The organism is Natrinema zhouii, assembly GCF_013456555.2.
GTDB classification, from domain to species: domain Archaea; phylum Halobacteriota; class Halobacteria; order Halobacteriales; family Natrialbaceae; genus Natrinema; species Natrinema zhouii.
Genome location: NZ_CP084885.1, coordinates 115,056 through 171,005, shown reverse-complemented (window position 1 = coordinate 171,005; position 55,950 = coordinate 115,056). Strand labels below are relative to the sequence as shown.

Sequence of the window (55,950 nt, the reverse complement as noted above, 5' to 3'; positions counted from 1 at the left end):
CTAGGTGTCGACACTGCTCAACGAAGTCGAGGAGATCGACTTCCATAGGTCAGAATCGATTTCCTCGGCTTCGCCCTTCTAACCCGCGATATCAGCCGATTAGATCGCTATTCAACACGGCACCTTGAGCAGGAACTCAATCTCGAAACCCTTGCTGACGATCTCGAAGACGTCTCATACGACCCAGAGCAATTTCCGGGGTTGGTTTATCGAACGACCGATCCGAAGGCAGCGTCGCTGCTCTTTCGATCGGGCAAACTCGTCTGTACTGGTGCCTCATCAATTGATAATCTCGAAGAGGCAGTCCGGATCACGGTCGAAAAGTTTCGGTCGTTAGGCATTGCGGTGCCAGCTGACCCAGAGGTGACGGTCCAAAATATCGTAACGAGTGGTGATTTCGGCACTCGCCTCAATCTTAATGCGATCGCGATCGGCCTTGGGTTAGAAGCAGTCGAGTACGAACCAGAACAATTCCCGGGGTTGGTCTATCGATTGGACGAGCCGGATGTCGTCGCCTTACTGTTCGGCAGCGGCAAACTCGTGATTACAGGTGGTGAACACCCGACAGACGCAGAAGCAGCGATTGAGACGGTTCAGACACGGTTACTCGAGCTCGAGCTCCTGGAGACGTGACCTGCGTGGGGGAAGATCAACAATCGAGAATGATTATCACTCTAAAACACCAACACGAGTCATGGACGACGTGAACGTCTCTGATGAAGAGTATCCGCAAGAACTCTTAGACGCACACTATATCGAGGATAGCAGGCTTCACCATCCTGCCGATAATGTGATTCACGGTCTTGAGGCCCTCCTAATCGAAGAAGGGGTGTTTCAGGAAATGAGCCCTGGAGAGTTCCCAGCCTGTGATCGGTGGGGAAAAATGTCAGAATACATCAAGCCCCGCTCACAAGAAGAGCTATATCAGGAAATGCGGCAGCACGATGAACCCGTGGTCAGTTCTGTTGCAAAGTATATTAATCCAGAGTGGAAGCCACAAACCAAATATACGTTCGAGATCATCCAAATGGCTACCTCTCCCGGATATAGTGAATTCCATGAGACTGAATAATTTCAGAAAAGAATCAACCGTTGGATCGACTGATACCACACCAACGTAAGCAGTTGGTGGTGTTGTTTCTCTCCTCAAGGGGTGAGAGGATCCCACAATGTTAGATACCGACCAGACTGACGAGCCACTGACGCCCCAGCAGCGCCTCGAGTCGTCGAATCCCCGGATCATTGATGCGGGAGTCGCGACGATCACCGACATGGAGACACTGCAGGCGTGTGTCGCCTACGAAAACAAGCACCAACAACGCCTTCCGATCCTCAAACTGCTAGCCCAGCGAGCTGAAAAACTTCGTGAGGAGTCGTGACTGGTCCACCGATTGCGACGCCTGCGAAGATTTGAGAGTGTTGTTTGCACCCTCGAGAGGGGAGGAGGGTTTTACAGATGACAGATCGACCCGAGATCACGATCCAACAGCAGACAGCGTTCACCGCTGACGGCGGACTCGAACCGACCGAAGAAAGCGTTGCGACCTCTCTCGAGGATTTCGGTGCTGACGTCAGCCATCGCGAGGTCGAAACACGACTCGATCGCCCCGTGGCCAGCGAGTTCGGTGTCGACGATCGCGTCGAAGTTCGATACTCGGAGGGCGACAATACCGACCAGACATCGCTGTTCGCGGAGACGGCCGACGACCAGCTGACGCTGACGGGCGAGGACGCCAGCGCACAGTTCCTCTTCGGTTCACCCGGTGAGAGTAATGACTGACCCTTCCGAGAGCACCCACAACGGCGGACGACAGGTCACATATCCAGACCCAAGAACACGCATACTCGCGCTAGCCGCAGCGACTCCCGATCCGCCAGTCAAAGGCGAATACACCCATGGTGATCCGTGTCCCCGCTGCGAGGCAGCGGTGTTGGCTGGTCGATTCACTGAAGAGGGTGAGCAGTTTCTCGAGTGCGAGCGGTGCCTGTACCGTTCCACAAGCGGGTGATACGCCGATGGCCTTGAATTACCTGCCGTGTTGAATAGGTGCTGAGTCATGGTTAGAGCGGCTCACAGAGCGGTTCTATGTTGGTGATTGCGAACATGAGGACGATTTCACGGCACCTGTATTTAAGAAGTTCTCTGAGGTACTATGGCGGGCTCGCCTGCGTGCTTCCCCAACCTTGTTTGGCTAACCGCTTACACTCCTGAACAAAGTCGAGGAGATCAACTTCCATAATCAAGAACTGATTTCCTCGTCTTCACCCTTCTAACCCGTAATCTCGACTGATTCGATCGCTATTCAACACGGCATATTTTCGGGCGGTTTGAATGTGAGGCACCACAATGATGTTGGAAGAGGAACGGTTAAAACCGTCCACTATCCCTTGCTATACAAGATCCATGCCTGGTAACGATGATGACGAAATTAGCCCCTCAGATTCGCTTCGCGACCATTTAGAGAAGCGTCGCAACCAAAACATCAACCAAATTTCTTATAGAGAATGTGTACAGGTACGAGAAGTTGGCCAAATTTATCGTGATAGCAACGTTGAGACACCCGCAGATGCAACTACCATTGTTTGTGGCAAATTAGGCATTGAGGCAGCAGAAACGCAGCGTCTCCTGTCACTGTATACCTGTATCTGCACTAAACCGGAAGAAAGTGTGGGTAACTTGGCCGCCACAGTCGGAAGGAAGTTTTACGGGGGAGAAGGTGTCGAAGAGCTGAGTGAAGAAGAAGACCGATCAGTAGACGAGGTCAGGGACGATATTCGTGCATTTGTTGGCTCATATATCCGTACAGGAATGCTGGACGAGGTAGACTTAGACCAATCGGTTCCCGATAATTCGTTCTACCCTTACGCCAAGATGTTTGATAGCGAGGATTTTATGCCGTTTACCAGTATCACTGAGGAGTTTGCTACTACCATCGCTACAATGCCGTCCATGACCAATACAATTGATGATTTCACGGCAATTGCCTCAAAACAAATGTCAGAAGAGTTCACTCAATCTCTTCTGGGTAGTCTCAAACCCATGGCGGAGTTCGAGGAATCACTTGCGGATACGCTTGCACTCTTCAAAGAGGAACATGCTGGAATCACTGATGAAATGGCTGCTGACCTTACAGCAGCTGCCAAGATGCCGACAGCGATACAAGGGGACCAAAAACTCGGATCCCAATTTCACGATCTCGAGTTTCACGAACCGAGAGCGCAGGAACTGAAAGACCGAGAAAGATTCGAGGATGAAGGAGCAAAAGCGATTGAGCAGGTCAGTAACGCTGATCCTGATACTGCTCGCGACGTGTACAGGAGTTGGTGGAACATCGCTAACTCAATTGCTCACGAAACCAGTGCACGGATCTCACCCGGCCACTTAGCCATGATTGCTGTTTTTGGAGTGATTATCGCATTCTTTTTCGGACACTGGGGGACGGGAGCTGTGTTCCTCTACCAAGTCATTAACAACTACTCCCGGATAAGTGACGAATAATCTGACTTTATATAGCCACTATCGGTGGTGCCATCAACGGGGCGGAATTACCCTGGAAGGAGAGAAATATCCGAAGAGTTCCGGCCCGAAGACGCACCGTTCGTCGTCTGGCAAGGCAAACCGAGTACGGACGGTGCAAGATCCGGCTCTGACCACCCTCTCCTGGAGGTACACTTCGATAACGGGGAGTGGAAGATGCTCAAGATTTCCGCCGCCATCCGATGGGGAACGAGACAGCCAGTATCGAGCTTCCAACGGAAGTTCTCGGTGGAGAGTCGTTCGAGACCGGAGCCGCCGCGTTCGAGCGAGCCTGTGAGCTTCTCCCCGACGATCCCCACTACTCTAGCGCACCAGCTAACCTAGAGGGCAGAGACGAACGAATCTGCCAGAAGTGGGGTCCCGCCGGAGCGATCAACTGCTCGGGTACGGCGGCCGCCAAGCGCTATCGCGAACAGCACGGGATGAAAGGCAAACACGGCGATGTCTGGCTCTTCTTCGGCTGGGCGTCCCATTGATCGACACCTCGCAAGCGGTTCTGTTGTTACACCTCCCCTCAGAAGTGAGGAGACTCGCGTTTCAGGCGTCATCACTCAAGTCGTAGTTACCCCACGTCCGCGCGGTCTCTCCTGATTTGTGGGGTAACGGACAGAGCGCCCAACGCGGGTTCCAGCACTCCATTTCATGTTACACTCAGCACACCCGACAGCGATCAGTGCCGACAGTGCCACCGAGATTCGAGCCGCTCGCCAGGCTGACTACGTCGCCTTTCTCCATCGAGTCCCGTTCGCGATCGACGCACTCTCCCTCGGCTACGTGACTGGGTTTCGTGAGGATTGCTCCTACCAGCATACACAGTACGGGACGCTCGAGTTGCCAGTCGGGATGCTCGACAACGACTTTCGCAATCCCGACCTCGAGCGATATCTCGAGCGCTTCAGAGAGTACGAGCCTCGCGTTGGCGTCCTCGGTGATGCTTACTCCATGGATGAGGCACACGAGTACGTTCGCGCTGCACGCGACCTTCAGGCAAGCTATCCCGAGTCCGAACTCGTGATCGTGCCGAAGTGCCGCGAGGCAATCGACGCAATTCCGGAGGATATCGTGCTCGGCTACCCGCGTGGGTACTCCGACCAACTCGCACACGAGTTTTCAGATCCGGCAGACTGGCGTGGCCGACGAGTCCACATCCTCGGTGGCAGTCCGCGAAAGCAGGTAAACGCGATCGAGGCACTCACTCGGCCAACGCTCTCCGGCGATCCACCGGCAGACATCGTGGGGCTCGATTGGAACGGCTTGCATCGTGGAGCCCAATTCGGCGAGTTCTGGTCAGCCGACGGCTGGGACGACAGCGGACGTGACGCCGATCACGTCACTGTCCGAAAGCTAGTTCGGCACAGCCTAGGTCGGATCAAATCCTTTTGGGAGACCCAGGGAATTTGGCCGGAGACACGACTCCACGACGAGAACATCACCCTCGAGTACGAGGGACCAACACCGAGCGACCTCTCAAGCGCGGCGTGTGCAGCCTGTGGAGCAAATGTCTGGACAACCGATCGTGGCCCGTTCGTAGCCGAGTACGATACTGGTGAGATCTGCGGGTACTGCTCGTACGACTGTTACTTCGATCATCGGTCGCAGAATCGACTCGAGGAGATCGTCGATGAACAGAGCGTTTTCATCCCGCCGTGAGCCAGTTTTCACTCGAAATCAGGTGTGCGATGAGAGTGGTGTTGTTGTGCCCCTGAGAGGGGTGAGGCGCTTTCGAGCAGGCGAGAGCGTCAACACAAGTGATTCCAATGGCAGTGACCACAGAGCGAGCAGCTTCGTTCACCGACACCGAGACGCGCAGCGACGAGATGAACAGTACGATCAAAACGTGGGTTGACGACCTTACCGACCTCGTCGACGATGCTGCGGCCAGTGAGGAGTTCAAAGCCTGGCTCGACGTACAGAGCCACTTCCACGACTACTCCTACCGAAATACGCTCCTCATCAAACAGCAGTGTCCCCACGCAACCCGCGTTGCAGGGTACAACACGTGGGCAAACGAGTTCGAGCGCTACGTCCAGGAAGGCGAGAGCGCAATCTGGATCTGGGCACCGATCATCACGAAACAGTGCCCCGAATGCGGAAACTCCCCGTCGTACCACGAAAATAGTGAGTGTGAATACGACGAGACGCAGCCCGAAGAGTGGTCGAAAGGGCTTGTCGGGTTCAAACCGACCGCTGTCTTCGATGTCTCGCAGACCGACGGAGAGCCGCTTCCTGATCTCGAAACCGAAGCATATGGTGATGCCAGTAATCTGGTGCCGGCCCTCCTCGAGAGTGCAGAGCAGTTGGACGTCGACGCACAGATTGTCTCCTCTGACGAGTGGAACTACGGGGAAGCGAAAGGAGTCTGCAAACAACGCTGTCCAATGACCATGCGCCCGCGAGTCGAAGTAAAAGATCGAGACAACCAAGCGGATCTCGCTGGGACACTCATCCACGAGTTCACCCACGCCTTGTTGCACTTTGATATTGAGGATCGTCATGAGCGGTCAAAACGCGAACTGGAAGCCGAAGCCGTTGCGTACGTCGTGGGGCGCTACTTCGAGCTGGATATGAGTGGATCAGCATTCTACCTCGCCGCGTGGCAGGGGGACGATCCCGAGGCGATCTCTGACCGGCTGGGGCGGATTAGCAACACGGCCCAAAAGCTAATCGATACGCTCGAACGAGAACTCGATCGTGTAGCGAAGACGAGGGAGGCAGAACAGGGTGAGTCAGAATGAGCGAGTCAGTGATCGAACGGTGAGTATCGCCCTGGAGATGGGGAGATCGTCATTACAAATATCAGTACCTCACAAAGCATCGCCAGTTAGCCTGACCTGAGTCACCTGTTCTGTCGTGATGAGTCGTCGATAGCGGTTGAACAACGCTAATCGAAGACGGAGCTGTCGCTGTCGGCGGCGGTCAGCCGCCGACGCGACAGCGTAGCCACTCACAAGGCGGCGTCCCCGGTCAGTGACTACCGGTGGAACCGGTCGTCAGGTGGCCGGTTTGCGGGGACGACCCGACGCACCGCGAGGGCCGTCCACGCAGCCCGGCGAACCATGTTGACGAACTCCTTGTATGGCCACCACCAGAGGCGACGCCCGCCTCGGCGGGGCGTCGCCACGTATTCGTAGTGCAGATACCGCCAAACGTTCTGTAGCAGCAGACTCACTACGACGTACAGCAGTCTGACCGTCGCGTCTCGCGTCGTTGTCGTCGCTATCGCTTGCTCGGACAAGCGATAGCTCGACTCAATACCGAAGCGTTTGCTGTGGTGGTATCGAGCGTCGCGTGGTGTCTCGATGAACGGCGCGTCAGCGGCGTAGCCGTGACGCGCCACGCCGTACTCGTCATATCGTCCGTTCAGGTACATACAGTCGATGTAGACGGGAAACTCGACGGTCCAGCTGTGACCGTCGAGTTTCCCTGTCAAGTCGTGTTGAATGATGCGACTCCACCCTTCCGAGAGTTCCTGCTGAATCGCCTCACCCCACCGGATGATCGGGACAACGTAGGCGTAGTTATGCGCCTGGAGCAGCGTGAGACACTTGCTGTCGTAGAATCCGCGATCAAGGTAGACGGCCTTGACTTCGGTGTCAAGGCCGTCGAGAACACCGAGGAACTCAGCGAGGACGCTGCTGGCGGTGTCGCCGTCTTCGAGACGGCGCACCGCCAGCGTGTAGCGTTTGTTCTTCACACGCGCGTAGAGTGTAGCGTAGGCGTGGAACGAAGTGGTTCCACGCTTCGCTTCCGAGTGGTAGAGAGCGTCTGTGTTGTCTTCGTCACCGTAGTAGGGACGCAGGTGGAGGTCTGCGCAGACCTCCACCTGCTCGGGGAGCAGTTCGACGACATCCTGCCGAAGGAGTGTGTTAGCGACTCGTTCGAGCTGTTCCGGCTCGAACTTCGTCCGCAGGTGGTAGAGGATCGTGTTCGCCGATGGCGAGTCTTCACTGGAGTTGCATAGCGTCGAGATCGAGGTCCCGTCGGCGGTTGCGCCGACGAGGACCTCGTAGATGTCCTCTGCATCGATTTCAGCGTTGTTGGCGAGGTTCAGAGAAACTTCCTCGTCAAGTCGGTTGACGAGGAAGTTAAGGAGCTGGTCTTCGTGGATTTCACTGTCTGCTTGCTGCTGGTGCTTGGACACATCTTCAGCAAGCAGACATTCTAACTAACCGGCTTTGTGAGGTACTGAATATAGGTATAGATAAGATCCCAGAAGAGAGAAAATCACACATGATAATACAAAAACGGAGACAGCACTGGGCACGCCGACGTGGCGTCCTCGACTGGCAGACGGATCCATACATATCCACAGAGCGTGAAACACAATGACGCTGAAAGCGCTGGTGCAACCACGAGAGAACGTCGAAGACGCAAACTGGCTCCATTTAACAGAGGAAGAAGAAGTGCAGTGGTCGGGGCGGCCGTCGCGATTCACGATCTTGTTCTCGATCATCGGTGGCCTGCTCTTCGCACTCGGTGGGATCGTTGGCACAGTGATCCTACTGTCAGTGCTTGCCGGGCAAGCGCTGCCGGCGTGGGTTGGATACCTCCCGCTCGTACTCACTGTGGTCGGCGCGGTGATCGTCGGGAAGACGTATTTAGAGTGGCTGCGGCTGCTGTACGTGATCACCGACGAAGAGATCTACGTCAAACACGGGCTCATCTCCCGAGACGTTACCCAGATCCGTCTCGATCGCGTCCAGAACACTGCCTACGAGCAAACGATCCTCGAGCGGGTACTCTCATTCGGCGATGTGCGCGTATACACCGCCGGGACGAGTACCGAAGACCTCACATTCCGAAATGTGCCGGGTCCCGTACGGATCAAATCGACGCTGACACGCCTTCTCAGCGAACAGAGACGGAGTGAGCACGAACTCACCTCACCGTCGACGCAACATAACCGGGAGTAATGACGCGCCATGGCCTACTCGGGCCGAAATCTACGGCGCGACAAACCTAGTGGCCATTCAGTAAGTTCCTACCCGGTTACGTAGCGAGTCTCACGGCAGACACGAGGAGGGGAGCACTCCGCTGCCAAGAATCGTCCTTATTTATCAGTTCCCTAACTGGGTACAGATTTACTGGATCGTCCACTAGGAGTAGTACTACTTGAACGCTATCCGCACAGAATCTAATTGTATTTAATGAGCCTACCATATCGGCAGAGAGGTTTTCACGGGGAGTACCCTGTATGTACTAAAATGGAGAGTTGCCGGAGTATATCTGGATGTCACAAGCTCTTACACACTTCGCTATCGGTGCAACTGGAATGACCGTTCTGGTTGCCCTTTTCCCTGGCCGCGTACAGATCTCCCGTACACTCATTTTACTGGGAGGTGTGTTTGCGTTAGTTCCAGACGCCTACAAGATTGCACCAACCTACGTTGGTGGGACAGAGGTGATCCATAACTCGACAATGGGGAATCTTTTCTGGCTCCATCAGCTGGTCGATGTATTTGACCCGGCTGACTCTTATCTTGTTACGACGATCGCGGTCGCCATGTGGATTGGAGTGACGATTACTGTAGAACTAATATATCTACTCCAAGCAGCATTTTTGAATAGCACCGCTGAACGCAGTAGTTGTGATCAGCTTAGCTAATAAACACGTGCCATTGGATAGAAGGGAGCGGGGCTATGTAGTCTCCCTGATTGCGCACTATTGACTCAATACAATTACTACACAGTACCTAGAACTGTTGGAAGCAATCTCCAAACACCAGCCCGAGAGCATCCGCGAAGTCGCTGACCTGGTGGAGCGAGACTACAAGCAAGTCCATTGGAACCCTTCCGAGCTTGAAAACATCGGTGTCATTGAGTTTAAAAACGGCGGACTTGGTCAGGCAAAGAGACCGAAACTGGCCTACGACGGTCTTGAAATTGATATCGCGTTTGCAGAATCGAACGGGAGTGTCGGTTCAGCGGCACACTGAAAGATCCTGTTCTTGGATATTCGAAAACCGAAGCCCTCGCTCTCTGTTCTCGCTACACGTGGTCGACGAATTACTCTGGTGCACCGATGTACTTTGCCCAGAAGTATCTGTGAGACGAATACACGCGCGTTTGAAACAATTGAAGCGGTAGCGCAGAGTCCTCTTCCTCAAGGAACGAGCGAAAGCCGTCGCCGACGTTGCTCACGCGACTTCTGACACGATTCGAAACCGATATCAAGAATGGGTCAATTCTATGGGACTTCAGAATTGATGTCTCTTCTCTGAAGATCCAAAATTAGAGTAGCTGTCGATGATTTCGGAGAATTTCCATGATTACTCCGTTTCTATCTCAGCTGAAGCAATCGGTCTTAGACAAGACGTACAACTGCCGAACACAGGTAGAACAAATGACACCGGCAGGGACTGCGGCCTCGAGACGCTCCGCGCCCGAGGCCGCGTCCACGCATGAGCGCAGGTCTACCTTGCTCTATCCTGGGGTCCGTCGTTGTTCTCACCAATTACGAACGGGGAGACAATCAGGAAAGTATGGTCATCACGGTATGAGACTGATTCTATGACATCCTCTAGTATGGCAATGCTCTGTCTCTCCAACTTCGATCTCTTTGGGGGCGTGCGAATAGTGCGCTGATACCCTCACTGGTGGTTCTCTTTTCGCCAAAGAAACGCGACGCCAGGCAAGCCATCAATTATCCAGAGCAAGAATACCAGTAGGTACGGTACCATGTAAATAGCGAGAAAGACAAAATGTTCGATAGTCAGCATCTCGTTGAAGAATGTCCTGAAGATTCTCCCAATTTGTCCAAACAATGTTGGTTCGCCTCGGTACGGCGGAAGCGTAACGATTGGCCAGAGAAGCCGATCGCCCGGTGAAACACCACGTTTTGGAACGGCGAGCATCGCATCACCAAGAAGATGCGACCAGTATCCCAGGACAAATGCGATACCGATATCCCGGCTTCTGAAAGCTGTTACACCGAGAATAAGCAGCCCAACGGGGACAGCAACGAGTATGGAGTGGGCGATCGAATAGCCTTGTGGAAAGAGATGGAGTCCCCATGAGAGCGTTTTATCTATGACATCCGGCAACTGAGTGCCGATCACTATTGCGAGAACGACTCCAAATCCGGCTGGCGGCTTACGTGTCACAAAACGATGGCCAAGTGAATACAGAACATAGCCGAAGGCGAGATGCCCCCATGGCATCATAATCGCATCACCAATCGAAGAGCACGGTAACGCAGAAATCGAGTAGCGGTAGAAATGACTGCAAAACCACTATCGTCTGATGGTCTCATTGTTAACAGGTAGTAACTCGAGCCTTAAAAGCACGTAATATCGATATACACATCTACGACGGGAAGCCGTTCCGCGACGAACTCCGTGTCGATGGCATCCGCCCGTCGATCAAGCATCTACTCCTCGCTCGATAAAGCGCACAACGTCCGGCTGAATAGTCGCTGGTATAACCGTCGGTGGATGTTGAAACCGGCTTCTCACGCATCAAGCGCACGCTCGGCTCCGCCGTGCGTGCGCGAAGCTGACACCTCGAATTCCGGGAGCTGGTGCTGAAATGTGCCGTTACAATCTTCGTCGAACGGTTAGATATCCGTAGAAACGACCGTCGGCTCTCGGTTTCTGACTGGCGGCTAGGTCAGTGAACACACCGAAATCGAGCTTCGTCTAGCGATTCTACGAAGCAGATCGCTGATGTCGCAGGAACCTCGCCGAATACACTTCGCAGCCGTCGAGACGAACTACTCGGGATCAAAATCTGAGTTTCTAGGAGAGAACCAGTGAGGGGAGCGCAACGAGACCTACTCAAACACTGACTTGAGTTTATTTTTTCTCCCCCTGAGCGGCGAGGGGCGTTCTCTGAATTGAGCGTCCGTCGTCGAGAACAATGACTACGAGCGACTGTTCGCAGGTGTCCTTCGACGACTCGGACACCAGACGTGACGAGATGCACAGCACGATGGAAACCTGGGTCGAGGGCCTCGTCGAGGAAGTTAACGATGCAGTCTCGAGTGAGCAGTTCCAGGAGTGGCTCGATGTGCAGAGTCACTTCCACGACTACTCCTACCGAAATACGCTGCTGATCACACGCCAATGTCCGCACGCAACTCGCGTCGCCGGCTACCGAACGTGGCAAAACGAATTCAACCGGCATGTGAAAGAAGGCGAGAGTGCGATCTGGATCTGGGCACCAATCATCGCAAAGCAGTGCCCTGAATGCGAAAATTCACCGTCGTACCACAATCAAAGTAATTGTGAATACGACGAAACATCACCCGAAGACTGGTCGAAAGGACTTGTTGGCTTTCGACCAGCGCCAGTGTTCGACATTTCTCAGACAGAGGGAGAGCCACTCCCCGAACTCGAGACCGAAGCGACGGGGGACGCTGACGAACTCCTGCCAGCACTTCTCGAGGCGGCTTCATCGCTCGAAGTGCATGTGGAAGTCGTTTCCAAACTGGAGTGGCCTCACGGCGACGCCAAAGGCGTCTGTCAGTATCGCACTCCTGTGGAACAACCACTAATCGAGGTCCGGGATCGTGAGAACACCGCCGACCTCGCTGTGACGGTCGTCCACGAATACGCCCACGCACGCTTGCACGGTGACATCAATAACGAGACTGAACGCTCGAAACGTGAACTCGAGGCTGAAGCAGTCGGTTACATCGTCGGGCGATACTTCGGACTGGATACAAGCGGTTCGGCGTTCTATCTGGCTGCCTGGCAAGGCGATGAGCCAGAAACAATCTTCGAACGGCTCGAGCGGATCAGTTCGACGGCTGCGGAGATTGTCGATGTCGTCGACGAGGTGATCACAGATGAGTGATCGACACCTCCTCTTCGAAATCGTCGACGCGCTCGAAACGGAGGGACTCGGTCGTGACGAGTACCAACTGCAACGGATGATCGACGTCAAAGCACTCGAGCAACTCGTGGACTCGGCAAACGATGACCTCGAGATTAGATTCTCGGTCGGAGAGTTTCGTGTCCTCGTCACGCAGTCCGATGTACGGATCCTCACGAATCCGTAGATTGGCTCTGTTGGAATCCTTAACCTCTGATAGTTTCTACACCACCAATCGCTCAGTGTAGAGGAAAAACTTACCCAACGACCTTTATCGCCGACCCAGAATTGCCGAGTGCGCTATGACTCACACGTCAGAAGACGAAAATAATGCGATAGGAGATGTCCAATTCCGTTCCCTCATCGATAGAGCCCACGACGGTCTGTTCCTCATTGATCCAGAGACGGGTCAGATCGAAGGCGTCAACCAGACAGTCTGTGACTGGCTGGGGTACAGCAAAGATGAGGTGTTGGACATGACCATCTTCGACTGCCAGACGACCTTCTCAGAGCCTGACGGATGGCAGACGTTCGTTCGGAGAGTGCGTGACGAAAACGGAGTCCAATTGGAAAACGAAATTACGACACGTACTGGTTCGATGCTCCCTGTCGAAGGAAGTATCTCTGTCGTCTCGGTCGACGGGTCTGATTATGTTGTCGCTATTCCCCGGCAGATCTCCAACCGCAAGTGATGAATTAACTCCTCGAAGAGAATCAAGTAACTAAGTTGAAACCTGCAGTGACGAATCGGCTTGAGAACTGAAGCAGATAGTCTCCTGAGTGAACGGTTGCATGTAGTACGATCCGGAAGAGAAAGCTCAGGGAATCGCGCTTTTACTCCGTTCGTGGATGCCTAGAGCAGATACCTGAAGCAGTCACCGATACATATGCATCTGTAGTTACCGAATTGGACATATCAGTTTCACGCTCGATTCTACGGGACCTCAAGGGCCGCCCCGTTACCGGTGGGGCGTCTGAGTGGTTCCAAGACCTCAAGCAGGCCCGCGACGAACTACTCAAGGATGACTGACTCAGACGGCCATTCCAGCATTCGGATCTACGAGCGTTCATCGCCCGACGGCTGCGACTTTACGGCCGGGGGCGCAGCTGCGCTCCTCGAGCACGTCAACACCGTACACTCCGGAGAGTATCATCGGAAGGACTGGCCGGCTACCGACATCGCCTAAGAAGAATGGCACTTGGATGAGGACGACAGCGACGGACCAGCTGACAAGTAAACAGGGCTTCTCTAACGTTCATCCGCCAGTAACATCGATTTTATCGACCTATACAGCCAATAGAGTTACTCGAGAACGGGCACAAGGTGATGATGGCGAGGGAAGAGGACCAAGTCGGTTACCCACAGCTAGTCCATTCCAAGACATCAGTACCTCGCCTTCCGGGATCGGATCGTGTTCCGATGTCAAGTCAATAGCCAACTTGTCAAGCACACCGGTCTCGGACCCACCCTCAGAGGCACATCACAAAGGGGATGGGGGCTCTAACGCTGGCCACTGGCCGGCGTTTCTGTGAGGCGTGAATTTATATACGCAGCCGCGGCCAACGCCAGCGATGTCCCTTACCGATAGACACGAAGATTTCTTGATCGCCGTCGCACTGACCGAGTTTAGCGTCCACTACGAGCAAGCTGATCCCGAGCTCGCGAAACACGCATGGCAGCTCACAGCGAGCCACCTCGTCGATTACGACATCAAGCCCGCCGAGGCCGTCGACGCACTCGAGATAGGATAGCTATCGCTCGGCGTTTGATCACCTTGAGAAGACCTCAAAATGCCGCCCGGATAGGCACAGGGGGATGGCCGCCTGGCGGCACGGAAACTGGATCAGTGGGGTTGGGTGCTGATTGGATCGTGTCGCGCGGTGGGAACGCGACAGTGAATATGTTCGTCCTGTCCTATATCAACCCTGCTCCGATTCCAAGTATGTTGGAACCGTCCTACTGACCCATCCAAATCCCGCTGAGATCGGGGAACTGCTCTTCTGCGTGTTCGACACGCCAGTGATCGTCCTGGTAGCCGGCGAACGACAGCCGCCAGTTCTGGATGAGATACATCCCCCGATTCGAGGCCGGCCGCTTCCGGCGCGTCGATCGGCACTATCTGGGTGCCCCAACTCGAGTCCTCGACGAAGGACTTGCCGTCTGGACCTGATCACTTGAGGAGCGAATCTGAAGGAACGGAGGCTACTCATTCCAGTCAGAAATTGCTTTCCTCCACCGACAACCCGCTCTCGAAGCCGTTTTTTCGCGCCTGATGGGTGAGGCGCAACGATGAGTGCCTCGAGAGTACCCATGAGTACAGATCGACCGATCCATCGCGAACAACACCAAGACCACCAACATGACTGCAACGACACCAGTGACCGAGAGCGACGTTATTCCGGCGACGTTACTCGACTGAACAGGCACGAACTCGTCGCCATCGACGAGTGGCTGCCAGGCACGGAGCCAACACCGTACAAGATCGACCTCACTGATGGTTTTGAGTACCACACGCGGTACTGGCGCTGCCGGAACTGCGGTCAAGAACGAAATCGTCGTAGCGAGTTCATCGACCACTGTGAGATACCAGATCCACCGACTCCGCTCGAGGCCGGTGGCTACTCGATCGAGGATCCACGAACCCGGCGTGCATTGAGCGAAGATATGGACGTCCGGTTCGCCAGGGTGGGTTCCATCTACAAGGTTGTCAGCGAGAGCGGGAACACCTATATGGTCGATGCCGAGGCAGAGACGTGTACCTGCCCGGATTGTGAACAACGCCAGCCCACTGGTGGGTGCAAGCATCTCAGACGTGTTGATCTCGAGGTCCGAACTGGGATCACCCCCGCTCCGGATGGAACGTTCAATCGATAACAATAGTTGGGCATACGATTTCTTTATTCAGAGTTGGTCAGGAAAATCGCGTTCAGTACAGGGTGTTCAGTGAATGGTTGCCTATTCCAGCCCCCGTTTTACATCGTAGTTGCTGGAACAGTGAGTGATGGCGTTAACTCAAATCGACCACGTCGGCGAGAACGACCAGATGGCAGAGTGCATCGACAACTGTTTCGAAGCCGCTCAAGCGTGTGAGTGGTGCGCCGACGAGTGCGCCGGAGAGGGCGAAGAGATGGCCAAGTGTCTTCGCCTCTGTCGAGATGTCGCCGACCTCACGACGATGCACGCCCGCTTTATGGCGCGCAATTCCGGTTACAGCAGCGATCTCGCAGAGACGTGTGCCGAGGCCTGTGAGGAGTGCGCAGACGAGTGTGAACAGCATGACGAGGAACACTGTCAGGTCTGTGCCGACGTGCTTCGCGAGTGCGCCGATTCCTGCCGAGATATGGCCTCAGCGTAGGACTCCACTCAGTCCCATCCAGCCGAACCTCTATTTTTCACGAGCATGCTCAGTTCGCAACTGTAGTTATCGAATCGCCCCGATTCGGTTTCAGGAATTATTCTGAATAAAGAAATCGTGCGACTATCTCCTGATACACTGTGAGTTGAACTGGTCGTTCGCTCGAGATGGTTTGTTGCCCCCAGAGGGGTGCGGGGGCTCGACCGAAGCCTGCCGCAGAATCCCATGCGAGCAACTGATGGAGAAACAGCGTCGCCAGACGCGGAGACAACTCAATTCCTGAAGCGAGGTATCGCCAGATGACCAACCGCAACGCATGCCGAATGCCGAACTGTTCAGCACTCACTCGCGATCAGGCAGGATACGCTGGCCGGTTCTGCTCGGACAGCTGTGCGGTCCGATACGACCATCTGCAGGCGGACGCTCGAGACGCGGCTCAGGAGGCTTCATCCTGATGCTCGAGCAGATAGACCACCGTGGTAAGCGTTTTACGTTCGATGACGACGATGACGTCGACGAGAGAATCGACCGCTGTCGTCGGGCAGCTGCCCTCGAACGGCAGGCCCAGCGAGAGTGCTGCGAACTCGAGCGTGCAAAAGCGGTCGCTGGTCCAGCCGGTGCGAATCCTGATGTCGAGGTGCTCGAGCGATGACGCCAGACGAGCCCGATCCACAGGACGTCCCTGAGTTTGACCGAGTTCTCGGTATCGACGATCCGGTTCCCGACCCGGAGGACGGTGATCAGGGGTATCACCCAGAACGTGGCGCCGTGGATGGTGGTCAGATCCCCGTCGACGATCTGCATGAGGCACTCCTTAAGGCCGAACAGACGCTAAGAAAGATCGACGAACAACTTCCCGAGCCACTGACGCTCAACAGCTCACTCACCGAACTACGCGCCACTGCAGACGCGTATGCTCGGCTCGATTCTGAGCACCACAATGGTGGGGGTTAAGTCATCGTCTGTAGCGTAGCCGCTCGTCGGTGGTAGATCCCTGTCTCTCCCCAGTTTATGTCCTCTTCTGCAGTTCTGCATAGGGCAACGGATGCTAACCAACAGATCCAAAGGATGATCCCAGAACCTTCATCAGCCAATATACACACATTCGGATATGTACGATCTCACTGCGTTTCAGCGTGACCTGTTGTACGTGATCGCCGACCAGGATGAGCCACATGGCCTCGCAATCAAAGACGAACTCGAGGAGTACTACGAGAAGGAGATACACCACGGGCGGCTCTATCCGAACCTCGACGAGATCGTCGACAAAGGCCTCGTTGAGAAGGGTGAACTCGACCGCCGAACGAACTACTATACGATCACGGCTCGCGGCCACCGTGAACTCGAAGCCCGTCGCAAGTGGGAAGACCAGTACGTGAGCGGCTTCCTCTCCGAATCCAAGTGACGGAGCAACATCTTCACTCCGCAGATGGGAGAGTCACGCGGAGTTCAGCGCCGACTTCGTAAAAATACCCGCGCTCGAGGAGCCGTGTGATTGCATGCTCTGCATCCGCTGGCTCGAGTGTCAGTTGGTCAGTTGTGCAAAGGATATCGATCGCCCGATCTCGATCGATTGACGGGACCTGCTGGTTGCTGTCTTCGGTGTTCGAGTTCGATATCTCAGCAGAAAGAACAGCGTATGCCTCAATGATCCACTCGGGGAGCGGGGGACGAGGGTCATCGGCCAGATACATGTATCACTTCACCCGCATATATAATGCTCAATACGATACTGCTTAATTGTATTCCCTGTTGGAGATGCTATGAGTTCTTGGAGATACATTCGGAAGTTAGGAGTCCGCATGAGAGACCGATCTCCATAGCATATAGGTAAACACACAGGCTGAACACTCTGTAAGCCTCTCCGGCTAACTTATAAAGAGAGAGCCTCTAGCGTTGACATACAGCCATGTATGGATCTGGTAACAAACATTAGAACGATTGAATTGCCACAACATGGATGATCTCACAGGGTTCCAACGAGACCTGCTATACGTGATCGCTGGTGCTAACCAACCGTCTGGTCAGGACGTGAAAGAAGAGATCGAGCAGTACTACAGTGACGAGATCAATCACGGCCGGCTGTATCCGAATCTCGATACCGTCGTCAACAAGGGCCTCGTCGAAAAAGGGCAGCTCGATAGGCGAACAAACTATTACACAATCACGGAAGACGGCGAAGAAGCTATCAAGGACCGACGAGCGTGGGAATCACAGTATATCGAGTAGCTACTGTACCGGTGACGGCTTCGCACTGGCACAAGTAGCGAATTACGCGCGACTATCCAGTGTCCTCAGTAGCTTGACAGAGGCGGTGAGCAAGAGGGTGATAGTGACGATTGAACTCGATAGAGTAACGTCGGGTATGAGTAGGACAAACCGATGTTCGGCAGTTGAGACCCTGATATTGAGTAGTGGGAGACGGTCTCACCACCGACTGGAATCCAGAACAGGTATTTACAGCCGCATTCGGTAGGACTCTCAGGGTCGCCCTTTCGTCAGTTGCGGAATCGATTCACAGTTTTCGACAGGGCTTTGTACAGTTCCGGTGAATATAATATGTTAAACGAACGGTGAAATGCATAAAAACTCTATTTCAACTTAGATTTCTCAGTCTAGACATATGAGATGAGAAGTGCTGGGAGCAATCATTTAGGCATATTTGACGTACTGTAAGGAAATAACGGTGGTTGGCTGTCTTGGTGGCTTGTTCGTGATTGGTGGCAGGGCAGCCCTTCTGTTTGTGGACGGCCTGCGTTCTCCACCTGGTATCTGGTACGGGGTCGTAATCGCCTTCGTTGGCGTGGTGGTGGTTGCATGTGCAGCTGTATCGTCACCGTCTGCCCGGCGTCCTCAGCCCACTACCGAACCCTCTTCGCCAAGTCTATCCCCCGACTTCACGACATCGACATCGACGCAGCCGGCCGGTTCAAAGCAGACCACCAAGTCTCCTGAATCGTCAACACAAAAGGCGGCTACGACAGCGAGCGACAATGACCCGGATCCCGCTGACCCACCACTGACGGGAGAGAATCCGGAGCCGTCAACGACGGTGAAGACCCGCCAAGATCTCTCTACCAGGACTCAGCCAACACAGCGAACGATCACTCGTTCCGGATTCACTCGGAGGAGGACCGTTACGAGAAGAATGTGGCTATCTGCGTCGACTGCTTTCTCGAGATTCTGTTCTCCGTTATTGAGTCAAGGAGAAAAACCGTGTCCCCTTGATGAGGTCTCTGTACTGCCCGTCATCGCGATATGAACAGAAAGGGCAATTATCCTCGCGTCCCTTCTCGTACCGTGGCATCGGTACGTCGAAGTTCGTGAACATCTCCACCTCTACGAAGCTCTCTACAGAGGGATAATCATCGTACTGTGTTTTCACAAGTTCACCCGCGAGTAGAACCCCCGCAAGACAGGATACAAACGGTAACGCTGCATCCCCACTATCGGCACCATTCTCATCTTCATCAGTAACTCCCGGAGCGTCCACGTCAGCCATCGCGCAGGCCGGCGAATACGATGTTTCATCCGGCGGGAAGTGACACAGCAAGCACGCTTCCTGGATCGGAATCTGCCGCCGGACGTTTACTGCCGTCCCATTCGTCGTCGTTTCAATCATCAACGGTGGGCGACTGTACTGGATGTCCTCACGAGCACGGTCATCGTCGACCTCCGGAAGGACGATATCGGGATAGAGACTGTCCTGCGCTTGTGTTGCCCCATATCGTTCTGGGAAGGCTTGCACCGAGATCCCATCGTGCGCCGCGAGGTACTGTTCACCAACCGCAACCTTCGTCCGATCACCTACATCTGCGTCTGCAGCAGTAAAGATCGGTGACCGATTCAGGTTCTCAAATTCGACGACGTCGTGATCGATGAGCGCAAGCTCCGCCTGCACAGGAAGCATGGCGAGTACATAGAGCAGGGCCGACCCGATGGATCCCACGCCCGCCAGTTCGACCATCCCGAGGTCCACGGCTGATGGAAGCCGGGGCTCCACCGTATGAAGTGACCCGTCTGGGTTCGGTGTCAGGCTGAACGCATCGAACGAGAAGGCATCCGGCTGTTGGTGTGCCGGCCGCCCGATGAGCGCTTTAAACAACTCGCCCACGCCGAAACACGCAGCAGCCGCCGGACCGATCGGGTTCGACGAAGAGTCGGAGAATTCCTCGATAGCCGCGTTCCGCTGGATACGGGCGCTCCAGCCACACGCCGCGATCCGAATCGTCGGCTCGGTCGGTGTTGGAGCGTTCCCGATTGCCAGCACAGCCTCGTACGCATCATCATCTGCCGGTGCATCGCGAACGCGAACCGTACCGAACGGATCTGCAGCAGCCATCTCGGCCCATGCCCTGGCTGCAAGTGTTGTCGGATAGTCAGCGTGCTGTACTGCCGTCTCGAGGGCAACATCGGAAACAATAACGTCGATGTTGTGGTTGAACCGGCTCGTGATGTTGCAGGCAGTGAGCGTCATTACCTGTCCGGCGAGTGTCGCTGCGGCATCGTCGGCGACAGTGATCAATACGGGCGCTGTCTGATAATCCGCGGTATCGACAAGTTGCTCGGTCCGGTCATCCCGGCGAGCATAAAACTTCTCACGAGTACAGGAAAGGTCGGGTGTCATGGGCGTGTATCGATGTAGGTGGGCGCCGAGAGCACAGTGAAGTCCTCGTCAATCTCGGACGTATTGAGACGGCGGAATTGGTCTGTCTCGTAGCGATAAATGCCACAGGACGCCAGCGGTAGCATGCCTTCGTCCGCGTACTCGGGGACGACGATGGAGTAAGAGCCGTCGTACGGGAAGAAGGCCTCGTCCTCGTCGGTCCCCGAATGGATGGTGCTAGTCCCGGGATGACTATGGACGGTCGCGAAAACGCCGATATCATGCTCGTGCACGGCCTCTGTCACTCGCATGTTCGCGAGCCCCGAGACTTCGAAATGTCCTGGTCCGGTCGAGGCTTCAGGAACGATACAGCTCGTTACGAGCAACCACTCGGGAGTGGGCTCGCCAAGTTCTATTCCGGCCCAGTAGACGACACCCTCGTGGTCTTCATACACGGGTGAGTGACTTCGTAGTCCGTCGCATGTCGCTTCGCAGACTCTTTTCGGAACGAGAACGGTCGGATACGTCCGGCGGTCGGCTTGCTGGTCCGGTTCACCGCCAATCGCATGCGATTGGTCTCGGCCCAGGAGTCGGCGAAGTCGTTCAAAGAACCCTGTCATTCTGAAAATCGCCCCTGGTAATGGTCATTATGGAGTCGCTGCTCGACGAGGAGAAGGAATCCACTGATCGTCCGGTGGAACCCTGCCTCATCCTTCCACCGAGAGATCGTTTGCGGGTTCCAATCGTTGTGCACCTGATCAATTTCGAGATAGAACTTCCGGTTGAATGCGTGGCAGATTCCCGGCCCATTCTGCCAGAGGAGTGAACGGCTACCTCCGCGGTCATCGAAGAACGCCCGTGGTGTTCCAGATTCACACGTCTCAGGATCAAGCATCTCGATTCGTGGCGGGGCTTGGTCATAGTCAGTGCACTCGAACTCGATGACGTACGGTTCATCGTCGCTGGCGGTCAGCTCTACCGTGAGCAGCAACTGGTCGAACTCTGGAGAGACTGTCCAGCCGAATTGCTCCGCCCGATTTTGGATGGTTGTCGTCTCGTCGCGGAGGAGCACTTCACTGACCCGCCGTTTCATTCACTCGCGCCTTTCCCGCTGTCGCTGAGGATGACGGTCGTGCTGTCGAGGTCGTAGCTCACGAGTGTTCGGTTGCGCTGGAGTTCTTCGCGCTCGCCGTCCTCGGTGCGGAAGAACGTCGGGTTGTTCGCGTTCTGGTAGTCAAACGTGTCGGCCACTTCTTTAGCCGCCACGCCGACCTTCTTGTTCTGGTCGAAGGTAAATTCGTCACTGTTTCCCTTCGGAGATTGGACCGTGAACGTCAATTCAGGGGGCATGTACGCGGACGTGAGAACGCCATTGGGTTAAGCATTATCGAGAGAGAATCCGTACTTACGTTACTCTACCATCCATCACAATAGTTACGTTCTATCGTAACTATAGATACGGTAAGGAAGACCGATGATTGTTCCAAATCGCGTACATATTATTCCGCTCGGATACGAACGAGACCGGGTCGTGGGACCGCCACTCGAACTCAACGCGGATGTCGTGGTTCTCCTCAATCACGATGGGCCAGCGGATACCAAGCCAGCGTACCACCAGGAGGTCCGACAGAAACTCGAGGGGGCTGCACTTGAGGTCGTGGACCGTACTTGCGATATTTTCGAGCTCTATGCTAGTCTCGGGGAGATTGCCGAAACCATCACCGACTACCGTGGTGATGAAGTGTACGTAAACCTCGCAACAGGGAGTAAAGTCACCGCGATTGCGGGCATGATTGCTTGCATGGCGACCGGCGCGACCCCCTACTATGTCCGTGCAGAGCGGTATGGTCCAGAGAGGGAGCAACCGCCAACAGAACCGGTCAGCTACGGCGTTGCGGGTATCGATGAAATGCCAGCGTATCCCATCGAAGGACCGTCACCACAGCATATCGCAATTCTCGCCTACCTCGACGAACAGGGGAGTGCCTCGAAAAAAGAGCTCATCGAATTCAGTGAAGACGTGGGCCTACCGTTTATCCAGACGTACGAGTCGGACAACATCAAGGGCAAATACCGATTGCTTGATTCGCATATTCTGAACGCACTACAAGAGCGAGAGTACGTGGAAATCGAAGAGGTCGGTCGACAGAAGTACGTGAGCCTGACTGAAGAAGGGCAGAATACACTTCGCGCATTCAACTACTTAGCCGACGAAGTGTAGTCCGGAATGCCGTAGAACAAGGTGGTTCCGATGTCCTCGTTAGACTATTAGAGGGGCCCGTAGGTGGATATCGAACTTACAGTTCCGAACGACCGGAGTCACAAGTCGATCGTCGCGCTCGCGGCGCTGACGCGGTTCCGCGTGGGACTCGGTCACCTCGAAGGTCCGCTTCAGCTCTGTGCCCGCTGTTCTCCCGGCGGGCCAGCCACATACTGGACGCGCGATCTCGAGGAGCACCTCGTTGCTACGCCGGCGGACTGACCCCAAATCGGTTTGGAGTTCCATGACAACGGTAGTCAAGAAGCGCTATGTCACGCGCATCGAACCGAGCCAACGGAGACATCATCCGCGACTTCCTCTCGGTCGCGGCCCTCCTCAAGGAGCCACAGCTTGCCTAGCTACTTGACTTCGCACGTTATATCGTTAGAGCTCGTATAGAGCGTGTGAAAGGTGGATGCTGCCGATAACGTCGTTCCTATCGTGTACTGAACCAATCGACCAATTCGAGTGTTTCTCGACGCGGCAGAAACACCACGCCAAAACCTACGTGACAGGTCTTGTTGCGGCCAGCAACAAGACCGTTCAAGGCATCTCGAACATCGTTCTCCCGGCCAAGAGCGAACGTGCTTTGAACAAGTTCCTCACCGAGTATGACTGGGACGAAGATCAGCTCAACAGAGAACGCCTCGCGCTGCTCCAACAAGCCGATGACACGAGATGGAGCAGTGAAGGTGTCGTCATCATCGACGACACCTTCACGCACAAAACGGGCAAGAAAATCCCTCACGCAGGGAAATACTACGACCACGGTATCCACAGCTACATCTGGGGACAGAACATCGTCTACGCACTCTACGCCGACGAGAAAACCACCTACCCACTAGGCTTTCGCCTCTACAAGAAAAACGACAAACGCCGCGTTGAACTCGCTATCGAACTCGTTGACGAACTCATCGAGATAGGTGTCCGCCGGGACACCTATCTCTTTGATATGTTCTATAGTACCGAGGAGTTCGTCACCCATCTCGAAGAGTATGGGAAGGAATGGGTTTCAGCCGTCAAGAGTGATACACGCGTCAGCTATGGCGGTGACCGAATCCGTGTCGATGCGCTCAGCCAGCGCATCGACACAGCCCCACGAACCGTTAACGGCGACATCTACCACATCTGGACACAGAAACTTGATGTCGGTCGTCTTGGAGAAGTGAAGCTCCTGATCACTGAGAAAGAATCAAGCGATGAAGACGAGGAACCGAGCGTGAAGTATATCGTGTCGAACAAAATCGACGCACCGGCAAGCCATCTCATCGAGTTGTACGCGATGAGATGGCGAGTAGAGGCGTTCTTCAGGGACACCAAGCAGGACCTTGGTTTTGGCGACTGCGAGTTACGGCACGCTGCAGGTGCCAGTCGTAGTACGTGAGAGAAGTTTTGGGGCTGGAGGGAGATAATCGACACAGTGAGCGGCGATCGTCGAAAGGACGTTGTTCGCCATCTTTCTGATGAAGAGCTTGATCAACTCCTGGCCGAGGCGGACGATCCGAAGGTTGTCCGCCGTCTTACCTTCGTAAAGAATCTCTATGAAGGCGACACGCTTGAGGAGGCAGCAAACCGGGTTGGGAAGTCTGAATCGACCGGAAGTCGGTGGGGTCGCCGGTGGAATGAGGGCGGTCTCGGTCAACTGACGCCGAACTTCGGGGACGGACGCCCCCCGAAGCTCGGCGAAGATGACCAGGAAGAGCTTCTCGAACTCCTTCGTGAGGGCCAACCATGGAAACAACAGGAAATACAGCATCTCCTCAACACGGAATTCGACGTTGAGTATCATCCAGATTATCTGAGCACGTTCCTCCGTGAACTCGGGCTTTCGTACTCAATTCCACGGACAAAGCGCCCGTCACGGCCTGATAACGCTGAAGAGATCCTCGACGAGCGCCTTGATGAGGCGCTCGACGAGGACGACAACCAGCCTCACAACAAACACGAAGCCGACGAAGCCGGTGGCTGGGAACTTGACGACGATATTTGTACAGATGGCGGAACTGTTGTTGGATTCTTCGACGCGTCACATCCCCAACCGTGGGATAATTCGCGTCGGATGTGGTACGTCGATAACCCACATATCGAGCGACCGCTGGTTCGAATCGATGAACCAGCGGTCGGCTTCTATGCACTCAACGGCGAGAGCGTTGTTTCGTTTCCCGAAGATCAGACAAAAGAACGAATTTGCGAGTGTCTCGAAGCAATCCGCGAGCAGAATCCCGGCAAGCGGATTCTGCTCGTCTTGGACAATCTCTTCTCACACACGTGCGAGTATACGCGCAAGCGAGCGTCCCAGCTCGGTATCGATTTCGTGTTCTTACCGGTTGGATCGCCGGATCTCAACCCAATTGAATCGGTTTGGAAGAGTCTGAAGTGGGAAATTTCACCGTTAATCGTCGAGAGCGCGGAGGAGTTCCGCGCTCTCGTCAGTACTGTCTTCGAAAAAGTGACTGACCGTGTGAGCTTCGCTGGAAACTGGATCAAGCAGTTCCTTGACTTGCAAAAGTTATCTTGAGTACTAGGCACTGGCACCTGCTGATGCTGGCCTACAGTCTCCTCAAGTTCGGTGTGCACATAGCGCCCTTGGAACGATTCTCGGACACGCGAGTTCACTCCGAAACGACGTCAAACGATCCTTTCGTGAAAGCGTTCAGAATCTTCTCTCGTGGGCACTGACCAGTCCGTACCGCAGCATCGACGAGCTAATGCGCCAGATCGACGGCATGTTCGTCTAACGTGCGAAGTCAAGTAGCTATACGCATCCCTTGCTCGCGAAGGCGAGGAGACCGTCCAAGAAGTCATAGACGATCCAAGCTTGTGGAGGGGTCAGCGTATACCTATGTCAATCGGCTCGTCAACGCCGGCGTCATCGAGGTCACCCGTGACGAACAGCCCCGACGGTACGTCGCTCGGAAAATCGAACTGGCGGTAACTGCAGCCGCCGGCGACCGCGAATACACGATTACGCCGGCGCTGATCGACGCGGTCGGCCGGCGCCAAACTGACGACGATATCGATACGTACGTCGATCGTCACGGCATTGCCGGCCTCGCGACGGCGCTCACCTACGCGATCGCCCGCGAACGTGGTAAGGTCATCCACCGTCTGATGGCCCAGGATCTCGACATTTCGCCGCCGGCCGCGGAGACCGTCCTGCAGGCGCTCCGGCCGATCGTTTACCAGTACTTCGAAATCGAGGACGCAGGTGGGTCAGTTGCCGACATCGAAGCTCCTGGCGCTGCCGAATAGGGTGTCGAGATGGCCGAGTTCCACGAAAGTACGCGGACAGCGAACGACCGGTTCGGCAGAGAGGATCTCGAGGATTGGGCACTGCACGCTGTCGATGACAAAGAGGACTGAGCTCGACGTTTGAGAAACGGTTAACGAGTAGCGTGAGAAAGTTAGGGATGTGACTGACGACGTCGCGTATCCCTCTGTCGAGCTCATTCTCGATCTCCACGAACAGATCGTGGCAGAAGGCGACATCACGGAACCAGGAGTTCGGTCAGAGAAAGTGATTGCATCCGTGCTGCAGTACATCTCAGAGGGGTTCTTCGGAGAGGTTCCTGAGACGATTCACGAAAAAGCGGCCCATCTGATGCGACTGCTCATTGCGGAGCATCCGTTCGTCGACGGGAACAAGCGAACAGCACTCCGTACGGTGGTCGTCTTCTATATGTTGAACGGATACACGTTCGACTACGGTGATGAAATTCGAACCCTCTTGCACCGTTTCGCAACCGACGAAGCCGCGGTCGACACAGACACCGCGGTCATCTACTTCCGTGCGTGCGCTCGTCGCAACTGATAAAGGGACACACTGAGTATGTTCAGCAGAAAGATGGCGTCCAGCACCGATTCCTCGACGGCGGTCGACGACGAGGTTCGCCAGCTATACGAGCGGTATCAGGCGGCCAAGAGCGACGCCGAACGTCACGAGATCGCCCTCGAGATGGGCAAGCTTGACGGACGCCGCCACGCGGAGATCTACGCAGCACTCGAGAACGAGTGAGCACGCCTGCTTTTAAGGAACCGTATGCGGAGGTTCGTGACTGGCGACCGGTCATTCGTCGACCGAGGTTTGTCGCCAGCTGAGTTCATTCGGCCTTGAGATCGCGAGCGTCAAGTTCACCGTCGAGATACTGCTTCCCTTCACGGGTAATGTCGTAGACGCCGTTGCCGAGGTGGACGAGGAGCCCGTAGGTGACCAGCGTCTTGCAGCGAGCATTGATGTGTTGCCGGGAGAACCGGACACGGTCGCTGTCTGCCATTTCCTTAGGAGTATCAGGACCTTCTTCAGCGAGATGCTCCAGAATGCGATCATCGGCGCGTGACATCCAGTCGGCATCAAAGCGCATAATCGCTTGTAGTTGCGCCGACGCTATCTCACACGCGCTAAGTCAACTACGTAATCTATAAGCAACTACAGCTGTCTTCCTATCCTTTAAACGCCGTCCATCCTAAGGGCCAGACGTTACGATGGATCGCTCTCCAACAAGTGGGCCTAGTGCATTGTCTGACCTCTTGGTCGATATCATCGAGACGCTCGAAGCATGTGGGCTGGATCGGGACGAGTATCAGTTGTACGATACCGTCGACGTCGAGGCACTCGAGCAGATCCTGCACTCGTCGAGTGGGGACGTCGAAGTACAGTTCACGGTGGAAGGAATTCGGCTCGCGGTGACGCCGGAAAGCGTCGACGTCCTGATCGACGAAGAGCCCTGCTCAGCGGACCAGTAGTAGAATCGCGGTCGGCATCCGAGACTGTCCCTGAAAGCCCGCGGACGCTCGGCATCCCACGACCGCCGCTTCGCTCCTCGTGCCTGCAGTGCTAGCGGGGTCGGGGGACGACCGAGACGGCCGCGCCCTTTCTGAGTCCACCAGGATGTTGGCTGTGTCGCTGAGCGTCGAACCCAGTTGAACAGGTCCTTTGTTATGGCACGCCCCGCTCGCCGCTGCCGCCCTCCGCGTCGCTCGCGACCGACCATTCCGGGCTGCCTGCCTGCAGTGGCGGGCTGGCTGCCGGGCTAAAATGTATGTGCCTTCGCGCCAGCGGGTATCCCCGTCGGTTGCGCCCCTCGCGGGCTTTCGCGTTCCAAGGCTTTGTGCCGCCTGCGCTGTCGCGCGCCACACCGCGGCGCGCGTTCTCGGCGATAGTCGCCTTGGGCACGAACCCGCAGTCCGGGCCGGACACGAACGGGCATACTCCGCTGGGCGCTCGCTCCGGGCAGGTCGGCACGCGGTGCTGGATGGGTGGCCTCCTCGGGCGCGCTCTCGCTCGCGCCCAGGGGCGCTCGCGAAGGCGCGAGATGGTTGAGTTGGTCGTTGTGGACAGCCACGGCTGGAGAGTCGTGGTGTCGGAAGAAGACGCCGAGTGAGCGCCTTCAAGGTTCTGCAATGTCAAGTAAGAACGTTACCAGTGAAGTAGTTTCGGTCAATGAACAGGCATTCGAAAAAGCGGACGAAGCGGAGGTCGATGAAGAGGGCTTCGAGGTCGTCGATGAGACGCCGGAGTTCCAGGCGACGGTGCAGATGGAGGTGCAGGCCAAGGTCGATGCCAACCACCCGGATGGGATGGTCGACACCAGTGAAGAACGAATCTACGGTGCGATCCTCGAACAGGAAGAGCGCATTCGGGCGCGGGAGGCCGAGCTAGAGCGCATCAGTGCCCAGGCGGAGATGGGGACGCAAGAAGGTCGGGAGAAGCGGACGCGAGATATCGCAGCGAAGCGGAGTGCTGGGCGGCGTGCAGAGTTCCAGAACCGGGCGGCGAGCGTGGACCCGTGGGCGGATCCAGAGCGAGACGATCCTCGTTCAGAACTCACGCAGGAGCAGTTGGCGGCGGTGAATAAGCAGTCGATGCGGCTGGCCGAGAAGCTGGATGGCTGGTCACGAGCGGCGATTGGTCGGCGGCTGGGTGAAGCCGTAGTCGGTGGGAAAGACCTGACGAGTGCAGTCGTCGGGGTGTTCGAGGAGTTACAGACGGCGCCGGGACAGGTGGTTCCCATCGGGATGCTCGAGGACGTCAATCGCAAAGAGGTGAGCATCGAAGGTACGGTGACGCAGTTGTGGGAGAGCGACTCGCCGGCAATTCAGCAAGTCGGACTCATCGAAGACGAAAGCGGGCGAACGAAGGTGACTGTCTGGGAGAAATCGAATCAACCATGGATCGAAGAGGGCGAGCGCGTGCGGATTAACGGGGCGGTGCGGAACTGGTATCAGGGGCGCGTCTCAGTGGCCCTGACCGGGTGGAGCACCGTGCTATTCCCCGAGCGTGGTCGGTGGTGGGAATAGTCGGCTAACGTGGCTTTCATTTTTTCTGATGCCCGTTCACCCGCTTCCCGCCGCCCCACCCAACCTCCACGTTCCGGGCGGCTCACAGAGCCGCCGGGCTTTCGCCACAGAATCGCACTGCGCCGGCTCGCACCGCTGGGTGTTTATTTGCCCCGTGGTGGGCGAGGGGCACTCCGAGAGGCACAATCCGCGTGGTCCCCTCGTGAGTATCATGGCAACTAGAGATATCTACGAAACGAGTTTCGACGAGGACGTACAGACGAACTCCAGCACGAACTCATGTCCCGAGTGCGATGGCTGGGTTACTACCAACTCGGTCGAAACAATCTGTGAGGACTGTGGGCTCGTTATTGACGAGCAACGGATTGACCACGGCCCTGAATGGAGAACTCACGATCAGGACCAGCGAAAGCGGACGGGTGCTCCACTTACAGCGGCACGCCATAACCGAGGGCTGTCGACCGAGATTGGTCGCAAGAAAGATGCGAACGGTAACGAGCTCTCTGGACGGGAGCGGCAGCGGCTATCCAGAATGCGGCGTGAGCAGACTCGTGGGCGATTCCAATCGAAAGCCGAGCGAAATCTCGCACACGGTCTGGGTGAAGTTCGAAGAATCGCGAGCGTTCTCGAGCTCTCATATTCGGTTCGTGACCAGGCGTGTCAACTGTTCCGGAGCGCTCAAACCGAAGACCTGCTTCGAGGCCGATCAATCGAGGCGATAGCGGCAGCAAGCGTCTACGGGGCCTGCCGGTGTAACGGCCATTCGCGGTTACTTGACGCCGTCGTCGACGCGGCACGCGTTGAACAATCGAGAGTCACGAATGCGTACAAGACGCTGAACACAGAACTTGGACTGCCGACTCAGCCTGTTCGCCCTAGCGAATTTATGCCCCGCCTCGCGTCAGAACTCGACATTTCAGACGCCATACGGCATCGAGCAATGGCACTCTCGAAGCAACACCGAGAAACAGCTATTTCTAACGGATGTCGCCCGAGTGGCGTCGCAGCGGCCTGCATATACAAAGCTGCACAGGAACACGGCAGATCACTCACACAGCAGAGGGTTGCGGCTGCTGCAGGGATATCAGCTGTGACAGTTCGTGCCCGGAGAGACGAACTCAACGCAGTTTGAGAGGTAGTCTCAACGGCATCAGCTTCATACATTGAGTGAGGAGGTACTCAACCATAACGCTCACAGAGACGGTTGACTATCTCGCCGAGGAGTTGGATCTGGAGCGGAGTGAACACGTCCGGCAGGTCGGAAAGGCAGTTGCAATGCTGCGTGCTTGAACAAGACGGATTCTGCCCTTCCAGTGGCCCAACACAGCACGTACTTTCATATATTTGATGGATCCGAAGATATATTGAGATTGTCCACCTACAGCTAGGTGTGACCGAGTTCGATCCGGCCCCAGAGTCCGACGATACCCAGCGACGGTGGCAGACGAGAACAGACACGTTCGGTCGTGTCTACAATGTCGTTCTCGGAATTACGTCTCCGACTGCGTACACCGAGATCGCGGAGCTTGCGGACTGCTCTTCAAACGCCGCGAAAAAGCACCTCGACCGCTTAGCGGAGATGGGTATCGCTCGAGCCGATAGAGACAGCCGCCCAGCAACATACGAACGAAACAAGGGGTATCTCGAATGGCAGGACGCCAGTCGAATCGCAACCGAGCTCTCTGTCGAAAAGATCATCGACCGCGTGGAGGCGCTTGAAGCGCAGCGGACGGAATACGAAGCCCGGTTCGAAACGAGGGACCCAACGGCCGTCAACGTGTTTGATCACGATAGTCACGAAACTATTCACGAGCGGATGACCGCAGTCAGCGAGTGGCAGGGTGTGATTCGGGATATCAGGCTGTACGAACTTGCTCGCCAGCTTTCCCAGAACGACGGGCATCTGATTCCGGCGTAAATGAGCCAGCCACCGAAGGATTCGGCGCCACACTCGACAGGCCCACCGGATCGACAGACACTGCGCCTGCTGGAGCGACACCTTTCGTCGGATTCACTCGTGGCGGAGACTGCGTTTGACCCGGATTCCTACGAACCTCGACTGCTTCGTGGACTGCTCGACGCTGGACGATACCCGGACTCAGTGAATGCGCCTCGTCTCGACATTCGGTGGTTCACGACTGGCGATTTCTCAGTCCACTACGTCGAAGAACACGAGGACGGGGAACTTTGGGAGTGTCGCTGGGACCGGCACCCGAACACGCACAACACCCGGTTACACTTCCACAGGCCACCGTCTGCCACCGAAATCACTGACCTCGAACTCCCGTCGCTCCATCCACTCGAAGTATACTCCACCGTCCTCACGGCAATAGAGCAACGCATAGAGACACTGTGGTCGTCACAGTGATCTCGTGAAGAGGGAGAGCATGAGTTCAAATAGCATTACGGAGGAAGCCATCCGCAAGAGATGACTGACTACTACTCTGATTTAGAGGAGCTACGACCACTTGGCGAAGCGACTCGCGTTCCCGACGACCGGCTTTCTGGACGGGAGAACGCTGAGCAAGTAGAGCGACAGAGAGGGGGAAGACTCGAATCGTATCCAAACCGAACGAGATCGACACAGAAGGAGTGTTCCTCTTGTGGCGCTTCCATTCCCACTACCCAAACGAAGTGCCGGTTCTGCCTCTCGAATCATCTGGATGGAACCAGTGACGAGAGTTCTACCCCGTCTACTGAGTGGACACTACTCCATGTCGTCCATCTGCTCGTCGAGGCGTCGACGTTCTACGCCGCTGTCGCGAAGGGTGCTGCTGCGGCCACGCTCCTCACGAAGGCAGACAGGGATCCAGCGGTCGACGACTGCCAGCTGATCACCGACCTCGATACGAAGCCCGCCACACAACTGGCCGACAAGTGGCCCTCGCTACCCGAAGCGGTTCGAGTCACCTCCGAAAGCGGTGACCAGCTATAGTAGACATTAGAAGTAATTGCTCACTATAGGAATAGAGAGTTGGTCAAGAGCGGTGTCAATTGCTGTTGTGAGTTCAGTAAGTGAATCAAAGAACCGATTGCTAAGATCCGCCTGGAGTTGTCTCCAGCACTCCTCGACCGGATTTAGCTCAGGAGAGTACGCCGGTAACGTGACAAAGTCGAGGTCGTCGCGGACCGCTAGGTCCGTGACGGCCGACGCCTGGAAGTACGGCGCACCATCTAGCACGATAATCAAATCGTCTTCGAACTCTTTGCATAATGCGAGAATGAAATGTTTTGCGTGTTCGGCGGTGACGTACTCTTCGAACCGGGAGAAAAAGCAGTCACCGTCCTCGGTGATCGCGTCCAACAAACACGTCCAGTCGCGTTGTCCAGACAATTTGACGGACGGCCGCGTGCCGCACGGAAACCACGCGGCACGCGGCTCAACTTGCACAGATTTCTTGGTTTGATCGAGACAGACTACTGTGGCGTCCATCTTCCGCCGCTTTTTTTTTTTGAGTTCCTCGCGGAATCTGTCTTGCTCCTCAGCATCAGCTTCGGCGGCTGTACGACGTGGTTTTTGATAGCTCAATCCCGCTTCTTTGAGCAACCGCCGACAACTCGGGATTGAGTACTCGACATCGTAGGTTTCCTCGAGATACTGCTGGACGAGCGCCGGTGTCCACGCCGGCGCGTCAACTCCAACTTCTTCGGGAGATTCGTGGACAGTCTCTTGGAACTCCTGTTGCTCTTTTTCTGAGAGCTTTCGTTTTCTCCCAGATCGGTGAGCATCAGTAACGGCCTGCTCAAGCGACTCGTCAGTGTTGAGTCGCTTGAGCCAGCTGTAGATTGTTCGTCGGCCGGTGCCATGCCACTCGGCAAGTTCGGTCTGTGTGACGCCGTTTTTGTACGCAATTGCCGCCATCAGCCGTTGTGTCGGCTTCTTTCCCTCAACGTTGTCGAGTGCGTCGTGAAGTTCTTCGAGGGGGATCTCGTCGAGATGGTCCATTACAAACAGCAACAATCTATGGGCGGAAAATTCTAGTGGTTACTATAGTCGGAAGTAGCGAGAACTGTCCTTACTACTCTTGGCAGTGGTATCTATGGAGGGGGAGGGGAGTCTTTCCAATTTCTATTATAGATCCAAAATTCTGTCTAAATATATTAATGGACCCAAATATATTCCGGCAGATATCCTCAACACCTATTCGGGTTCAGGACGAATACTGGATATGCGCGGCCTTGACGAAGTTGACGTTCAAATCCTGCGGTTCCTTCACGAGGACGCCCGCCGGCCGTATAGCGAGATCGCCGAGCGGGTAGATGTATCCCAGCCGACGGTGACCAACCGTGTCGAGCGCCTCTGTGAACTGGGCATTATCCGCGGGTTCACGCTCGATCTCGACCGCTCGATCCTCCACGAGGGCGTGTCGGTGCTGATTGACGTGGATACATTTGCGTCTTCGGTGGACGATGTCGCTCGCGCGTTCGAGCAGCAGGAAAGTATCCACACAGTCTACACCACGGCCGATTCACACGCGATCGTGCTCGCAACTTGCCGACCGAACCAGGTTCATGAGCTCGTCGCTGAGACGATCTCGGAATCGCAGTACTCGAAGTACGAGGTAAAGCTTTTGGCCAACACAAGCACGGACACGTCGATCCACGATGTCGAGTTTTCTGTCGAGTGCGCCATGTGTGGCAACCAGGTTGTCAGTGAGAACGGCGTAGCGACTCGGATCGACGGAACGCTCTATCACCTCTGTTGTGAGCGGTGTGAAGCGGATTTTGAGGAGAAGTATGAAATGTTCCGCGAGAACGCCTAATCGACAGCAAGCCTCCGCTGACGAGGCATTTTGGTTTCTAAATGGAAATCCGGTTAAATACGGCGATCATAGGACTACTCATGGTTACAGTCTTTCAGACGACGCTGTTTGGTCGAGTAAGTAAACTGATAATCGGCCAGGAGGCCCTCGATATGAATACAATGGACGGCGAAAAACGACTTATCTCGCTTTCCTTCGCCGGTGGGCTGTACTAGATGTATTTCCAGCTCTTCAGCTCGTTGAGTGGCGGCATGGCTGGCGGGATCAACAGTAACCTTACGAGTAGGATCCCAGAGGGGATTCTTGACAAATGGTACGTGTGCGGCGAGATTGACAGGGAAAAGTACGCAAAACAGAAGCGCCAAAAACAGGGGAAACCGAGGAATGAAGGAGACATCGGGCCGCCAAGTAGAGCCTTCCTTGGAACGGTTACTGTCACCACCGAGAACGGGCTTGAGCCTGCCAAGCAATGACTAATTCGCCGAACTCGCCTAGCGACAGCACACGGCGCGTCACTCGACGGACCGTTGTTGGAGCGGGGCTCGCGCTCGCTACTGGACTCAGCGGTGGCGGCTACGTCGCGAGGCGTTATCTTGGTGCTGACGGATCTGACAATCCTCGATCCATATTGGACGGGGAACAATCATATCCCGAACCAGAGTACGGAAATCCGGATCGAAAGCATCATTTGACCGTTACGAGAGGCGAGATCGAGGTGGCACCAAGCGAGACCATCGAGACGTGGCTCTATGACGGCCAGTACCCGGGCCCAGAACTGCGCGTCCGAGAGGGTGAGCGTGTCCGGATCACCGTTCACAACGAGCTATCAGCAGAGACAACTATCCACTGGCATGGGATGAGACAGTTCGGATCGAACGCTATGGACGGCGTGCCAGGAATTACGCAGCCAGCAATCGGGCCAGACGAGGAGTTCGTCTATGAGTTCGACGCGGCGCCCACCGGCACCCATTGGTATCACAGCCATGTCGGATTCCAACTAGAACGTGGCTTGCTCGGACCGCTGATCGTCGAGGAGGACGAACCGCACGTCGAATACGACCGCGATCACATGGTCATCCTCGACGAATATCTCACCAGTGAGCCGGCAGTGCGGTCGGTCGACCGCGGAATGATGGGCAGCTTTCCAGGTAGCCCTGAATATGACGGGACACTCGTGAATGGTAAGCTCCCAAGCGATCCACACGTGGTATCCGTTGAGGCCGGCGAGCGAATTCGCCTACGGTTCCTCAACGCGGGATCAGCCACGACCTATCGCGTTAGCATCGGAGGCCATGCGATGCAGATCACGCACGCGGACGGCCAAGCGGTCGAGCCCGTCACGGTCGACACGTTCGACATCGGTATGGGCGAACGCTTCGACGCCGTAATTGAAGCTAACCGATCGGGGAGGTGGGAGATCCGAGCTCACCCGCTCGACGATAGGATGCCTGCGGGACGCGCTGTCCTTCGATACAACGGCTCTACCGCCGACGATCCGCGGTACGAATCGGTCGGGATGAGACAGTTGGAGTATGGTGACCTCACTGCTGTCTCTCCGCTCGATCGGATCGACGGTACTCCAGACCGGCGGATCGATCTCAACCTATCCACTGGCGGAATGATGGGCGACAGTGATGAGTGGACGATTAACGGACAGGCGTACCCCAACGTGGATCCGATCCGTATCAAGGAGGGTGAGCACGTCCGACTGCACGTGGTCAACCACAGTCCGATGCGCCACCCGATGCACCTCCACGGCCACCACTTCGTCGTCGACGGTGCGCTTCAAGACACCGTGACGGTACCAGGACATATGGGCCAGCAGACGCTAGATTTCGTTGCTGATAACCCTGGCGACTGGTTCTTCCACTGCCACAACAGCTACCATATGGAAACTGGGATGATCCAGCTATTTGAGTATAAGTGACCGATTCCAGCAAATGTTAACAGAAATCAATGCACCATTCCTCCTTGGGATGCAGCTCCCTGTCGTCTAGACCATCGTAGATTGCGTAGATGACTAACTCTTCGTCTTTCGGCTCAGTCATGGCCGATGATCTCAGAAGGTGAGTTTGACGATACGTGAATCAACATCGTCCAGTCCGTCGAGCGCACCCTCACGAACGGCCAGATGATCGATCTCCGGTGGTCAGGTCGGCGAGTCGGTGGGCTTGCGAAGCGTCACAAGATAGTGCTCGCTATCGAGCGCGACGGTCGCGCCTGTGACGGCACAGACTGCCGACCCGGAACGATTGGTCGTCCGGCGGGCAACGGTCGAGACCTGCCAGCTGGGCTCGTGATCAGGCGGCGATTGGCCACGAAAGCGTTGGGTTCGGGACTGGGACATGCGCGAGTAGTGGTACTCGAGTGGAATCAGTCCGTCGGTCGTTAGAACTCTCCTTTCGAGCCGAGTCTCGCCGGTTCAAACTCGGTGCCGATATCGGCGTAGTAGATCGCCAGATTCACTTCGAGGTCCGTCGTCAGATAGTGGTCGATGACGTCGACCAGGTCGTCAGCCCGATCGTCGCCGTTCGCAACGGCCTCGAGATACGTCGGCCCCAGTACTGGACATCGAGTACGAGGGACCGAGTCCAGCAGATCTCGAGCAGGCCGCCTGTGCCGAGTGCGGGACGAACGTTTGGCGAACCCGCCGTGGCCCCTACGTCGCCAAATACGATACCGGCGCTGTCTGTGGGTACTGCAGCTACGAGTGCTATTCAGCCACCGTCACTGGAACAACCTCGAGGAAATCACCGGCGAGCAGAGCGTCTATGTCCCGTAAGCGTGACGCCGCGAGCGGTTTTTCGCGCCCCCAGAAAGGGCGAGGGCTCCATCGAGAGTCCTCATCCAGAGGTAATTTCCTGTGAGTCAACAACAAAGTACCGACAACGTCTCAATTGACGACATTCCGGTCGATATCGCGAACACGCAATCAGGCGACGTCGATCCCACCGACGTTCCCGACGAAATCGAGTCGATCACCCGTGGGCTTGCCGGCGAGCATCCACCGACGAATCCGCTGGTCGTTCTCAAAGCGGCTCGCTGGTGGTACATCCATGGGAAGGGCGGAACGGATCCCGCCTTCCGGTGGGCCATCGAATGGGCGCGTCACCTTGCGACCGACACGTCAAGCGACGTCGAACAGTTCGACGAGTTCCTCGAGTACCTCGTCACGGTCGGCTTCGCTGACGAACCCCACGAACTCCGGTGACTCAAGCCTGCGATCTGAATTCGACCGTGACTCAATCACTCCGGCCGACATCGAGATCGAGGAACTGGTCGGGCGAATCCGGAATCAACCAGGCCGGGACGACTCGCGTGAGGACAACCATCCCCGTTAGTTCGACGAGCGTCTGGGTGACCACGACCGCTGGTGCGAGCGCGTAGCCAGACGGGAGCGCGAGCGCCAGCGGGAGAATAACCAGGGAGTTTCGCGTTACGGAGGTGAACACGAGCGCTCGACTCTCTCCGGCATCCATCCCCAGTAGTCCGGCTACTAGCCGTCCGAGCAGTGGCATAATGACGAGGAACGCCACATAGACGGGGACAACCGACGCGATCTGTCCAATCGAATCCTGCACGCGCGGCAGCTGGGAGGCGATGACGACGAACAGCGTCGCTCCCATCATCGGGACCGGCAACCAACCCATCGTGTCCTGCCACTGGGCGCCCCGCTCGGACCGTTCCGCCCAGTATTCGGTCACCCACGCGAGCGTCAGCGGCAGCGCGATGATAATAACGAACGCCTCGATGAACGGCCCAGCCTCGATGAACTCGGCCACCTGCTGGCCCATAAACAACCAGAGATACAGCGGGAGCAACAGTAGCTGGATAAGCATCAGCGCCGGCGTCGCGGCCGTGATCTGCTCGGCGTCACCGCCCGCGAGTTCGGTGAACGTGATGACATAGTCGATGCACGGCGTCAACAACACCATGAACACCCCGACGAGGATGACTGGCTCCTGCGGGAGGAACCGCGTGAGCCCGAACACGACAACCGGGACGACTACGAAGTTCATGCCGAGTGCCACAGCCATGAACCGGCCGTTCCGGAACGCGCGCCGAATCCGGACGAACGGGATCTCGAGGAACGTCACGTACAACAGCACCGCGAGCACGGGGTTGATGAGCGGTTCCAGAACCGAACTCGCGCTCGGGAGGCCGAGGCCGACAGCAATTGCGAGGACGACCCCAACGGCGTAGATGCCGACTTGATTGTGCTGGACCCACTGTTTCGAGAACGCGGTCATAAATTTGCTGAGAGGCAACCAGTGCCGACATCCATCAACCCAGGCCCTCCCATTTTGTAGAGATGGTGGTAGCAGGCGTAAGTTCCCATCGGTGACTAACCAGTAGCAGTACTGCGAGTATTCCCATTGCAGAGTAGCTGAATCGTCAATTGCGGTGTACGGATGTGTTTTTTGTACGCCCTTGAGGGGTGCAGCGCGTTCTGAACGGCCGCAGTCGCCGTGGACTCGATTCGGTGAACACTATGGCTACGACCAGTGATTCGTCGGTCTCCTTCGATCAGACCGACACACGATCCGACGAGATGAACAGCACCATCGAACAGTGGATCAACGAGCTCGTCGCCGGCGTCGACGACGCGCAGGCCAGCGCAAAGTTCTAGGAGTGGCTAAACATCCAGAGTCGCTTCCATGACTACTCGTATCGAAACACGCTCCTCACCAAGCGCCAGTGTCCCAAGGCAACCCGCGTGGCGGGCTACCGGACGTGGCAGGAGGAGTTCGACCGGCACGTCCAGGAAGGCGAGGAGATCGACCTCCATGGACAAGAGCTGATTTCCTCTGCTTCATCCTTCTACCTCATGATATCAGCTGGTTAGATCGCTATTCAACACAGCAGATTGCATCAGGGTCAAAGCGTATGTCCTCGTTGTGAAGTGTTTTGAATATCTCGATGCAGGTGGATCGATCGGATGGATGTGTGATCCCGGTTGAGGTATTGACGAGGAGGTCGAGGGTCTCTATGGCTTCTCCAACGATAGGGTCTGTCAAGTCAGGACCTAATCCGCTTTTATTTGATCGTAGGACTTGTGCACCCCAAGTATCGATCCAGTACTTGACTTCATCTCCGATCAGACGATCGACCGGTTCAGCGTCACTGACGAAAAAGCACACGACAGCACAGAGTTTGACACAGGTCCGTGGCTCAAAGACCGGTTAATACTCAAGGACATAAGTACGTAAAGACATTCGGCGGTTCGATGTCGTTAAGCGCGGTCAGTACAGCCTCCTGAAGTTCATCCAGCGTGTTGAACAAGCGGTTGCCGAGTGCTTGATTGAGTCGTCGCCAGCACTCTTCCACGGGGTTCACCAGAGCTGAACCCCGTGGAAGGTAACACAGTTCGATCGGAGTTCCTTCGGCGAATTCCTGCACCTTGTTCGCCGTAAAATAGGAGGCATTATCTAAGACAACGCAGATTTTCTCGCCGAACTCGGTTCGGAGAGCGTCGAGCAACCGGATTGTGGTGTCGCTGTTGAAATTCTCTTCACACGGGAGAAAGAACGTCTCGCCGCCATCGCTGGCTGCCCCGAGGAGTTTGATGCTGTCCCACGCGCCCGTCACCGGGAGTGACGGGCGCTCCCCTTCTGGAAACCACGCGTAGATCAGCGTCGAGAGCACCTGTCGCGTCTGATCGATGGTCAGAATCGTGTATTCGTCGTCCAAGTTGTCGCGCTTTTTTTGAACCTGTCTTCCCAGGCCTCTTGGGCTCGTTCGTCGGACTTGTGGAACTCCGGCCGAGCTGTCTTCCAGGACAGCCCGGCCTCGGACATCAGTCGTCGGACATGGCGTTCGCAGTACTCAACACCGAATTCTTCGGAGAGATAGTGACGCGCTAGTGAAACAGACCACGCGGGCGCGTCGTATCCAACGTCTTCGGGAGGCTCGTGAAGTACCTCAACAAACTGCTCGTGCTCGCCGTCAGAGAGTTCGGATGGTCTGCCCTCTCGTGGTTTGTCGTAGACGACCTCCTCGAACGGCTCGTCGGCGAGCCGTTCGAGTCGGTTGAACCATTTCGAGGCCCAGCTGCTGGAAAATCCATAGAGTGTGGCAGCTTCTGCTTGCGTTAGATCTTCTATCTCTTTGTAGGTGATCGCGGCCATGAGCCGCTTTGTCGCATCAGCATCATCGACCTCCGCCAAGATCTGGCGGAGGTCTTCGACAGAGACGTCCTCCAACGTCGCCATACTATTCCCCGTATCTAGAGATACATGAACTTTTAGCCATCAGTATTAGTTAGGCCCCAGTCCTCGGTTATGTAGCGGTAGCGAGCCTCTCTTAGAGTATCGGTCGTTGTTGGTGTATCTTCTGAGCGTCGTCGATCAACCGTTCCAGCAACGGTGGCGGAGAGTAGCCGAGGTGTTCACCGAGTTCGTGAAGGATGAGCTGGGCGTGCGACCGGAAGGTCGCCGCCCAGCGTTCTGGTGGAATGACGTTGTGGAGCAGGTGGAGCCGCGCTCCACCCTGCTCCCCTTTCCGTGGTTCGTACGCATCAGCGAGAAACTGATGTAACCGCAGGATCGTCCCGTCAGCGACCATCACGTCACGGAACCGGTCGAAATCTGCATCAACTGTATCCGGGACAGCGACCTCGTCGAGCGCGACCTCGACGAGGTCGCGGAGATATTCCGCGAGCGAGGGCGTCAGTCGCTGATAGAATCCGCCAGGAGAGATCGTTTCATCCGCTGTAGCGTTGTAGCTCCGTCTGAACCCAGTGAGTGTTCGGCTCTCGCCTGCGGCGAAGCCGAACACGAATGCCCAGACGAAGACAGGAATCTGGAGCTTGCGGTCGCGTTCGACCACGCCGAGTTCCTCGGCGTGCCCTTCGAGGAACTCGGAGGGAAACAGTGTAGTGAGCCGACGCATAATTCGAGATGAGGAGGCGTCTTGTTGCACACTTGCCGCCTCCTCGTTCCTTCCGCAAGCATACCTCGATAAGCCACCGCCGTCACGCGATTCGTCTCCTAACTAAAGACGGATGGTTCGCGAACTCATTGAAGTTCATCCCGGGGGAGGGCGAATCACACAATACGAGCGTGACGTGACCGATGTCACCATATCAGTAGATGATGACGAGGAATTTTCGGTCGCAATCGACCGACCAGCATGCCGCGTAGACGAACGTCTTGCTGACATGTGGTCGAAGATGGGGGAAGAATTATGAGTATGATGTTCGATACCGCCATCATTTCGCTCAAAACGCTCATTCTACTCCTTGGCGGTAGCGTGACGTTTATCGCGTATAAAGCATATCGACGGGCTGGTGTATCGTCACTTCGTGTCCTGTCTCTAGGCTTTGGGACAATTACTTCCGGAGCGCTTCTCGCAGGAATTGCTAATCAGCTCTTCTATATGTCACTCAAAATTTAGGTCTTGGTGGAAAGCCTGTTCTTAGCTATTGGTTTTATGATAATCATGTACTTGCTTTATACTGAGCGGAACCAACTATGACTGACAAGATCACTCGTCCATACGAATTTCAGCAAGAGTTAGTATAACCTAACCATGGATTCTTGGTGGAGAAACAAGGATGAAGGCGTATGGTTACTCACAAAACGGGATATCCTAGGAGTCGTACTTTTGGGAAGTGTCCTTTCAGCGAACTTTGTATTTTCGGATTCTCATGCTCTTACTATCCTTAATGAGGCCTCCAATTCGCCATGGTTTCTCTTCCTGATTTTCCTAGGCTATCTACTCCGTCCTTTCTTTGGCTGGCCTCATGGTCTATTCCCGACCGCTATTGGATTCCTATACGGATTTCGAACAGGGATGATTATTGGGTTGATCGGTGGGCTCGTGACTGTTCTCCCAATATATATTGTTGGAACATCTTCCAAAACAAATAATGGACTGGTTAAGGAAACAAGTGTTATATGCGACTGATTTTTCCAGATTACGGGTCAAACACAAGGGGAAATTTGTGCACGATTAACGCCTTTACCGACTGATATCGTTGTCTATGTGGCAGGGATTGCGGGCGTTCGGTTCCACTCATATCTAATCGGGATGTTTGTCGGAGGGATCCCTTAGGTGATCGGCTTCGTATACATCGGCGCAGTTGCACAGTCACTCAGCATCGATACCGCACAGATCTCCAGTTCAACTATACTACTTCTTACAATAACCGGATTCATATTGATACTGTCATACACTATATACAAAAGAACAGTACAAGACTGACATCCTTCTGTCCTGTACTCCAAATGGTGCGAATGTCTTGTCATTAATATTATCGGGCCTACAAGTCAGGCAATCTGTGAAATCTTACCGCGAGTATTTGAAACCCGGTACTTTAGGTACTTGAATTGGAATTTTGAGGCTACAACAGTGATCAGGGATCTTTTACAGTGAATGTAGCTTTCATGTCGGCCTCCAAGTGCTCATTAATGTGGCAATGAGCTAGCCAGGCCCCAGGATTCGACATAGGAACCGTAATTACGACCTCGCTCCCGGCCGACACATGCACTGTATCCTTCCAAGAAGGATGTGGGTTCGGTTCTCCGTCGATCGTGTCTACCAGGAAGTGGACACCATGAAGGTGGATCGGATGTTGCATGGGATGTTCGGTATCAGGGAGATTCTTGATCTTGATACGTCCGAAGCTGTCGTAGTCAAACACAGGTTCAATATCCATGTTCTCGTTGCCAGTCTCTTGGTCTCTGATGATGTGCGTAACCAGTTCGTTTGTGCTTATTTCGTTTATATCCTCCATATCGTCTTCCCACTCGATCGGTGGTGGACCGTCTTCATGGTCCATGTCATCCATGTCTTCATGGTCCATATCGTCCATGTCCATCATCTCATGGAGTTCGTGGTCTATCTTGATGTCAAGCTCCCACGTGATGTCTACTGGCTCTCCTGACTTAGCAAACGCCTCGGCAAGGTCCTCTTCAGCGCGCTGATGTGGTTCCATCGGCGCATCCAGTGTATCCACTCTTTCGGTGCCTGTGGACTCGAGCAAGCCGAGCTCGTTCTCTCCATGAGGGGTTGTGTTTACGAGGCGAACGTCACCTTCTTCGGGCATCAAGATGTCTACTGTTGCCCGTTCAGATGGAGAAAGGAGTACCCCAGAGACGTCATCCGGCTTAGGAAGGAATCCCCCATCCAGTCCGATAAGTTCCATTCGATCGGCCCCTTTTGCGCTTATTTGGAAGGGACGAGCATTAGCGACATTCAACAAGTGTAGCCGAACGCGCTCACCGGAATCTGCTTCGGTGGACCATTCGTTTGCTCCATTTGTGAGCAGGCGGTTTCCGAACCGTCCCATCATAGCATGGTTGACAGATTCTTCCCATAGCGGATATACATCATCATCAACTATTTTCAGATCACTCAAGGTGACAATCTCCTCATGCGGCCATTCCTCTTCATCCTCGCGCGGACCTTCGACGATGATCGCTCCGCGCAGCCCGAGATTCTGCTGCAGATCCTCACGTAAGTGCGGATGATACCAAAAGACGCCCTCGTCGGGAAATTCTACTGTATATTCAAACGTTTCATCAGGGTCGATGGGGTCCTGCGTCATATCCGGAACGCCATCATTTTCTATATCTAGGCGGAGCCCATGCCAGTGGACAGTGGTCTCGTACGGCAAATTATTCACGACTGCTATATCAATTTCTGCCCCCTGTGGCACGCGTAGCGTTGGACCCGGGATCTGTCCGTTGTAAGCGTACATGGCAATCTCGTTACCAATGCCTGGATCATGCCGTACGACTTCAGCGTTAAGCGTGTAGGTGTCGCCATCCTCGAGGCGAACCTCCTCCGTTGCCTGGGTATCAGATAGGCCCTCAATTGACCGGTCAATCGGTGTGAAATCACTCTCTACCTCACTGCCGCCATTACGATCTGCATGGTCATCGTGATTTTCCTCACCATTCGTACCTCCATTATCATTGCTTGTACAACCAGCAATTGCAACAAGGTTTGTGGCTCCCGTACCACTCAGTAGCAGTTTTCGACGCGAAAGTTCCATCAGTTAACCACTCAGCAAACCAGAAACATAAGCAAGCGGTGGATTCCCATGATCCGGGAATTTACCTACAGATAGATTTTCAAATATTAATCAGCCGGATCAGAGGCAACCGTTTGAAACTCATTAGATCCGTTAGCGCCCGAAAATGAGGGATTTTGAGGGAAAGAGCTTGCCAACCTAACCAGCCAGGCCGGCAGGCACGGCCAATACATCGACAACCTCCCTGTCAGAGTGCGGCGATCTATTTGCCTGGTTTGGAGTTGAATGAAACAGACAGGCGGGTAGTACGGGATACAGCCATACGGTGATTCCCATGAAGAAAACTTCACAACCGAACTTAACCGAGTAGCTGTGAATGAAAATAGGCGCAATTCGAAGAGGACAAGAAGGTGTGCTCTATGTGGCGATCAATACTGACTCAAAGTCATGCTCCATGCATAACTTTCAGAGCATCGGAAACCGATCCAGCTGCCGAGTTTTTAAGAGAATTAAAAGAAAAAGAATAAGTCTGATACACAGAATTCCTCATTGTTTGTATAGATAATCTGACCACCCATGCTTGAACGGGTCTCTCTAGAGACCTCAACTCCCCCAAGCTCGATGCTGTCAAAAATCTCTTTCAGACCTTCACTATGCGGATTGGACAGTTTCACGAAACTAGCAACGGCAATCAGCCAGTTCCGAGTACTGGTCTGACTGCCTACACCGCCTGCTACAACCACTTCCGAAGTCATCAAGAACTATATATGCCTCGTTTCCGGCGCCGGCGGATTGCAGTACCGTACGGCGGTTCACGGTCGGTCTTCGGGGCCGAACGAACGTCATTTCTCACTTCGGGGAGGTGCTTGCTCGGCACACAGCCGACGTTCACGCACGTCCCGCCGAGTGGCAGTCCGGTGTTCACCATCGCGGTCGAGAGGCCGCGCTGGTCGGCCTCCGTGATGGCCGCGAAGGCCGCTGCACCGCCGCCGAGGATCACGAGGTCATACGAGCGGGAAGTCGTCATGTTCGCCTATAGTTTGTGACGCGAAGTTATTATATTGTGGAGTCCAAAGCTATGGAGTAGGTTGGAGGCCTCAAAGTAATGGCAGACGCTACTTCCTCACCGGAGCCGACGTGCGACGTGGACGGGACGTGTTACTGTCCACTGACGGGCGTGATCAACACGCTCAGTCGAAAGTACGCGATGCAGTTGGTCAGCATCATCGGCGCCCACGACTCGCTTCGCTTCGCCGAGATCGAAGATCACCTCGCGAGTGCCAGCACCTCGACGATCTCGAAGCGATTAGACGAGTCCGAGGAGGCAGGACTGGTTTCGCGGACACAGTACAACGAGATTCCGCCGCGCGTGGAGTATGCGCTGACGGAGGAGGGTCACGAAGTGCGCGAGCGACTCGAACCGCTGCTCGAATGGGCGTCAGAGACCGACGACGAGCCCTCAACGAACGATTCGCAGACCTAGTTTGCCTCAAAGCTTCTTTTCTGAGATGTCTTTCGAGGAGACGAATTCGCGGACGAGTTCGCCAAGTTCCCACGTGCGGTGGACATCGGCGAGGTTATGTTCCAAGACGGGGAGGAGGTCACCCCCGCGGTAGCGGGCGGCGGCGCTCCCCGAGTCCTCGAACGGATCGTACGGCCTGTCGCGGTACCACGCGTACTCATCGCGTTCCTCGAACAAGCCGGGTAGGCGGTCGTTCCGGTCGAACAGGAGGCTGTAGGAGCCGGTGAGTGAGTTGGCACTGTCCGATGCTCCGTACGCCGTGTGGGTCGTGTTGAGCCGCTTTTTCACCGGTTCCCACAGATCGGCGAAGCGGCGGATCAAGTGGTATCAGAACCGAGGCGGCATCGAGAACACGTACAAGAAGATCAAGGAGTTCGCCGCATGGACGACCTCGAAGGAGTTCGAGGTCAGATTGTTCCACTTCGGGTTCGCCGTTCTCCTCTACAATATGTGGTTGCTGGTGGACTTTCTCGTGCAGGTCTCGATGGAGGGAGAGGTGCGGTCGAAGCCCCGGATAACGGCCACGCGGTTCCGCGGCTTCCTCGACCGGCGGGTGAGCGCACTCCTGTAGCAGTCGCCCAGCGGGTTCGCTCGTCGGTAGAGGTATCTCAGACCATATCTCCCTTTTCGCCATCGTTTGCGTGGTGTTTCTCGGAATTTCCTGATTGGTCAGCTTCTGGCGCCGGCGTAATCGGCGATCCCGGACGTTGACCAGCCGAGAGGAGGGAACTGGCCTAGATTCCATGCACAACTTCGGGGCTATTCGCAACTACACACGTTTCTGGGATGTAGAGCGTCTACAAACGAGCTTCGGAGGAATCAAATAAAATCCGAGTAGAACTCTCTCGAATCCTATGTCGCAATCCTTGGTTCGCTAAGCAAGATGTGCCGAGCAGCGTCCAACACGCGATTTAGGAGATAGAACGCGAGTCCTGCGGCTTGCTGCAGGCGAGCGACACCGAGTGCTTTCCGCTTAGCCACCTGTCGGAGAGATTGACTGACCGCCCGGACGAATGTCCTGGCGGTCACGACCGGCGGCGACCTGATCTCGCGGTCTGTTCCGAGCTTCACCAAGTAATCGGTAAGCCTCCAGAGATTGTACAACAATGCTGCGAACGTGAAGCTGAACAACCGAACACGGTAGTCCTTCGAGGACGTCTTGGGAAGAAACGCTTTCACCGACTTGTACTGATTTTCGATATCCCAGCGTCGGCTGTAGCTGTTGGTGACGTGCATGATCTCGTCGGGAGCGACGTGATCACGGTTGGTCACGAACACGGCATAGCTTCCTTCAGCTTCCTCATCAGTCGCTGGTACGTACAGGAACTCTGCGGTGTGGTGGAGTTCGCCATCAATGGCGAACGGAACATCGTTCTTGACAGCGGCGTCAACTCCTTCTTTGCTCTTGATTTTCCCGATCGCCTCGTAATCGTCTTCGTACTTCGGCACTGGCGTCATGTACACAAGCCCGCGGTCGTGAATCGTTGCGTACACCTCGTTACTGTAGAATCCCCGGTCTAGGAGCACTTCGTCGAGATCGACGTACTGCTGGGCTGTGTCCAGCAGTACGTCAACCACATCCGCCTTCGAATCGGCTGGCGCGTCTTCTGGTTCCCACGCAGAGCGTTCCTTCACCGGCTCGATACCCAGGATGATTGGGACATCGTTCCCGACGATCGTGATCGTCGCGAACGTATACCCGTGCTTGATTTCACCGTCTTCTTTGTACCCGCTGACCATCGGCGGATACTCTGCTTTCGGGATTTTCTCGTCCTTGTCGATCCACGGCCAGACGTGGTAGGGAACGTGTGTGAAGTCGACGGCCGCCACGACGTGGCGGTCGTCGAATGGGTCCTCGTGACGAATCGTCTTGAGGATGTTTTCGGTCGCTGCGTTGAACGAGGCCATCACAGCCTCTCGGTACAGCTCGGTGAACGCGACGATATCCTCGATCTGCAACTCCTGAACGGAGCACGTTACTTCCTCGTCAGATGGCGTCGCAAACTGCTTGATTACTCGGAGAAACGTCGAGTCGTCACAGATTTCATTCTCCTCAAGAAACCAGCCAGCTTCTCCTTCTGAATGAGCGCTCCCCTGCGTGAGGCATGCGTTGGAGAACAGATCAAGGATCTGTTCGTCCTCATAGACCCTGTTGTCGGCTCTATCGGAGTCGAACTCGGCGAAGCCGTGTCGGCGAGCGAGTTCGACGACCTTACTCCCGTGCTCGCGCACGTGTGCGCGAGACACTGTCGAATCGGATTTACCGTCGCTTGCTTCCTTTTCATCCAGGTTAATTGGAATGAGTGCCTCCGAAATAACGTCGTGATCACGGGCTTCACGAGCTATTCCCTTCGCAGCGGCCTCAAGCGTGGTCTTGGTCTGCTCGCTGAATTGGTTCCAAGCGTATGAGAGATTCTGCTGAGTCGGCACCTTGTTCAAACCTAGCTGTTTCAGCAGTGCTGGACGGTTCTCAAGCCGATCTGCGACCTCGCTTTGGGCGAGGTCGTAGATCGTCTGGTAGATGTAGACTCGTGCCATTGACTCGGTTCCGAACGAGACTTTGTGCTGTTGTCGAGTGTCAGTTAGTCCATCCACGGGAATCGAGACGTTTCCAAGTACACGCCAGAGATGATCAGCTGTTTCACAGACTTTCTTGGCGTGGATGACGATCGCCCCCGCCAAAGCGGGGACATCGTCGTCAACTGCAGGAGTGATGTTAGATGCCATTAACAGTCAGTCCAGATACTGAAACCGAAGGAGAGACTCCCCATTAGGGCACCACATTGGACCCACGCCGAACGGTTATTTACGTGCCAAGAGCTACTTGGAGTATGGCTCAAGATGGATCCCTTGTTGAATCGCTTCCAGACCGCCCACTCAAGGATACTGAGCGTGACTCACTCGAACGACACGAGAGCATCCAGTCAATAATGCCTCAGACGACGAAATTTGATCCGGAACACGGGATGGTTATGGACACTGCGATGTTCATTGGCTACGACTGGGTGACAGCCGTGACCTACGAAGCAGGTCACGGCTGGAGGGTTGTCTACGAGAGCGGTATGGAAGATAACATCCTCTCAGATGGGTTTCTGCGAAGCGAGGAGCTCTACGAAGAGCATCCGATTCAGCAAGGAATGGACGCTATGAGCGCTGTTGCCTCGGAAGACGAAGAATAGTTTCTTTTTCAAACAGCTTCTCTGAGGACGATCGTAACGGGTGTCAGCTGTATGGTGGTTTGTAGAACTTGAGATCCCGAAGTTGTGACTACACCGCCACTCCCTGCATATAGCAGTACGCGGTTTATCTGGGACGTCCTAACTATTTGAGTCGAGGTGTCAGGTGACGTCGGCACGAAATACTTATAGATGCCTTTCGGACGACCAATATGAGCCCTCTTCGAGACCTTATTTAGTTTATCCACCAGCGATTCCGTGCATCAGCCGCAGCAGCCAGCGCAGCGCAAAATTTTCCCAGATGAGGAGTACAACGTGGCATATGCTGTTGCTGCCCGTCGCGAGGAACTCAGCGCATTAGAACAGCTTCTCGAAGGGGATCAGACCTCCGCGACTGCCGTGGAGTCTGAGCCAATTCTTTGAGAGGTGATTGACGAACTGGAACGTGACAGGGAACCATCTCTTCGCCTTCGTGCTTCAGGTGAGGAGCTCGTCGACGATCTTCGTGAATTAGCGGCGCAGTGGGACGAACAGATCGATGGTCAAATCGGTACGGTGTGGTGGCCGATCGGGGCGGATACCAGGTTTAGATTGTATCTTCACTACTGGAGCTCCGCGTAGACGCGGAGGACGATCAATTTTCGTTCCTAGAATCCGCTGGGCAGGGCATATGCTCGTTCAGTGGGGACTCAGTGTGATGGAAGACGATGACGACTCAAAGCTCGCAGTAGTTCATAAGCGAGATACCCCTTGGGAAGAACCGACAGAGACTGCTGATTAGTAGCCGTATCCGATATTTCTGCCTTTCTGGTGTGCGGAAGAGCTACTGATTAAACACTTGGAGTGGGTATCCCTTTTGTCATCGCAGGAGGATGAAGCGCTCTTTCTGGCCTGCATTTTCGCTGCTTGCGAGGCTGTTCTAATATACAAATCGAACTCATGTACACAATCCATACACCTAATCTATATGCCTAATATTACGTCTGGACGATGATCTACGGTGAAATACTACGTGAACCCAGTCTTAGCGTCTATATGCGCTTCTTATTCACATAATGTGTTAAACTAATGCGGATGAATAATCCAAATGTACGCTTCCTTGTGGGTGGCTGAATTCACTGGAATCATTATCATATATGTTAGGGGGATTAAATGGGCTTATTGATTAGGTAGATAGATTAGGTGAATGGATTAGACGAATGAGTTAGCCATATGTCTGACACACCTTTATTATGCGGACGAACGATCTGGAGAACATATGCCCATCACCTATACCATCTACTCGGAATCGGGGGGAATCCACAAAACTACGTGGACAGCGAACCTTGCCGAGGCTCACGCTCGACAGGGCTTCGATGTCCTCGTCATCGACCTCGACCACCAGGCCGCCAATCTCACCTACCTCTTCGATGTTGAGGTGGGTCGTGACGATCCCGATGCTGACAATCTCGTCCGACACGTCCTCGGACGACCAGGCGGTGACTTCGAGAACCTAATTCGCAGCACCGATGAGGGAGTCGACGTCCTCCCAGCGCACGATATGCTCGAGGAGTTCACCGAGCTTCTCCTCCAACGTGAACGTTTCGAGGAGAATATGGGTGACGAATTCAACCGCTACGAGCAACTCTATAACGTCCTCTGGGAGGAGAACAACGTCCAAGACGACTATGACGTAGTCATCATTGATCCGAACGCGCGCGCTGAGATTATGTTGTATAACGCTATCTATGCCACTCGTACTCTCGTTGCGCCCAGTAAACCCGCCGGGAAGGGCAACAAGAGCCTCGAGGGGCTCGCAGGACTCTTAGAGAGTATGAGCAAGAACCTTGGTATCGATGTCGGCGTCGCCGCAGTCATTCTCTCGGGAGCTGGTACAACCAGCACACACACCCGCTACATCGAAGAAATGGAAGATGAATACGGTATCGCTGCGACGATTAGCGAACGACAAAGTATGATGGACGAGATGTGGGATGCCCAAGGAACGGCGTTCAAAGTCGTCGAGGAAGCGTGGCACAACGGGGAAGCGGGAACCCGTCGCCTCCGCGAGCGCGAAGTCGAGACACTCGAGACCATTCTCGATATTGCCAGCTATCTCACCGATGAGTTCGGCGTTGAACCACCCCAAGAGCCGGAGCTCAAGATTGAGGATACGGAGGTGATGTCTTAATGACGGGATTGAAGAAGGGAACTGGGAGTCTCGATTTCGACGAGGAGTCTGACGAGGAGCCCGACGAGACGGATGACACCGATGCGTCCGAACCCGAGACGGAGGAGAGATCAGGAGATGCAGAGACGCAACCCGACACACAGACGGAATCCGACCCAACCACAGAGACTCCATCTCCCTCGGAGGAAATACCACAGGGCGAGACCCAATCACAGGCGGCGGCACAAGCACAGTCGGGCGATTTCGATATAGATGACCTTCCCTACCTCGTGCAACGGCAGATGCGCGGTGCGTCGGTGAACGCGGACCGGACGAAGCAACTGCTACTCGAGGTTCGTCCCTTTGTCAAAGAGGATGAAGAGGCGTTCCTGAACAATCTGCAAGACCTCGTCGGTGGCCCAGTTTACAAAGGCGATGCTCGCGAAGCTGCGATGGTAGTCGCACAGGAACACCCCGAACTCGTCGCTGAGAAACTTCGTGAGTGGGGGATCGAATATCTGGACAAATAACCCGCAAGCGTCGATATTCGCGGTCTCATCCGTCTCATAGGATCATCTTCGGAAGTGCGACTGCGACAAATCGGTATATAGCAGTAGCAGCACCGGCTGAGTTACTCGTCGACCGGGTGGGAATTTGACTCGTCGCTGGCGTCGTGTTGACCCCGCAGTTCTTGATCATGTTCGGCGAAAGCGACTTCAGCGCGTTCGGCCAACTCGCCCGCTTCGATGTGCGAGTAATGTTCGCGAACGATCTTTTCGGAGTTGTCTAAGTACCGCGCTGCCTCAGCGTGTCCGTACGCCCGGACGAGCACTTCACCGACACCACGACGAGCGCCGTGAGGGGCTAGATACCCGTGTTTATCGTCGAGGTCGATGCCTGCGTCCGCTGTGAGCCGTTTCAAGACCTCGCGAGCTCCGTGTGTCGTTAACGCGGGCGGTTCGATACCAGAGTTACTATGCAGTTCGAGAGGTGACGCCACGCCGTCATTCACTTTCTCTTTGCGGATAGATTCGACTTCAGCGGGTTCATATCCTCGGGCAGTCATCCTCTGGGCGAACGTCTTCACCAGTGTCGGGTAGTCCAGGGTCGGGAACACCGGGCGACTCCTCGCTGGATATGTCTGTGACGCTCTTCAGCCGCTCCAATGGAGGAACAGCAGGGTCCGGCAGAGGCCGGTCATCCCATTTCCCCGTCTTTCCGAGCACCTGGATGTTGTTGTCCTCGAAAGAGACATCCGACCACCGCAGGCCATCACGTCCGCGTCGATCGTCTTTTCCGTCGGCCAGGACCTCGGCGCCGCGGACCCCCGTGAAGCAAAGGACGTAGACGAGTGCCCGATCACGAGTCGCCTTGATCGTACCTTGGCGGTCCTCCGCGACGACGTTGATGGCATCGTGTGTCTGTTTGTTTACGTATTCCAGGAGACTCGCTCGATGCTCGGCCGACCAGGCCTGTTGTTCTCCACTCTTCCGGCCCGTGTCCTCGGGAAGTAGCTCTTTTGCCCGGCGTCGCTGGGCGATGTTCCCCGAAAGATAACCTTCGCGAGCTGCCCAGCCGCAAAATTCAGAGACGTGAGCGTAGTAATTCTGTACCGTGCCCTCGGTCCAGCCCTGCCGAGAGAGATACCGGGCGTACTCACGGAGATCACCCATGGACAGCTCCTCAAACGTCACCGATGACGACGAATGATCTTCCGCGAAAAATTCGATGAGACGATTCACCTCGCGTTCAGCGTGTCGTCGGTACTGTCCGCTCTCGCCGTCGCGTCCCTTCCCCTTGTCCGAGAGGTAATCCTCGAGAACGTCGACGAGAGGCACCGCTGCGCTGCGTTCGTCACCCGAGCGAGCTATCCCGAGTCAGACGCGTTTCCTGTCCTCGTCGGTGACGTCGAGGTCCACGAGGACCTCGACTCAGTGATCTTCGTCTTCGACAAGGGCTACGTCCACTATGGACGGTTCGCTGGCATGAAGAACGAAGACATGGACTTTGTCACGCCTCTCAAAGACAATGCGAAACACGAAGTCGTGGAACGAATCCACGACTTCGAACACGCACAGCCGGATGGCGAGGAAGTACAAGTTACTGACGAATACATCGAACTGGGAACCGTGAGACGGGAGTATCGAAAAGTCAGCATTATGCACGAAGATGATGACGACGAGATCTACCTCACGACCCTGTCTCCCGATGAATTCGATGCCTTAGAGATCGCGCTGATCTACGGAGTACGGTGGCTGATCGAGATCATGTTCCGCAAACTGAAACAGTACACGGACATCCAGAAATTCCACAATACGACACTGAACGGCGTCCTCTTCGAGTTGTATTGCACGTTTCTCGCGTACATCCTCGCCGACTACTATCGACGACAGTATCCAGTCCGCGGCGGAATGTCGCGGACGTTCCGAGTGATCCGCAACTATTGGAACCGACCACTCGGTGAGTACGGGTAGCTTCCGTTGGAGCCAACGCGTTTGCCGCCGCTCAGAGCGGCGGCTCCGGGCCACCTACCAGAGAATCCTGCGCTGCAGTCGGTCACCGCACTAACCTCGATCTCAGCAAACCATTTCTCGCTCAGATTCACCGGATGTATCGTTCTGACATCGGGGTCTACTGAGGTGGCTCTAAATACCCGAAACAGGAATAGTATAAGAGCGTCACTATGCAAGTGAGTCTCTGGACCCAGCCGTACTTCCCTAAAGGGGACTGGTGAGTAGCCGAACCGCTTCAGACCGCCCGAATCTCCCGTGTTTTTCGGCCTCATTCGAGTCGCGTTCCAGCCTCGCGGTACTTCGAGAACGAACGCTACAATGACCGGTCGCCGGTATTGCCACTCAATTGTGGGTCGAGAGGCAACAATGAATACAGAATGACCGATAGCTACGGTGCCGATTCTACATCTCGGCTATACGATCGAGCACTTGAGTCGCTCGTCGGCGGCGTCAACTCGCCAGTTCGGGCTGATCCACGACCAACGTCAGCGTTCGTCGACCATGGTGACGGTGCCCACGTCGGCGACACCGACGGACCGATGTACGGCATCCCGACCGAGGTCGAGGTCGAACTCGCCGAGTTCATCATCGACCACGTCGATAGTGTCGACCGACTCCGGTTCGTGAATTCCGGCACAGAGGCGACTGCTGCGGCCGCCCGACTCGCTCGGTGGCATACCGACTGCGACAAAATTGTCGTGATGCAGGAGGCTACCACGGCGGCCATGAATCGTTCCTCGTCGACGGCGACGTAGATGAACGGGAACCGAGTAGTGCTGGTGTTCCGTCCGCGTTCGCCGAGGAGACAATCCCAGTCCCGTTCAACGACGAGGACGCGATCCCCGATATCTTCGAGCGCCACGGCTCGGAGATTGCAGCAGTCCTCACCGAGCTAGCTCTGGGGAATCACGGAATCGTGCTGTCGGTCGAGGGCTATCACGAGACGCTCCGTGAGCGTGACGACTATGGTTCGCTACTGATCTTCGACGAGATCATCACCGGATTCCGGGTTGGCGGCCTGCAGTGGGCGCAGGGCAAGTACGACATCGAACCGGATCTCACGATGTTTGCGAAGATTATCGGCGGCGGATTCCCGGTCGGAGCAATCGGTGGCCGTGCCGAGGTCATGCAGGCGTTCACGCCGACGGGCGATGTCTTCGAATCCGGGACGTTCAACGGACATCTGGTAACGATGGTCGCCGGCCTCGAAACCCTACAGTTCGCAAAGGACCACGACGTCTATATGCACATCAACGATCTCAGCGAACGACTCCGAGCCGGCCTCCAGGATATCGTCGAGGAGCACGCTCCGGAATACACCGTCGCGGGAACGGATTCGATGTTCAAGCTACTGTTCACACATGACGAGCCCGAGACGATGGTCGACCACTGTTCGGCCGGCTGTAAACAGCGGCCGGACTGTCCACGGTTCGAACTGTGCCCGAAAACTGGTGCGGACGTCGCAGCCGGCGAAACCGATCGGTGGAAACGGATCTTCTGACCGGCGATGGCCGACCGAGACGTGTTGCTCACGCCGAATCAGTTCGAGAGCCAGTTCGTTAGCTTCGCGCACTGAGGACGACATCGATCGGACGCTTGAGGCGTATCAGACTGTCCTCTCGAAGTCGAACTGACGATGACCGGCACAGACGGTCGTTCAACCTCTCGATCACCCCTGAAAAATTACAGAGTCAAGCCTTCCAGAACCGACCGAGTGGAGCGGCATTTGGGAAGTCCTCGGCTGTAAGTGGACATTCCACATCCACCGATCACTTGCCTGCAGGGACGCACAGTTCAGTCAGGCCAAAAGCACTATCGAGGGGCTGCCAGCGAGTACTCTCGACGCGGTTGAAGAGCCTTCAGAAGGAGGACGTCGTCGTTCGAGTAGTGGATGAAACAGCGACGCTACCAACGGTCAGTTACGTCCTCACTGAGAACGGTAACGAAATCGCTGACGTCATCACCCAAATCGAAGCAAGCGAACAACGCTACTCGTAATCGAAACCGTCTCTAGAACGCCCTAACCTCTATATTGGACGATGAATGCTGGTTCTGCGCATCCTATGTAGCGTCGTGTACTGTCTTCTCTAATCGGCGACCAATGATGATGGCTGTGCGTTGGACAAAGTGTAGCTCACCATCCTGCCAAAACGGGCGAGCTCTGCTTAGATTCTCGTTTGCATCCTCTTTGATCAGCTCCCGAACCTCGTCAGCTCGGGAGTCCGGTGTTTGTGCATTACCGAGCCACTGTTCTACTTCTGGTATGAGGACCCCCGTCTTCACATTGTGGACCTCTACCCCGTTCTCAGTAAACAGCTCTATCAGACCGCTCAGCGAGAGAGCACGCACGTTTGAGAGGTCTCTGAGTTGTTCAAATCGGTTTTGGTAGTTTCCCCGTTCGGGATATTCACTCACAACGAGATCAGCGACACCGACAGTACCGTCTGGACGGCACACTCGCGCCATCTGCTGAAGAACCCGTGACGGATCTTCGAAATGGTGAAACGCGAGACGGCAAACCACAATATCGAACGTATTGTCGTCGAACGGCAGCATTTCAGCGTCACTTTTCTGGAAGTGAACATTCGGTATACCACGCTCTCGTCTCGTTTGCTCGGCTATTGCGAGCGGTGCTTCCATTAGATCGACCCCAACGACCTCATCGTATACGTCAGCGAACCCAAGCGCAACGTGGCCGGGTCCCGTCGCGACCTCAAGGACGCGTGCGTCGGGGGACGCATCAGTTGCTTGGATCAAGCGTCCACTTTTTCGGGGTCAGTGAGTGAGGCGTTTGCCGCGTAAGCAGTGGCTTGTTTTGTGAATTCCTCGCGGACAGTGCTTTTATGATTAGATGAATCCGGCATGGTGTAGTACTCTCTCGTAGACCGCTATTACTGCATAAATAACGGTTTTCTCGGTCTTCAATTGAACGCTGCTGAGAACTGATTCGAGATCAGTCCCTCGTAGGACGTCCGCA

The 55,950-nt window shown here is 55.4% G+C and carries 59 protein-coding genes and 13 pseudogenes (1 of these 72 cut by a window edge); 52 read left to right on the top strand and 20 right to left on the bottom strand.

Going from position 1 to position 55,950, the window contains the following annotated elements; all coding sequences use genetic code 11:
- A protein-coding gene (locus HYG81_RS45090) for an IS5 family transposase (RefSeq protein ID WP_226778759.1) crosses the window boundary here: on the bottom strand, positions 1-46 show its 5' end (the start). Its footprint begins 779 nt before the window's first position; only the first 46 of its 825 coding nucleotides appear in the window; its start codon is at positions 44-46; its stop codon lies beyond the left edge, outside the window.
- Between the two features lie 44 nt (positions 47-90).
- Between HYG81_RS45090 and HYG81_RS45085 the strand changes: the two genes are divergently transcribed.
- From HYG81_RS45085 to HYG81_RS45070, 4 genes are all read left to right on the top strand, one after another.
- Positions 91-633: a TATA-box-binding protein gene (locus tag HYG81_RS45085; protein WP_226778878.1), complete on the top strand. Its 543-nt coding sequence runs from the start codon at positions 91-93 to the stop codon at positions 631-633.
- Positions 634-694: 61 nt separating this feature from the next.
- Positions 695-1,072, top strand: coding sequence for a hypothetical protein (locus HYG81_RS45080; protein ID WP_226778758.1), 378 nt, complete (start codon positions 695-697; stop codon positions 1,070-1,072).
- A gap of 97 nt (positions 1,073-1,169) precedes the next feature.
- The gene (locus HYG81_RS45075) at positions 1,170-1,379 is read left to right on the top strand and encodes a DUF8129 domain-containing protein (RefSeq protein ID WP_226778757.1); all 210 of its coding nucleotides are present in this window, start codon (positions 1,170-1,172) and stop codon (positions 1,377-1,379) included.
- 77 nt (positions 1,380-1,456) lie between these two features.
- Entirely contained in the window at positions 1,457-1,780 is a 324-nt protein-coding gene (locus HYG81_RS45070; protein ID WP_226778756.1) for a hypothetical protein, read from the top strand.
- Positions 1,781-2,155: 375 nt separating this feature from the next.
- Here HYG81_RS45070 and HYG81_RS46050 read toward each other — a convergent pair.
- Positions 2,156-2,238: pseudogene (locus HYG81_RS46050) on the bottom strand (IS5/IS1182 family transposase); the annotation flags it as partial.
- Positions 2,239-2,347: 109 nt separating this feature from the next.
- Here HYG81_RS46050 and HYG81_RS45065 point away from each other — a divergent pair.
- From HYG81_RS45065 to HYG81_RS45050, 4 genes are all read left to right on the top strand, one after another.
- Positions 2,348-3,499 (top strand): hypothetical protein, encoded by a 1,152-nt coding sequence (locus HYG81_RS45065; RefSeq protein ID WP_226778755.1) that lies wholly within the window; start codon positions 2,348-2,350, stop codon positions 3,497-3,499.
- Positions 3,500-3,687: 188 nt separating this feature from the next.
- Positions 3,688-4,014 carry a hypothetical protein gene (locus HYG81_RS45060; RefSeq protein WP_226778754.1) on the top strand — a complete coding sequence of 109 codons (327 nt, stop codon included), beginning with the start codon at positions 3,688-3,690 and terminating at the stop codon, positions 4,012-4,014.
- A gap of 166 nt (positions 4,015-4,180) precedes the next feature.
- On the top strand, positions 4,181-5,188 hold the full coding sequence (locus tag HYG81_RS45055) for a DUF6610 family protein (protein ID WP_226778753.1): 1,008 nt from the start codon (positions 4,181-4,183) through the stop codon (positions 5,186-5,188).
- A 107-nt stretch (positions 5,189-5,295) separates the two neighbouring features.
- The gene (locus HYG81_RS45050; protein ID WP_226778752.1) at positions 5,296-6,273 is read left to right on the top strand and encodes a DUF955 domain-containing protein; all 978 of its coding nucleotides are present in this window, start codon (positions 5,296-5,298) and stop codon (positions 6,271-6,273) included.
- Positions 6,274-6,509: 236 nt separating this feature from the next.
- On the opposite strand, the gene HYG81_RS45045 is transcribed toward HYG81_RS45050, so the two are convergent.
- On the bottom strand, positions 6,510-7,679 hold the full coding sequence (locus HYG81_RS45045) for an ISH3 family transposase (protein WP_226778751.1): 1,170 nt from the start codon (positions 7,677-7,679) through the stop codon (positions 6,510-6,512).
- A gap of 184 nt (positions 7,680-7,863) precedes the next feature.
- On the opposite strand from HYG81_RS45045, the gene HYG81_RS45040 reads away from it, so the two are divergent.
- The 3 genes and pseudogenes from HYG81_RS45040 to HYG81_RS45030 form a co-directional block, all read left to right on the top strand.
- Positions 7,864-8,451 (top strand): PH domain-containing protein, encoded by a 588-nt coding sequence (locus HYG81_RS45040; RefSeq protein ID WP_226778750.1) that lies wholly within the window; start codon positions 7,864-7,866, stop codon positions 8,449-8,451.
- Positions 8,452-9,228: 777 nt separating this feature from the next.
- A pseudogene (locus HYG81_RS45035) lies at positions 9,229-9,474 on the top strand (HVO_A0114 family putative DNA-binding protein); the annotation flags it as partial.
- Positions 9,475-9,824: 350 nt separating this feature from the next.
- A pseudogene (locus HYG81_RS45030) lies at positions 9,825-10,038 on the top strand (IS5/IS1182 family transposase); the annotation flags it as partial.
- A 90-nt stretch (positions 10,039-10,128) separates the two neighbouring features.
- Here the strand turns inward: HYG81_RS45030 and HYG81_RS45025 are convergent.
- A complete protein-coding gene (locus HYG81_RS45025; protein WP_226778749.1) occupies positions 10,129-10,701 on the bottom strand; it encodes a metal-dependent hydrolase in 573 nt (190 codons plus the stop codon).
- 143 nt (positions 10,702-10,844) lie between these two features.
- Here HYG81_RS45025 and HYG81_RS45020 point away from each other — a divergent pair.
- The 12 genes and pseudogenes from HYG81_RS45020 to HYG81_RS44960 form a co-directional block, all read left to right on the top strand.
- Positions 10,845-11,107 (top strand): annotated as a pseudogene (locus tag HYG81_RS45020) (transposase); the annotation flags it as partial.
- Positions 11,108-11,395: 288 nt separating this feature from the next.
- On the top strand, positions 11,396-12,334 hold the full coding sequence (locus HYG81_RS45015; RefSeq protein WP_226778748.1) for an ArdC-like ssDNA-binding domain-containing protein: 939 nt from the start codon (positions 11,396-11,398) through the stop codon (positions 12,332-12,334).
- On the top strand, positions 12,327-12,539 hold the full coding sequence (locus HYG81_RS45010; protein WP_226778747.1) for a HalOD1 output domain-containing protein: 213 nt from the start codon (positions 12,327-12,329) through the stop codon (positions 12,537-12,539). The genes HYG81_RS45015 and HYG81_RS45010 overlap by 8 nt, the downstream gene beginning before the upstream one ends.
- Positions 12,540-12,654: 115 nt before the next feature.
- The gene (locus HYG81_RS45005) at positions 12,655-13,044 is read left to right on the top strand and encodes a PAS domain S-box protein (RefSeq protein WP_226778746.1); all 390 of its coding nucleotides are present in this window, start codon (positions 12,655-12,657) and stop codon (positions 13,042-13,044) included.
- A 330-nt stretch (positions 13,045-13,374) separates the two neighbouring features.
- Positions 13,375-13,539 carry a hypothetical protein gene (locus HYG81_RS45000; RefSeq protein WP_226778745.1) on the top strand — a complete coding sequence of 55 codons (165 nt, stop codon included), beginning with the start codon at positions 13,375-13,377 and terminating at the stop codon, positions 13,537-13,539.
- A gap of 385 nt (positions 13,540-13,924) precedes the next feature.
- A complete protein-coding gene (locus HYG81_RS44995) occupies positions 13,925-14,104 on the top strand; it encodes a hypothetical protein (protein ID WP_226778744.1) in 180 nt (59 codons plus the stop codon).
- A gap of 559 nt (positions 14,105-14,663) precedes the next feature.
- Positions 14,664-15,227 carry a hypothetical protein gene (locus HYG81_RS44990; protein ID WP_226778743.1) on the top strand — a complete coding sequence of 188 codons (564 nt, stop codon included), beginning with the start codon at positions 14,664-14,666 and terminating at the stop codon, positions 15,225-15,227.
- A 127-nt stretch (positions 15,228-15,354) separates the two neighbouring features.
- A complete protein-coding gene (locus HYG81_RS44985; protein ID WP_226778742.1) occupies positions 15,355-15,708 on the top strand; it encodes a four-helix bundle copper-binding protein in 354 nt (117 codons plus the stop codon).
- 454 nt (positions 15,709-16,162) lie between these two features.
- Positions 16,163-16,360, top strand: a complete 198-nt coding sequence (locus tag HYG81_RS44980) for a hypothetical protein (RefSeq protein ID WP_226778741.1) — start codon at positions 16,163-16,165, stop codon at positions 16,358-16,360.
- On the top strand, positions 16,357-16,662 hold the full coding sequence (locus tag HYG81_RS44975; protein WP_226778740.1) for a hypothetical protein: 306 nt from the start codon (positions 16,357-16,359) through the stop codon (positions 16,660-16,662). The genes HYG81_RS44980 and HYG81_RS44975 overlap by 4 nt, the downstream gene beginning before the upstream one ends.
- 157 nt (positions 16,663-16,819) lie before the next feature.
- Positions 16,820-17,113 carry a PadR family transcriptional regulator gene (locus tag HYG81_RS44970; protein ID WP_226778739.1) on the top strand — a complete coding sequence of 98 codons (294 nt, stop codon included), beginning with the start codon at positions 16,820-16,822 and terminating at the stop codon, positions 17,111-17,113.
- Positions 17,114-17,664: 551 nt separating this feature from the next.
- Positions 17,665-17,937: a PadR family transcriptional regulator gene (locus tag HYG81_RS44960; RefSeq protein ID WP_226778737.1), complete on the top strand. Its 273-nt coding sequence runs from the start codon at positions 17,665-17,667 to the stop codon at positions 17,935-17,937.
- A gap of 964 nt (positions 17,938-18,901) precedes the next feature.
- Here HYG81_RS44960 and HYG81_RS44955 read toward each other — a convergent pair.
- From HYG81_RS44955 to HYG81_RS44940, 4 genes are all read right to left on the bottom strand, one after another.
- Positions 18,902-20,335: a ThiF family adenylyltransferase gene (locus tag HYG81_RS44955; protein ID WP_226778736.1), complete on the bottom strand. Its 1,434-nt coding sequence runs from the start codon at positions 20,333-20,335 to the stop codon at positions 18,902-18,904.
- On the bottom strand, positions 20,332-20,769 hold the full coding sequence (locus HYG81_RS44950; protein WP_226778735.1) for a Mov34/MPN/PAD-1 family protein: 438 nt from the start codon (positions 20,767-20,769) through the stop codon (positions 20,332-20,334). Before HYG81_RS44950 ends, HYG81_RS44955 begins: the two co-directional genes overlap by 4 nt.
- Before the next feature lie 161 nt (positions 20,770-20,930).
- Entirely contained in the window at positions 20,931-21,407 is a 477-nt protein-coding gene (locus HYG81_RS44945) for a hypothetical protein (RefSeq protein WP_226778734.1), read from the bottom strand.
- Positions 21,404-21,664, bottom strand: coding sequence for a hypothetical protein (locus HYG81_RS44940; RefSeq protein WP_226778733.1), 261 nt, complete (start codon positions 21,662-21,664; stop codon positions 21,404-21,406). The genes HYG81_RS44945 and HYG81_RS44940 overlap by 4 nt, the downstream gene beginning before the upstream one ends.
- A 124-nt stretch (positions 21,665-21,788) precedes the next feature.
- On the opposite strand from HYG81_RS44940, the gene HYG81_RS44935 reads away from it, so the two are divergent.
- From HYG81_RS44935 to HYG81_RS44900, 8 genes and pseudogenes are all read left to right on the top strand, one after another.
- Positions 21,789-22,535: an HFX_2341 family transcriptional regulator domain-containing protein gene (locus HYG81_RS44935; RefSeq protein WP_226778732.1), complete on the top strand. Its 747-nt coding sequence runs from the start codon at positions 21,789-21,791 to the stop codon at positions 22,533-22,535.
- Positions 22,536-22,652: 117 nt separating this feature from the next.
- Positions 22,653-22,796: pseudogene (locus HYG81_RS44930) on the top strand (DUF7558 family protein); the annotation flags it as partial.
- A gap of 47 nt (positions 22,797-22,843) precedes the next feature.
- Positions 22,844-22,930 (top strand): annotated as a pseudogene (locus HYG81_RS44925) (ArsR family transcriptional regulator); the annotation flags it as partial.
- Between the two features lie 59 nt (positions 22,931-22,989).
- Positions 22,990-23,958, top strand: a complete 969-nt coding sequence (locus tag HYG81_RS44920; protein ID WP_226778731.1) for an IS701 family transposase — start codon at positions 22,990-22,992, stop codon at positions 23,956-23,958.
- A gap of 36 nt (positions 23,959-23,994) precedes the next feature.
- Positions 23,995-25,092 (top strand): IS630 family transposase, encoded by a 1,098-nt coding sequence (locus HYG81_RS44915; RefSeq protein WP_226778730.1) that lies wholly within the window; start codon positions 23,995-23,997, stop codon positions 25,090-25,092.
- Between the two features lie 237 nt (positions 25,093-25,329).
- Positions 25,330-25,826, top strand: a pseudogene (locus HYG81_RS44910) (DUF7437 domain-containing protein); the annotation flags it as partial.
- A gap of 160 nt (positions 25,827-25,986) precedes the next feature.
- A complete protein-coding gene (locus HYG81_RS44905) occupies positions 25,987-26,385 on the top strand; it encodes a type II toxin-antitoxin system death-on-curing family toxin (RefSeq protein ID WP_226778729.1) in 399 nt (132 codons plus the stop codon).
- A gap of 33 nt (positions 26,386-26,418) precedes the next feature.
- On the top strand, positions 26,419-26,589 hold the full coding sequence (locus HYG81_RS44900; protein WP_226778728.1) for a hypothetical protein: 171 nt from the start codon (positions 26,419-26,421) through the stop codon (positions 26,587-26,589).
- Between the two features lie 85 nt (positions 26,590-26,674).
- Here the strand turns inward: HYG81_RS44900 and HYG81_RS44895 are convergent, their stop codons facing one another.
- A complete protein-coding gene (locus HYG81_RS44895) occupies positions 26,675-26,935 on the bottom strand; it encodes a MarR family transcriptional regulator (RefSeq protein WP_226778727.1) in 261 nt (86 codons plus the stop codon).
- Between the two features lie 154 nt (positions 26,936-27,089).
- Between HYG81_RS44895 and HYG81_RS44890 the strand changes: the two genes are divergently transcribed.
- From HYG81_RS44890 to HYG81_RS44865, 6 genes and pseudogenes are all read left to right on the top strand, one after another.
- On the top strand, positions 27,090-27,317 hold the full coding sequence (locus tag HYG81_RS44890) for a HalOD1 output domain-containing protein (protein ID WP_425607588.1): 228 nt from the start codon (positions 27,090-27,092) through the stop codon (positions 27,315-27,317).
- A 657-nt stretch (positions 27,318-27,974) separates the two neighbouring features.
- Positions 27,975-28,871, top strand: coding sequence for a DNA-binding protein (locus HYG81_RS44885; protein ID WP_226778725.1), 897 nt, complete (start codon positions 27,975-27,977; stop codon positions 28,869-28,871).
- A gap of 211 nt (positions 28,872-29,082) precedes the next feature.
- The gene (locus HYG81_RS44880) at positions 29,083-30,003 is read left to right on the top strand and encodes a transcription initiation factor IIB (RefSeq protein ID WP_226778724.1); all 921 of its coding nucleotides are present in this window, start codon (positions 29,083-29,085) and stop codon (positions 30,001-30,003) included.
- A 258-nt stretch (positions 30,004-30,261) separates the two neighbouring features.
- Positions 30,262-30,789 carry a DUF7342 family protein gene (locus HYG81_RS44875; protein WP_226778723.1) on the top strand — a complete coding sequence of 176 codons (528 nt, stop codon included), beginning with the start codon at positions 30,262-30,264 and terminating at the stop codon, positions 30,787-30,789.
- Positions 30,790-31,239 (top strand): toxin-antitoxin system TumE family protein, encoded by a 450-nt coding sequence (locus HYG81_RS44870; protein WP_226778722.1) that lies wholly within the window; start codon positions 30,790-30,792, stop codon positions 31,237-31,239.
- A gap of 60 nt (positions 31,240-31,299) precedes the next feature.
- Positions 31,300-31,803 (top strand): annotated as a pseudogene (locus HYG81_RS44865) (biosurfactant protein 1); the annotation flags it as partial.
- A 9-nt stretch (positions 31,804-31,812) separates the two neighbouring features.
- Here the strand turns inward: HYG81_RS44865 and HYG81_RS44860 are convergent.
- Positions 31,813-32,817, bottom strand: a complete 1,005-nt coding sequence (locus HYG81_RS44860; RefSeq protein ID WP_226778721.1) for an IS630 family transposase — start codon at positions 32,815-32,817, stop codon at positions 31,813-31,815.
- A gap of 94 nt (positions 32,818-32,911) precedes the next feature.
- Between HYG81_RS44860 and HYG81_RS44855 the strand changes: the two genes are divergently transcribed.
- The 5 genes and pseudogenes from HYG81_RS44855 (at position 32,912) to HYG81_RS44835 (ending at position 36,845) form a co-directional block, all read left to right on the top strand.
- Positions 32,912-33,634 (top strand): AsnC family transcriptional regulator, encoded by a 723-nt coding sequence (locus tag HYG81_RS44855; protein ID WP_226778720.1) that lies wholly within the window; start codon positions 32,912-32,914, stop codon positions 33,632-33,634.
- Positions 33,635-33,849: 215 nt separating this feature from the next.
- The gene (locus HYG81_RS44850) at positions 33,850-34,107 is read left to right on the top strand and encodes a hypothetical protein (protein ID WP_226778719.1); all 258 of its coding nucleotides are present in this window, start codon (positions 33,850-33,852) and stop codon (positions 34,105-34,107) included.
- Positions 34,104-35,561 carry a multicopper oxidase family protein gene (locus tag HYG81_RS44845; RefSeq protein ID WP_226778718.1) on the top strand — a complete coding sequence of 486 codons (1,458 nt, stop codon included), beginning with the start codon at positions 34,104-34,106 and terminating at the stop codon, positions 35,559-35,561. The genes HYG81_RS44850 and HYG81_RS44845 overlap by 4 nt, the downstream gene beginning before the upstream one ends.
- 637 nt (positions 35,562-36,198) lie before the next feature.
- Positions 36,199-36,416 (top strand): annotated as a pseudogene (locus HYG81_RS44840) (DUF6610 family protein); the annotation flags it as partial.
- A gap of 81 nt (positions 36,417-36,497) precedes the next feature.
- Entirely contained in the window at positions 36,498-36,845 is a 348-nt protein-coding gene (locus HYG81_RS44835; protein ID WP_226778717.1) for a DUF8013 domain-containing protein, read from the top strand.
- A 31-nt stretch (positions 36,846-36,876) separates the two neighbouring features.
- Here HYG81_RS44835 and HYG81_RS44830 read toward each other — a convergent pair whose 3' ends face one another.
- Entirely contained in the window at positions 36,877-37,884 is a 1,008-nt protein-coding gene (locus HYG81_RS44830) for an arsenic resistance protein (RefSeq protein ID WP_226778716.1), read from the bottom strand.
- Between the two features lie 242 nt (positions 37,885-38,126).
- On the opposite strand from HYG81_RS44830, the pseudogene HYG81_RS44825 reads away from it, so the two are divergent.
- Positions 38,127-38,408, top strand: a pseudogene (locus HYG81_RS44825) (DUF955 domain-containing protein); the annotation flags it as partial.
- A 416-nt stretch (positions 38,409-38,824) separates the two neighbouring features.
- On the opposite strand, the gene HYG81_RS44820 reads toward HYG81_RS44825, so the two are convergent.
- A protein-coding gene (locus tag HYG81_RS44820; protein ID WP_226778715.1) for an IS630 family transposase occupies positions 38,825-39,846 on the bottom strand; the annotation gives its coding sequence in 2 pieces (ribosomal slippage) (positions 38,825-39,342 and positions 39,342-39,846; 1,023 coding nt in all).
- 91 nt (positions 39,847-39,937) lie between these two features.
- Positions 39,938-40,525 carry a hypothetical protein gene (locus tag HYG81_RS44815; RefSeq protein ID WP_226778877.1) on the bottom strand — a complete coding sequence of 196 codons (588 nt, stop codon included), beginning with the start codon at positions 40,523-40,525 and terminating at the stop codon, positions 39,938-39,940.
- A 294-nt stretch (positions 40,526-40,819) separates the two neighbouring features.
- On the opposite strand from HYG81_RS44815, the gene HYG81_RS46045 reads away from it, so the two are divergent.
- Positions 40,820-41,029, top strand: a complete 210-nt coding sequence (locus HYG81_RS46045) for a DUF7521 family protein (protein ID WP_425607587.1) — start codon at positions 40,820-40,822, stop codon at positions 41,027-41,029.
- 961 nt (positions 41,030-41,990) lie between these two features.
- On the opposite strand, the gene HYG81_RS44805 is transcribed toward HYG81_RS46045, so the two are convergent.
- Positions 41,991-43,634, bottom strand: coding sequence for a multicopper oxidase family protein (locus HYG81_RS44805; RefSeq protein ID WP_226778714.1), 1,644 nt, complete (start codon positions 43,632-43,634; stop codon positions 41,991-41,993).
- Positions 43,635-44,472: 838 nt separating this feature from the next.
- A pseudogene (locus tag HYG81_RS44800) lies at positions 44,473-44,640 on the bottom strand (FAD-dependent oxidoreductase); the annotation flags it as partial.
- A 78-nt stretch (positions 44,641-44,718) separates the two neighbouring features.
- Here HYG81_RS44800 and HYG81_RS44795 point away from each other — a divergent pair.
- The gene (locus tag HYG81_RS44795) at positions 44,719-45,096 is read left to right on the top strand and encodes a winged helix-turn-helix transcriptional regulator (RefSeq protein WP_226778713.1); all 378 of its coding nucleotides are present in this window, start codon (positions 44,719-44,721) and stop codon (positions 45,094-45,096) included.
- A 6-nt stretch (positions 45,097-45,102) separates the two neighbouring features.
- On the opposite strand, the gene HYG81_RS44790 is transcribed toward HYG81_RS44795, so the two are convergent.
- On the bottom strand, positions 45,103-45,423 hold the full coding sequence (locus HYG81_RS44790; protein WP_226778712.1) for a hypothetical protein: 321 nt from the start codon (positions 45,421-45,423) through the stop codon (positions 45,103-45,105).
- On the opposite strand from HYG81_RS44790, the gene HYG81_RS44785 reads away from it, so the two are divergent.
- Positions 45,407-45,706, top strand: coding sequence for a hypothetical protein (locus tag HYG81_RS44785; RefSeq protein ID WP_226778711.1), 300 nt, complete (start codon positions 45,407-45,409; stop codon positions 45,704-45,706). The two genes, HYG81_RS44790 and HYG81_RS44785, sit on opposite strands and share 17 nt — an antisense overlap.
- Before the next feature lie 404 nt (positions 45,707-46,110).
- Here HYG81_RS44785 and HYG81_RS44780 read toward each other — a convergent pair.
- Positions 46,111-47,862, bottom strand: a pseudogene (locus HYG81_RS44780) (transposase); the annotation flags it as partial.
- 104 nt (positions 47,863-47,966) lie between these two features.
- Here HYG81_RS44780 and HYG81_RS44775 point away from each other — a divergent pair.
- The 3 genes from HYG81_RS44775 to HYG81_RS44765 all read left to right on the top strand — a co-directional run bounded on the left by HYG81_RS44775 (position 47,967) and on the right by HYG81_RS44765 (position 50,990).
- On the top strand, positions 47,967-48,314 hold the full coding sequence (locus HYG81_RS44775) for a DUF7964 domain-containing protein (protein ID WP_226778710.1): 348 nt from the start codon (positions 47,967-47,969) through the stop codon (positions 48,312-48,314).
- Between the two features lie 1,255 nt (positions 48,315-49,569).
- Positions 49,570-50,481 carry a ParA family protein gene (locus tag HYG81_RS44770; protein ID WP_226778709.1) on the top strand — a complete coding sequence of 304 codons (912 nt, stop codon included), beginning with the start codon at positions 49,570-49,572 and terminating at the stop codon, positions 50,479-50,481.
- A complete protein-coding gene (locus HYG81_RS44765; RefSeq protein WP_226778708.1) occupies positions 50,481-50,990 on the top strand; it encodes a DUF7970 domain-containing protein in 510 nt (169 codons plus the stop codon). Before HYG81_RS44770 ends, HYG81_RS44765 begins: the two co-directional genes overlap by 1 nt.
- A 101-nt stretch (positions 50,991-51,091) precedes the next feature.
- Here HYG81_RS44765 and HYG81_RS46040 read toward each other — a convergent pair whose 3' ends face one another.
- Positions 51,092-51,547, bottom strand: coding sequence for a hypothetical protein (locus tag HYG81_RS46040; RefSeq protein ID WP_425607586.1), 456 nt, complete (start codon positions 51,545-51,547; stop codon positions 51,092-51,094).
- Complete coding sequence (locus HYG81_RS45670) at positions 51,507-52,298, bottom strand: tyrosine-type recombinase/integrase (RefSeq protein ID WP_425607585.1); 792 nt, start codon at positions 52,296-52,298, stop codon at positions 51,507-51,509. Before HYG81_RS45670 ends, HYG81_RS46040 begins: the two co-directional genes overlap by 41 nt.
- Here HYG81_RS45670 and HYG81_RS44755 point away from each other — a divergent pair.
- From HYG81_RS44755 to HYG81_RS45665, 3 genes and pseudogenes are all read left to right on the top strand, one after another.
- The gene (locus HYG81_RS44755; protein ID WP_226778707.1) at positions 52,215-52,934 is read left to right on the top strand and encodes an IS4 family transposase; all 720 of its coding nucleotides are present in this window, start codon (positions 52,215-52,217) and stop codon (positions 52,932-52,934) included. The genes HYG81_RS45670 and HYG81_RS44755 overlap by 84 nt on opposite strands.
- A gap of 416 nt (positions 52,935-53,350) precedes the next feature.
- Positions 53,351-54,607 (top strand): annotated as a pseudogene (locus HYG81_RS44750) (aminotransferase class III-fold pyridoxal phosphate-dependent enzyme).
- Positions 54,570-54,971 (top strand): winged helix-turn-helix transcriptional regulator, encoded by a 402-nt coding sequence (locus HYG81_RS45665; protein ID WP_340674462.1) that lies wholly within the window; start codon positions 54,570-54,572, stop codon positions 54,969-54,971. Before HYG81_RS44750 ends, HYG81_RS45665 begins: the two are co-directional and overlap by 38 nt.
- Positions 54,972-55,034: 63 nt before the next feature.
- Here HYG81_RS45665 and HYG81_RS44740 read toward each other — a convergent pair whose 3' ends face one another.
- Positions 55,035-55,730, bottom strand: a complete 696-nt coding sequence (locus HYG81_RS44740) for a class I SAM-dependent methyltransferase (RefSeq protein WP_226778705.1) — start codon at positions 55,728-55,730, stop codon at positions 55,035-55,037.
- Positions 55,731-55,950 lie beyond the last annotated feature (220 nt).

Coding starts and splice junctions, on each gene's coding strand:
- HYG81_RS45080 (WP_226778758.1), top strand. CDS start 695: ATGGACGACGTGAACGTCTCTGATGAAGAGTATCCGCAAGAACTCTTA.
- HYG81_RS45075 (WP_226778757.1), top strand. CDS start 1,170: ATGTTAGATACCGACCAGACTGACGAGCCACTGACGCCCCAGCAGCGC.
- HYG81_RS45070 (WP_226778756.1), top strand. CDS start 1,457: ATGACAGATCGACCCGAGATCACGATCCAACAGCAGACAGCGTTCACC.
- HYG81_RS45065 (WP_226778755.1), top strand. CDS start 2,348: ATGATGTTGGAAGAGGAACGGTTAAAACCGTCCACTATCCCTTGCTAT.
- HYG81_RS45055 (WP_226778753.1), top strand. CDS start 4,181: ATGTTACACTCAGCACACCCGACAGCGATCAGTGCCGACAGTGCCACC.
- HYG81_RS45050 (WP_226778752.1), top strand. CDS start 5,296: ATGGCAGTGACCACAGAGCGAGCAGCTTCGTTCACCGACACCGAGACG.
- HYG81_RS45040 (WP_226778750.1), top strand. CDS start 7,864: ATGACGCTGAAAGCGCTGGTGCAACCACGAGAGAACGTCGAAGACGCA.
- HYG81_RS45025 (WP_226778749.1), bottom strand. CDS start 10,701: ATGATGCCATGGGGGCATCTCGCCTTCGGCTATGTTCTGTATTCACTT.
- HYG81_RS45015 (WP_226778748.1), top strand. CDS start 11,396: ATGACTACGAGCGACTGTTCGCAGGTGTCCTTCGACGACTCGGACACC.
- HYG81_RS45010 (WP_226778747.1), top strand. CDS start 12,327: ATGAGTGATCGACACCTCCTCTTCGAAATCGTCGACGCGCTCGAAACG.
- HYG81_RS45005 (WP_226778746.1), top strand. CDS start 12,655: ATGACTCACACGTCAGAAGACGAAAATAATGCGATAGGAGATGTCCAA.
- HYG81_RS45000 (WP_226778745.1), top strand. CDS start 13,375: ATGACTGACTCAGACGGCCATTCCAGCATTCGGATCTACGAGCGTTCA.
- HYG81_RS44995 (WP_226778744.1), top strand. CDS start 13,925: ATGTCCCTTACCGATAGACACGAAGATTTCTTGATCGCCGTCGCACTG.
- HYG81_RS44990 (WP_226778743.1), top strand. CDS start 14,664: ATGAGTACAGATCGACCGATCCATCGCGAACAACACCAAGACCACCAA.
- HYG81_RS44985 (WP_226778742.1), top strand. CDS start 15,355: ATGGCGTTAACTCAAATCGACCACGTCGGCGAGAACGACCAGATGGCA.
- HYG81_RS44980 (WP_226778741.1), top strand. CDS start 16,163: ATGCTCGAGCAGATAGACCACCGTGGTAAGCGTTTTACGTTCGATGAC.
- HYG81_RS44975 (WP_226778740.1), top strand. CDS start 16,357: ATGACGCCAGACGAGCCCGATCCACAGGACGTCCCTGAGTTTGACCGA.
- HYG81_RS44970 (WP_226778739.1), top strand. CDS start 16,820: ATGTACGATCTCACTGCGTTTCAGCGTGACCTGTTGTACGTGATCGCC.
- HYG81_RS44960 (WP_226778737.1), top strand. CDS start 17,665: ATGGATGATCTCACAGGGTTCCAACGAGACCTGCTATACGTGATCGCT.
- HYG81_RS44955 (WP_226778736.1), bottom strand. CDS start 20,335: ATGACACCCGACCTTTCCTGTACTCGTGAGAAGTTTTATGCTCGCCGG.
- HYG81_RS44945 (WP_226778734.1), bottom strand. CDS start 21,407: ATGAAACGGCGGGTCAGTGAAGTGCTCCTCCGCGACGAGACGACAACC.
- HYG81_RS44940 (WP_226778733.1), bottom strand. CDS start 21,664: ATGCCCCCTGAATTGACGTTCACGGTCCAATCTCCGAAGGGAAACAGT.
- HYG81_RS44935 (WP_226778732.1), top strand. CDS start 21,789: ATGATTGTTCCAAATCGCGTACATATTATTCCGCTCGGATACGAACGA.
- HYG81_RS44920 (WP_226778731.1), top strand. CDS start 22,990: ATGCTGCCGATAACGTCGTTCCTATCGTGTACTGAACCAATCGACCAA.
- HYG81_RS44900 (WP_226778728.1), top strand. CDS start 26,419: ATGGCGTCCAGCACCGATTCCTCGACGGCGGTCGACGACGAGGTTCGC.
- HYG81_RS44895 (WP_226778727.1), bottom strand. CDS start 26,935: ATGCGCTTTGATGCCGACTGGATGTCACGCGCCGATGATCGCATTCTG.
- HYG81_RS44885 (WP_226778725.1), top strand. CDS start 27,975: ATGTCAAGTAAGAACGTTACCAGTGAAGTAGTTTCGGTCAATGAACAG.
- HYG81_RS44880 (WP_226778724.1), top strand. CDS start 29,083: ATGGCAACTAGAGATATCTACGAAACGAGTTTCGACGAGGACGTACAG.
- HYG81_RS44870 (WP_226778722.1), top strand. CDS start 30,790: ATGAGCCAGCCACCGAAGGATTCGGCGCCACACTCGACAGGCCCACCG.
- HYG81_RS44860 (WP_226778721.1), bottom strand. CDS start 32,817: ATGGACCATCTCGACGAGATCCCCCTCGAAGAACTTCACGACGCACTC.
- HYG81_RS44855 (WP_226778720.1), top strand. CDS start 32,912: ATGGAGGGGGAGGGGAGTCTTTCCAATTTCTATTATAGATCCAAAATT.
- HYG81_RS44850 (WP_226778719.1), top strand. CDS start 33,850: ATGTATTTCCAGCTCTTCAGCTCGTTGAGTGGCGGCATGGCTGGCGGG.
- HYG81_RS44845 (WP_226778718.1), top strand. CDS start 34,104: ATGACTAATTCGCCGAACTCGCCTAGCGACAGCACACGGCGCGTCACT.
- HYG81_RS44830 (WP_226778716.1), bottom strand. CDS start 37,884: ATGACCGCGTTCTCGAAACAGTGGGTCCAGCACAATCAAGTCGGCATC.
- HYG81_RS44815 (WP_226778877.1), bottom strand. CDS start 40,525: ATGCGTCGGCTCACTACACTGTTTCCCTCCGAGTTCCTCGAAGGGCAC.
- HYG81_RS46045 (WP_425607587.1), top strand. CDS start 40,820: ATGAGTATGATGTTCGATACCGCCATCATTTCGCTCAAAACGCTCATT.
- HYG81_RS44805 (WP_226778714.1), bottom strand. CDS start 43,634: ATGGAACTTTCGCGTCGAAAACTGCTACTGAGTGGTACGGGAGCCACA.
- HYG81_RS44795 (WP_226778713.1), top strand. CDS start 44,719: ATGGCAGACGCTACTTCCTCACCGGAGCCGACGTGCGACGTGGACGGG.
- HYG81_RS44775 (WP_226778710.1), top strand. CDS start 47,967: ATGGCTCAAGATGGATCCCTTGTTGAATCGCTTCCAGACCGCCCACTC.
- HYG81_RS44770 (WP_226778709.1), top strand. CDS start 49,570: ATGCCCATCACCTATACCATCTACTCGGAATCGGGGGGAATCCACAAA.
- HYG81_RS44765 (WP_226778708.1), top strand. CDS start 50,481: ATGACGGGATTGAAGAAGGGAACTGGGAGTCTCGATTTCGACGAGGAG.